Source organism: Escherichia sp. 93.0816 (genome assembly GCF_013368855.2).
GTDB classification, from domain to species: domain Bacteria; phylum Pseudomonadota; class Gammaproteobacteria; order Enterobacterales; family Enterobacteriaceae; genus Escherichia; species Escherichia ruysiae.
Window position 1 is genome coordinate 57,672 of sequence record NZ_JABWNC020000013.1, and the last position, 57,671, is coordinate 115,342.

The following is a 57,671-nucleotide window of genomic DNA, read 5'->3' on the forward strand; positions in this document are numbered from 1 at the left end:
CTTTTTGTTCGTCAGCATGAGCACCTTTCACCACCAGCAGATTGTCCTGGGCGGTAATTTCCAGTTCACTCTCAGCAAACCCCGCGACTGCGATAGCGATGCGGTAATGGTTTTCGTCTACCAGTTCAACGTTATACGGAGGGTAGCCACCATTACTCTGGCTCTGGTTGTTTTCTAAGTGGTTAAACAAACGGTCAAATCCAATAGCAGAACGGTAAAGCGGGGATAAATCAAAGTTACGCATAATCAATAGCTCCTGAAATCAGCGAGAATATAAGACCTTCCACAATGGACAGGTCGGGTAGCCAGAACACCCATCAGGCGCGTTCTCATCAGCTACGGTATAAAAATGGGTCTGGATATGCACTTTTCAAGCCTTTCCAACGGACTTTTTTTTGCAGTTTGTGGTCTATTGCATAGACTGGAGGACAGCACGAAACGTTAAAGTGCGATAGCCGCCACAGTGCGACATGATGATGATGTTATTTTCGGCAAGGGATCGCTATAACACATCATGCCAACACCCACGATTAACAGATGAATTTATTATGATAAGAAATGTGTTGTTAGCGTCCATGATATGCAGCGGAATGACATTACTCGGAGGATGCTCCAGCGTAATGTCCCATACCGGAGGTAAGGAGGGAACGTATCCCGGCACCCGCGCTAGTGTCACCATGATTGGCGATGACACGACAAACTGGGGAACCAAATCGCTGGCGATTCTCGATATGCCATTTACCGCAGTCATGGACACACTTTTGCTGCCGTGGGATGCGTTCCGCAAAGACAGTTCGGTGCGCTCGCGCGTGGAAAAAAGCGAAGCCGACGCGCAAGCCATCAATGCCGTCATTCCACCAGCCAGAATGCCAGCGAACTGACTAGCGACCCGTTTCGGTGATCCACAGCTGACCTGCTTCCATCCACGCCAGCCATTTACCGTCCGGCGAGAAGGCCACGGCGTCTGCCGAAGGTGGGTTGGCGTGATTATCAGTTAAATACTCAACCTCGCCGCTTTGCGCATGGGCACAAGCAATCCGATTATCCAGCACAAAGCCCAACCATTCTCCTGACGGATGCCAGTTAAATGCAGACTGAATATCCGTTTTGTTATGAGTTAACTGGCGCGGCTCACCGCCCTTTGGCGAGATAAGCCACAGTTGCACAATGCCGTTATCATCACGCATTAAAAACGCGATTTGCGTCCCCTGCGGGTTACAGCGTACCCAGTGGCGCGGGATGTTGACTAACCCCGGATAAGTCCGATGGTGTGTAAAGGTTAAACGTCGCTGCACGACGCCGCGCGGTGGCGCGGGCAGGGTTGTTTCCGTTCCGCTTAACGGCGCATCACCTGCCGCTTTCCAGCCAGTTTCATCTTGCGGCAGCTCGACAATAAACAGCTCCGGTACTTTCTCGCCCTTTGGCGAAAGCGTGTCGCCAATAAACGCCAGCGCGTGATTTCCTACCCATCCCTCTTCATAAGCGCGATTGATTTCATCACTGCCAGGCTGCGGCGTGGGTGTGGTTTTGCTCACCAGCACGCACCAGTGGCTACCGCTGTATTCACGCGGATGCTGCTTTTGTACGTTGACCGGGCCAAACGGTACGGCAACCCCGACGTTTCGCAAATCCAGAGCCGAATCAAGTTCATGCATTACATGGTCGTTATAAGTAAAACTCACCATTTCACCGTTCGGGCTAAAAACATGCACATGGCTGCCGCCGCGTAGCGCACCTGGGGTGTACGGAACGGTAATATCCATTGCATCGAGATTGCTCACCTTTCCATTTTCAACAATCACGCCACGGCGGTGATGGAAATCGTAATGCCATGTTTCATCAGGATTTTCAGGGCCGTGGATGAAGACATATTTCTCTGACTTCGGATGAACGGTCACCACGCCGACGTGTGCGCCCTGTGACGCCCGGTAGATAACCTCGACCTCGCCGGTATGGATATTCACGCGCTCAATGGTCTCGCCGGTAAACGACGCGCCAGAAGGACGCACATCAAACACCAGCCACTGGCTGTCGGGTGTCCAGGTATTGGTATTGGTGAGCAGGTGATTTCGTGAAGCGTTGGTGAGTTGTTTCATGGCGTGATCCTGATACAAAACGTTTCCCGCCATCATACTTCACAAGGACTTCACTTTCAGACAATAGTCTTTTGTCATCGTGATGAATGTGAGTAAAAAGATGGAACATTTCGACGTGGCGATTATTGGCCTCGGCCCGGCAGGTTCGGCGCTGGCGCGGCAGTTAGCAGGCAAAATGCAGGTCATCGCGCTGGATAAAAAGCACCAGTGCGGTACTGAAGGTTTCAGCAAGCCTTGTGGCGGTCTGTTGGCACCGGACGCACAGCGTTCTTTTATTCGCGATGGACTGACGCTTCCTGTCGATGTAATCGCCAATCCGCAGATTTTCAGCGTCAAAACCGTCGACGTCGCCGCATCGCTCACGCGTAACTACCAGCGGAGCTATATCAATATTAATCGCCATGCTTTCGACTTGTGGATGAAGTCACTGATCCCCGCCAGCGTTGAGGTTTACCACGACAGCCTGTGTCGAAAAATCTGGCGTGAGGATGATAAATGGCATGTCATTTTTCGCGCAGACGGCTGGGAGCAGCATATTACCGCCCGCTATCTGATCGGTGCCGATGGTGCAAATTCGATGGTGCGGCGACATCTTTATCCGGATCATCAGATTCGTAAATATGTCGCTATCCAGCAGTGGTTCGCAGAGAAGCATCCGGTGCCGTTCTACTCCTGCATCTTTGATAATGCGATAACGGACTGTTATTCATGGAGTATCAGCAAAGACGGTTATTTTATCTTTGGCGGAGCCTATCCGATGAAAGACGGTCAGGCGCGTTTCGCGGCGCTGAAAGAGAAAATGAACGCCTTTCAGTTCCAGTTTGGCAAAGCGGTGAAAAGCGAAAAATGCACGGTGCTGTTTCCCTCGCGCTGGCAGGATTTTGTCTGCGGTAAGGACAACGCCTTTCTTATTGGTGAAGCGGCGGGATTCATCAGCGCCAGCTCGCTGGAGGGGATTAGCTATGCGCTCGATAGCGCAGACATTCTTCGTTCGGTATTACTGAAGCAGCCAGAGAAGATCAATACCGCCTACTGGTGCGCCACCCGCAAATTGCGTTTAAAACTCTACGGCAAAATAGTAAAAAGCCGATGCTTAACCGCACCGACTTTAAGAAAGTGGATTATGCACAGTGGTTTTGCACATATTCCGCAGGCAAATGCGATTCCCACACGTGATTTATCGCACTACAAATGTCGGGCACAAATCTGAAAAGGAACATAAGAGACGGACAAATCTGGTCCTGAGAGTATGCTTTCAACGACTTTGCAAAACCTTCTAAAGGATTAACCATGTCGTTAAATTTTAATGGATTACTAAAAAGTGCCGGTTTGTTTTTGCTAACCCTTATGCTTTCAGGCTGTATCTCGTATGCTCTGGTTTCCCATACCGCAAAGGGTACATCAGGACAGTATCAATCGCAGTCAGACACCATCACGGGGCTATCGCAGGCAAAAGATAGTAATGGAACAAAAGGCTATGTTTTTGTAGGGGAATCGCTGGATTACCTTATCACTGGCGGCGCCGATGACATCGTTAAGATGCTCAATGATCCTGCACTTAACAGGCATAATATTCAGGTCGCTGACGACGCAAGATTTGTTTTAAATGCGGGGAAAAAGAAATTTACCGGCAAAATATCACTCTATTACAACTGGAGCACAGAAGAAGAAAAAGCACGAGTGACACAATATCATTTTGCCTGTGGTGTTCAGCACTGTACCCGGACAGTAGAAAACCTGGAAGGTACTATCCATGAGAAAAATAAAAACATGGATTACTCAAACGTAATGGCTTTCTACCATCCATTTAAAGTGCGATTTTATGAATACTATTCACCCAGAGGCATTCCGGATGGTGTTTCCGCAGCATTACTGCCAGTGACTGTTACGCTGGACATCGTCACCGCACCACTGCAATTTCTGGTTGTATATGCAGTAAACCAATAATCAGAGCAGCGGGCAAACGCGTTCATACTGTTTGCCCGCGACTGATTAATTCAGCACATACTTTTCGATTGCAAACGCCACGCCATCTTCCAGGTTGGATTTGGTGACAAAGTTTGCCACTTCTTTCACTGACGGGATAGCGTTATCCATCGCCACACCGACGCCTGCGTACTCAATCATTGCGATGTCGTTTTCCTGATCGCCAATCGCCATGATTTCTTCCGGTTTAATACCTAACACGTCGGCCAGTGATTTCACACCCGTACCTTTGTTAACGCGTTTATCGAGGATTTCGAGGAAGTATGGCGCACTTTTCAGCACGGTGTATTTCTCTTTTACTTCCTGCGGAATGCGCGCGATGGCCTGGTCAAGGATGGCGGGTTCATCAATCATCATCACTTTCAGGAACTGGGTGTCAGGGTTCATTTTCTCCGCTTCGCAGAACACCAGCGGAATGGTGGCAACAAATGATTCGTGCACCGTGTAATAGCTGATGTCACGGTTAGCAGTGTACAGCGTGGTGCGATCCAGCGCGTGGAAATGAGAACCGACTTCACGAGAGAGTTTTTCCAGGAAACGGTAGTCGTCATAGCTCAGGGCTGTTTGCGCCACGGTGCTACCATCGGCGGCCTTCTGCACCAGCGCGCCATTGTAAGTAATGCAGTAGTCACCCGGCTGTTCCATATGCAGTTCTTTCAGGTAGTTGTGAACGCCTGCATAAGGACGCCCTGTCGTCAGTACGACATTCACGCCACGGGCGCGAGCGGCGGCAATCGCGTTTTTAACAGCGGGAGAAATGGTGTGATCGGGCAGCAGAAGGGTGCCATCCATATCGATAGCAATGAGTTTGATAGCCATGAGTTCCCCAGGTAGATTGGTTCCTGACCCATGCTAACGCGATTCCGCTCAAAAATCAGTACAACACCGGAGGGAAAAGGGGGATGCAACGCGCGTTGCGTGCTCCCCTTTTGCTTAGCGGAAGAGTTTCCCTTTCAGTAACTCCATACCTGCGGAAAGCAGATCGTTATTGGCTTGCGGCGAAACTTCGCCCTGCGGCGAGAGAGCATCAATAATCTTCGGCAATTGTTCCGCCAGCATGTTAGAAGCAGCACTGGTATCTACGCCGAGTTTTTGCCCGAGATCGGACACCGCGTTTGTGCCGAGCGCCGACTCCAGTTGCTCGCCGCTCACCGGCTGATTGCCCTGTTGATTACTCAACCAGGTTGAGAGAATGGCACCTAAACCGCCACTTTGCAGTTTTTCCAGCAGCACCTGAATACCACCCTGCTCCTCAACCCAACTTAAAATCGCCTGATATTTCCCCGCATCGCCTTTCAGAAAGGCACCGACAACTTCATCAAAAAGCCCCATGATATTCACCTGTAAAGCGTTACGTGTTGACTCAAAAAGTATAGTTCTGCGGGATGATAATTGCGGATTGCAGAAATAAAAAGAGCGGAGATTATCTCCACCCTTTTTATTACTTATAGCTTCTTACCGGATGCGGCGTGGACGCCTTATCTGGCCTACAAAATATTGCAAATTCAATATATTGCAGAATTTTCGTAGGCCTGGTAAGCGTAGCGCATCAGGCACGCTCGCATTTTAAATATCGATATTCGCCGCTTTCAGGGCGTTTTCTTCGATAAACGCACGGCGCGGTTCTACGGCGTCGCCCATCAGCGTGGTGAACAGCTGGTCGGCGGCAATCGCATCCTTAACGGTAACGCGCAGCATACGACGGCTTTCCGGGTCCATGGTGGTTTCCCACAGCTGTTCCGGGTTCATCTCGCCCAGACCTTTATAACGCTGGATGGAGAGGCCGCGACGGGACTCTTTCACCAGCCAGTCCAGCGCCTGCTCGAAGCTGGCTACCGGCTGGCGACGCTCACCACGTTCGATAAACGCATCTTCTTCCAGCAAGCCACGCAGTTTCTCGCCCAGCGTGCAGATACGACGATATTCACCGCCGGTGATAAACTCGTGATCCAGCGGATAGTCAGTATCCACGCCGTGGGTACGCACGCGAACAATCGGCTCGAACAGGTTTTTCTCGGCATTGGTGTGGACATCAAACTTCCACTGGCTGCCGTGCTGTTCTTTGTCGTTCAGTTCGCTGACCAGCGCGTTCACCCAGCGGGTCACAATCTGCTCATCAGAGAGGTCAGCTTCCGTCAGCGTCGGCTGATAGATAAGCTCTTTCAGCATTGCTTTCGGATAGCGACGTTCCATGCGAACGATCATTTTCTGCGCCGCATTGTACTCCGACACCAGTTTTTCTAACGCTTCACCAGCTAAAGCTGGTGCACTGGCGTTGGTATGCAAAGATGCACCATCCAGAGCGATAGAAATTTGGTACTGATCCATCGCTTCATCGTCTTTAATGTACTGCTCTTGCTTGCCTTTCTTCACTTTGTACAGCGGCGGTTGAGCAATGTAGACATGACCGCGTTCGATGATTTCCGGCATCTGACGATAGAAGAAGGTCAACAGCAACGTACGAATGTGCGAGCCGTCGACGTCCGCATCGGTCATGATGATGATGCTGTGATAACGCAGTTTGTCCGGATTGTATTCGTCACGACCGATACCACAACCAAGCGCGGTGATAAGCGTCGCCACTTCCTGGGAAGCAAGCATCTTATCGAAACGGGCTTTCTCAACGTTGAGGATTTTACCCTTCAGCGGAAGAATCGCCTGGTTCTTGCGGTTACGCCCCTGCTTCGCAGAGCCGCCCGCAGAGTCCCCTTCCACAAGGTACAGTTCGGAAAGCGCCGGGTCGCGTTCCTGACAGTCCGCCAGTTTGCCTGGCAGGCCAGCTAAGTCCAGCGCGCCTTTACGACGCGTCATTTCACGGGCGCGACGCGCAGCTTCACGCGCACGGGCAGCATCAATGATTTTGCCGACCACGATTTTCGCGTCAGTTGGGTTTTCCAGCAGGTATTCTGCCAGCAGTTCGTTCATCTGCTGTTCTACCGCCGATTTCACCTCAGAAGAAACCAGTTTGTCTTTGGTCTGAGAGGAGAATTTCGGGTCCGGCACTTTCACGGAAACCACCGCAATCAGCCCTTCACGCGCATCGTCACCGGTGGCGCTGACTTTGGCTTTTTTGCTGTAGCCTTCTTTGTCCATGTAGGCGTTCAGGGTACGGGTCATCGCCGCACGGAAACCTGCCAGGTGAGTACCACCGTCACGCTGCGGAATGTTGTTAGTAAAGCAGTAGATGTTTTCCTGGAAGCCATCGTTCCACTGCAATGCCACTTCGACGCCGATACCGTCTTTTTCGGTGGAGAAGTAGAAGATATTCGGGTGGATTGGCGTTTTGTTCTTGTTCAGATACTCGACAAACGCCTTGATACCACCTTCATAGTGGAAGTGGTCTTCTTTACCATCACGCTTGTCTTTCAGGCGAATGGAAACGCCGGAGTTGAGGAACGACAACTCACGCAGACGTTTCGCCAGGATTTCATATTCGAACTCGGTCACATTGGTGAACGTTTCGAGGCTCGGCCAGAAACGTACCATAGTGCCGGTTTTATCGGTATCGCCGGTAACCGCCAGCGGTGCCTGCGGTACACCGTGCTCGTAGATCTGACGGTGAATTTTACCTTCACGCTGGATAACCAGCTCCAGTTTTTGCGACAGGGCGTTTACTACCGAAACACCAACGCCGTGCAGACCGCCGGACACTTTATAGGAGTTATCGTCAAATTTACCGCCTGCGTGCAGGACGGTCATGATCACTTCCGCCGCCGATACGCCCTCTTCCGGGTGAATACCGGTCGGAATACCGCGCCCGTCATCCTGTACGGAGACAGAGTTATCGGCGTGAATGGTGACGATAATTTCTTTACAGTGACCCGCGAGCGCTTCGTCGATAGCGTTATCTACCACCTCGAATACCATGTGGTGCAGACCGGTGCCGTCATCCGTGTCGCCGATATACATACCAGGGCGCTTACGCACCGCATCCAGCCCTTTCAGGACTTTGATACTGGAGGAGTCATAAGAATTCGACATCAACGTTTCTCGCTCATTTATACTTGGGTTAATCCGTTATTTTACCCTTTTCCACGGTAAACATCTTCGAATTTTCGTCCGACATGTCTATAACGTGTTCAGCACTGATCGCACTGACAAAGACCTGTGATTGCGTCGCTTTTAAGCGGCTGGCAAGCAGTCCGCGACGCTCATCATCAAGCTCAGAGGCAAAATCATCTATCAGGTAGAGACACCGCCGCCCGCTTTCACGGGTGAGGAACTCTCCTTGCGCCAGACGTAAGGCGCACATCAGCAGCTTGAGCTGCCCACGCGATAAGGTATCTTCCACCGGCGCACCGTCGGCGCGAATGCGTAAGTCCGCTTTGTGCGGGCCGTGCGCGGTGTAGGTTAGCTGGCGATCGCGTTCAAAATTACGTTCCAGCACCTCAGCGTACTCTGTCTCTTTCTCCCAGCCGCGCTGGAAAGAGAAAGTCAGAGAAAACTCAGGAAGAAATTGCTTACAGGTATCAGCCATATCGGCAGCGATACCGGCGCTATACTCCGCGCGCCAGGTGCTGATTTGCTCCGCCAGCGGGATCAATTCTTTATCCCACGGGCGTAGCTGTTCGTAACGTGTTACCTGGCGCAGCGCCGCATTGCGCTGCTTGAGCAAACGCTTGAGATTGCTCCAGGCGGTGAAAAATCCGGGTTCGTTGTGAAAGCATCCCCAGTCGAGGAATGCTCTTCTGTATTTGGGGCCGCCATTGAGTAAAGTAAACCCTTCTGGCGTTATCAGTTGCATCGGCATCAGGTGCGCCAGCTCCGCAACTTTATGCCCGTCAGTACCATCGATACGGACTTTGCTGTCGCCCTGTTTATCTTTGGTTAAGCCAATTGCCGTCTCACGCTCTTCACCCTGTAATCGCCCGTGGAGAATAAACGCCTCCTGCTCATGGCGAATGACGCGACCAATCTGCAAACTACGAAACGCCCGACCGTGACCGAGCGTATAGATGGCTTCCAGCACGCTGGTTTTGCCACTGCCGTTGGCACCCACCAGAAAGTTAAAGCCAGGAGATAAAGCGAGATCCGCGTTTTCGATATTGCGGAAATCGCGGATCAACAAGCGGGTGAGGGACATTACAGTCTCATTGGCATGACAACATAAGCCGCGCTCTGGCTGGCGGCATCTTCAATCTGCACACTGGAAACCGAATCAGTCAGCATCATGCGCACGTTTTCGCATTTCAGCGCGTTCAGAACATCCAGCACATAACTGACATTAAAGCCGATTTCCATCTCTGCGCCGCTGTAGGTGACGTCGAGGATCTCTTCCGCTTCTTCCTGTTCCGGGTTATTAGCGGTGATTTTCAACTGGTTTTCACTGACATACAGGCGCACACCACGGAATTTCTCGTTAGAGAGAATCGCCGCACGAGCAAAAGCCTGCTTGAGGAGATCGCAGCCTGCTTCCAGATGTTTGTCCGGGTTCTTCGGCAGAACGCGACGGTAATCCGGGAAGCGACCATCCACCAGTTTGGAGGTGAAAATAAAGTCGCCAACGTGAGCGCGAATGTTGTTGCTGCCAATTTGCACGCGCAGCGGATTGTCGCCGCCGTCGAGCATACGCATCAGTTCAATCACGCCTTTACGCGGCACAATCACCGAATGGCTCGGCAAAGACTGACCAATCGGCATTGAGCAGACCGCCAGACGGTGACCGTCGGTCGCCACGGTGCGCAGCTCTTCGCCTTCGGTTTCGAACAGCATACCGTTTAAGTAATAGCGAACGTCCTGATGCGCCATAGAAAACTGGGTCGCTTCAATCAGACGCTTCATCGTCGCCTGCGGCAGGGTAAATTCAACTTCGCTCTGCCAATCATCAAGGTTCGGGAAATCTGCCGCAGGCAGGGTAGAAAGCGAAAAACGGCTACGCCCGGAGCGTACCAGCATCCGCTCACCTTCCAGTTGCACGGCAATTTCCGCGCCTTCAGGCAGACCACGGCAGATATCAAAGAATTTGCGCGCCGGAACGGTCGTCGCCCCTGGTTCGTGCGGCTGAATCAGCGCAACACGTGCCACCATTTCCATCTCGAGATCAGTACCGGTCAGCGACAACGTACCGTCAGCAACCTGTAACAGCAGATTACCGAGAATCGGTAGCGTAGGACGACCACCTAACGGACCGCTCACCTGTTGTAGCGGTTTTAATAAATGCTCACGTTCTACGGTAAATTTCATAGGATTAAGATGACAATGTTCTGATTAAATTTGAAAAATCTTCTTTGATATCATGGCTCTCTTCACGCAACTGCTCGATCTTACGGCAGGCATGAAGCACCGTCGTGTGGTCACGACCGCCAAACGCATCGCCGATCTCTGGCAGACTGTGGTTAGTCAGCTCTTTCGCCAGCGCCATCGCCATCTGGCGCGGACGCGCCACCGAGCGAGATCGACGCTTGGAAAGGAGATCCGCGACTTTGATCTTGTAGTACTCTGCCACCGTCTTCTGAATATTGTCGATGGTGACCAGTTTTTCCTGCAATGCCAGCAAGTCGCGCAGCGCCTCACGCACGAAGTCGATGGTGATCGCCCGTCCGGTAAAGTTGGCGTTAGCAATGACGCGGTTCAGCGCCCCTTCCAGCTCACGCACGTTAGATCGTAGACGCTTGGCGATAAAGAACGCCACTTCGCCCGGCAAACGAATGTCGTTTTCGTCAGCCTTTTTCATCAGGATCGCCACGCGAGTTTCCAGCTCTGGCGGTTCGATCGCCACAGTCAGTCCCCAGCCAAAGCGGGATTTCAAACGATCCTCAACGCCGTTGATCTCTTTCGGATAGCGATCCGAGGTGAGAATGATCTGCTGATTACCTTCAAGCAGGGCGTTGAAGGTGTGGAAAAACTCTTCCTGGGATCGTTCTTTATTAGCAAAAAACTGAATATCGTCGATCAGCAGCGCATCAACAGAACGGTAGTAGCGTTTAAACTCTTCAATCGCGTTGTTTTGCAGGGCTTTTACCATATCCTGCACAAAACGTTCGGAGTGCATATAAACCACTTTGGCATTGGGCTTGCGCGCCATAATGCCATTGCCCACCGCATGGAGCAGGTGAGTTTTCCCCAGCCCCGTGCCGCCATAAAGGAACAACGGGTTATAGGCGCCGCCAGGGTTGTCTGCCACCTGGCGAGCCGCCGCGCGCGCCAGTTGGTTAGATTTACCTTCGACGAAGTTATCAAATGTATGTTTAACGTTAACGTTGGAACGATAGGTCGGTTCTGCCGGAGCCGGAACGTTATCCCAACCCGAGCGCGCCGCAGGTGCAGCACGTTGCGGTTGCACCTGAGCGGCCTGAGCGGGTGCAACGGTGTTACTGGCAGGGACTTTCAGCGTTTGTGTCACGGGCTTTGTGCCCACTTCAAAACGCAGCTGTGGGGCATCCGCTCCGCAGAAACTGGTTAGCAGTCCATTGATATTATTGAGGTACTTGTCCCGTACCCAGTCGAGGACAAAACGGTTTGGCGCGTACAAGGCCAGCGTGTTATCGCTCAGTTCCGCCTGCAATGGGCGTATCCACATACTAAATTCTGTGGCTGGTAACTCATCCTGCAATCGGGCAAGACACTGCTGCCAAAGCGAAAGTGACACGGCGGACTCCACTCGAACAAAAGTCGATTATGACTAAGGCTGAAACATTCATGATTGTTGACGCACGTCGAAAAGACCCTGCATGAGGGTGACGCACGAACCGCTGTCTGCGGTTATATGCCCGATCAAGATCCTGCAAAACGATCGGGACCGAGGATCATAGCCTAAACTGCGCAAGAGATCTTCTGTTTCTCACAGATTTTCCCGATTTATCCACAGGGCTTTCCAGAACCCGTTAAGTGTAAACGATCCAGGCACAAGGCGGGCACGATTTAGGCCGCATATTGGAAAATTTAATGACCATAAACAAAATTAGTCTTAATCGATCTAATAAAGATCCTGAGCGATCCTTGCGCTTTACCTGGTAGCCCGTATAATCCTCCACCCGGCGCGCAATGCTGGTTTTCACCGGTATACAGTTGCACTTTTTCCCTGTGAAAAGGTGCGGAAAAGCGCGGTAAATAAGGAAAGAGAATTGACTCCGGAGTGTACAATTATTACAATCCGGCCTCTTTAATCACCCATGGCTTCGGTGTCCATCGTTCGATTTTCGGACGGATATCCAATAAAGCCATTGAATTTATTCAAGTTTAGGTAGAAATCGCCATGAAACGCACTTTTCAACCGTCTGTACTGAAGCGCAACCGTTCTCACGGCTTCCGTGCTCGTATGGCTACTAAAAATGGTCGTCAGGTACTGGCACGTCGTCGTGCTAAAGGCCGTGCTCGTCTGACCGTTTCTAAGTAATAAAGCTAACCCCTGAGTGGTTAAGCTCGCATTTCCCAGGGAGTTACGCTTGTTAACTCCCAGTCAATTCACATTCGTCTTCCAGCAGCCACAACGGGCTGGCACGCCGCAAATCACCATCCTCGGCCGCCTGAATTCGCTGGGGCATCCCCGTATCGGTCTTACAGTCGCCAAGAAAAACGTTCGACGAGCGCATGAACGCAATCGGATTAAACGTCTGACGCGTGAAAGCTTCCGTCTACGCCAACATGAACTCCCGGCTATGGATTTCGTGGTGGTGGCGAAAAAAGGGGTTGCCGACCTCGATAACCGTGCTCTCTCGGAAGCGTTGGAAAAATTATGGCGCCGCCACTGTCGCCTGGCTCGCGGGTCCTGATAGCCCTCATTCGGGTCTACCAACGCCTGATTAGTCCGCTACTCGGGCCGCATTGTCGTTTCACTCCAACCTGTTCAAGCTACGGAATTGAGGCATTGCGCAGGTTTGGAGTGATAAAAGGCAGTTGGTTGACGGTGAAACGCGTATTAAAATGCCACCCTTTACACCCTGGTGGTGACGATCCCGTCCCGCCCGGACCATTTGATACCAGAGAACACTAACGATGGATTCGCAACGCAATCTTTTAGTCATCGCTTTGCTGTTCGTGTCTTTCATGATCTGGCAAGCCTGGGAGCAGGATAAAAACCCGCAACCTCAGGCTCAACAGACCACGCAGACAACGACCACCGCAGCGGGTAGCGCCGCCGACCAGGGCGTACCGGCCAGTGGCCAGGGGAAACTGATTTCGGTTAAAACCGACGTGCTTGATCTGACCATCAACACCCGTGGTGGTGATGTTGAGCAGGCCCTGCTGCCGGCTTACCCGAAAGAACTGAACTCTACCCAGCCGTTCCAGCTGCTGGAAACCTCACCGCAGTTTATTTATCAGGCACAGAGCGGTCTGACCGGTCGTGATGGCCCGGATAACCCGGCTAATGGCCCGCGTCCGCTGTATAACGTCGAAAAAGACGCTTATGTGCTGGCGGAAGGCCAAAACGAACTGCAGGTGCCGATGACGTATACCGACGCGGCAGGCAACACGTTTACCAAAACGTTTGTCCTGAAACGTGGTGATTACGCTGTCAACGTCAACTACAACGTGCAGAACGCTGGCGAAAAACCGCTGGAGATCTCCACTTTTGGTCAGTTGAAGCAATCCATCACTCTGCCACCGCATCTCGATACCGGAAGCAGCAACTTTGCGCTGCATACCTTCCGTGGCGCGGCGTACTCCACACCTGACGAGAAGTACGAGAAATACAAGTTCGATACTATTGCTGACAACGAAAACCTGAACATCTCTTCGAAAGGTGGTTGGGTTGCGATGCTGCAACAGTATTTCGCAACTGCATGGATCCCGCATAACGACGGCACCAACAACTTCTATACCGCTAATCTGGGTAACGGCATTGCCGCTATCGGCTATAAGTCTCAGCCGGTACTGGTTCAGCCTGGTCAGACTGGCGCGATGAACAGCACCCTGTGGGTTGGCCCGGAAATCCAGGACAAAATGGCGGCCGTTGCTCCGCACCTGGATCTGACCGTTGATTACGGTTGGTTGTGGTTCATCTCTCAGCCGCTGTTCAAACTGCTGAAATGGATCCATAGCTTTGTGGGTAACTGGGGCTTCTCCATTATCATCATCACCTTTATCGTTCGTGGCATCATGTACCCGCTGACCAAAGCGCAGTACACCTCCATGGCGAAGATGCGTATGCTGCAGCCGAAGATTCAGGCTATGCGTGAGCGTCTGGGCGATGACAAACAGCGTATCAGCCAGGAAATGATGGCGCTGTACAAAGCTGAGAAGGTTAACCCGCTGGGCGGCTGCTTCCCGCTGCTGATCCAGATGCCAATCTTCCTGGCGTTGTACTACATGCTGATGGGTTCCGTTGAGCTGCGTCAGGCACCGTTTGCACTGTGGATCCACGACCTGTCTGCACAGGACCCGTACTACATCCTGCCGATCCTGATGGGCGTAACGATGTTCTTCATTCAGAAGATGTCGCCGACCACCGTGACCGACCCGATGCAGCAGAAGATCATGACCTTTATGCCGGTCATCTTCACCGTGTTCTTCCTGTGGTTCCCGTCAGGTCTGGTGCTGTACTATATCGTCAGCAACCTGGTAACCATTATTCAGCAGCAGCTGATTTACCGTGGTCTGGAAAAACGTGGTCTGCATAGCCGCGAGAAGAAAAAATCCTGATTCGGTGAGTTTTCGCTAAAATAAGGGCGGTCAGTTGACCGCCTTTTTTATTTGTATTGATGAGATAAACCATGAGCCATAACGACACTATCGTCGCCCAGGCAACCCCACCGGGACGCGGTGGTGTGGGCATCCTGCGCATCTCCGGCCTCAAAGCCCGTGAAGTTGCTGAAACCGTGCTGGGTAAATTGCCGAAGCCGCGCTACGCCGATTATCTTCCGTTCAAAGACGCCGACGGCAGCGTGCTGGATCAGGGCATCGCGCTATGGTTCCCTGGCCCGAACTCGTTCACCGGTGAAGATGTGCTGGAACTGCAGGGTCATGGCGGTCCGGTGATCCTCGACCTGCTGTTAAAACGTATTCTGACCATTCCTGGCCTGCGGATTGCTCGCCCAGGTGAGTTTTCAGAACGCGCGTTTCTTAACGATAAACTCGATTTAGCCCAGGCCGAAGCGATTGCGGATCTTATCGACGCCAGCTCAGAACAGGCGGCTCGTTCGGCGCTTAACTCACTGCAAGGCGCGTTCTCCGCACGGGTCAATCATCTGGTTGAAGCCCTCACCCACTTGCGCATTTACGTCGAAGCGGCGATTGATTTCCCCGATGAAGAGATCGATTTCCTCTCCGACGGTAAAATTGAAGCCCAGCTCAATGACGTGATTGCCGATCTCGATGCGGTACGCGCCGAAGCTCGTCAGGGCAGTCTATTGCGCGAAGGGATGAAGGTGGTGATTGCCGGACGCCCAAATGCCGGTAAATCGAGCCTGTTAAACGCGCTGGCGGGGCGTGAAGCGGCGATAGTAACTGATATTGCCGGAACCACGCGCGACGTACTGCGTGAGCATATTCATATTGACGGGATGCCACTGCATATCATTGATACCGCCGGGCTACGTGAAGCCAGCGATGAAGTGGAACGTATTGGTATCGAGCGAGCGTGGCAGGAAATTGAACAGGCCGACCGGGTGCTGTTTATGGTTGATGGCACGACGACAGACGCCGTTGATCCGGCAGAAATCTGGCCGGAATTTATCGCCCGTTTGCCTGCGAAACTGCCGATCACCGTGGTGCGCAATAAAGCTGATATCACCGGCGAAACGCTGGGAATGAGCGAAGTGAACGGTCACGCGTTGATTCGTCTCTCTGCAAGGACTGGCGAAGGCGTGGATGTGTTGCGTAACCATCTCAAACAGAGCATGGGTTTCGACACTAATATGGAAGGTGGTTTCCTGGCGCGCCGTCGTCACCTGCAGGCGCTGGAACAAGCGGCGGAGCATCTGCAACAGGGCAAAGCGCAACTGTTAGGTGCATGGGCGGGTGAATTGCTTGCGGAAGAACTACGCCTGGCACAGCAAAACTTAAGCGAAATCACCGGGGAATTTACTTCTGACGATCTGCTGGGGCGAATTTTCTCCAGCTTCTGTATCGGTAAGTAACCCGTACCTACAAAGCCGCATCCAGATTGCCTGATGCGGCTTTGCTTTCTTGTTAGCACTCTTATTATTACTCAACCCTTTTTATAAACCTTAGCCTTCTTACGTAACTTATTTTCTTAAAAAAGCATTTAATATTGTTTCGCAACCGTTTGTGATTCGATTCACATTTAAACAATTTCAGAATAGACAAAAATCTTGAGTATTATACTGTAACGTTGTGTCTTTCGAGGATAAGTACATTATGAATACCTTACATATATGTGTGACCTCAAAGTGGTTTAATATTGACAACAGAATTGTCGATCACCGCCCTTAATTTGCCCTTCTGTAGCCATCACCAGAGTCAAACCGAATTAGATTCAATGTGATCTATGAGTTTGCTACGTCTTTATTTTCTTTTTTTATATACGCTATTACTGATTTAATTGCTTTCTTAAAGCAATAACGGTTCTTGTATATATGTGGAAAATTAATAGATATTGCAAATGTAATATTCACAGGGATCACTGCAATTAAAATAAATGAAGGATTATGTAATGGAAAACTTTAAACACCTCCCTGAACCGTTCCGCATTCGTGTTATTGAGCCAGTAAAACGTACCTCTCGTGCTTACCGTGAAGAAGCGATTATTAAATCCGGTATGAACCCATTTCTGCTGGATAGCGAAGATGTGTTTATCGATTTACTGACCGACAGTGGCACCGGGGCGGTGACGCAGAGTATGCAGGCAGCGATGATGCGCGGCGACGAAGCCTACAGCGGCAGCCGCAGCTACTACGCATTAGCCGAGTCAGTGAAGAATATCTTTGGTTATCAATACACCATTCCGACTCACCAGGGGCGTGGCGCAGAGCAAATCTACATTCCGGTACTGATTAAAAAACGCGAGCAGGAAAAAGGCCTGGATCGCAGCAAAATGGTAGCGTTCTCGAATTATTTCTTCGACACCACTCAGGGCCATAGCCAGATTAACGGCTGTACAGTGCGTAACGTCTATATCAAAGAAGCCTTCGATACTGGCGTGCGTTACGACTTTAAAGGCAACTTTGACCTCGAAGGTTTAGAACGCGGTATTGAAGAAGTTGGCCCGAATAACGTGCCGTATATCGTTGCAACCATCACCAGTAACTCCGCAGGCGGTCAGCCGGTATCTCTGGCAAATATGAAAGCGATGTACAGCATTGCGAAGAAATATGACATTCCTGTAGTGATGGACTCCGCGCGCTTTGCTGAAAACGCCTATTTCATCAAGCAACGTGAAGCGGAATACAAAGACTGGACTATCGAGCAGATTACCCGCGAAACCTACAAATATGCCGATATGCTGGCAATGTCCGCCAAGAAAGATGCGATGGTGCCGATGGGCGGCCTGCTGTGCGTGAAAGACGACAGCTTCTTCGATGTCTATACCGAGTGCAGAACCCTTTGCGTGGTGCAGGAAGGCTTCCCGACGTATGGCGGCCTGGAAGGCGGCGCGATGGAGCGTCTGGCGGTAGGTCTGTATGACGGCATGAATCTGGACTGGCTGGCTTATCGTATCGCGCAGGTGCAGTATCTGGTCGATGGTCTGGAAGAGATTGGCGTTGTCTGCCAGCAGGCGGGCGGTCACGCGGCATTCGTTGATGCCGGTAAACTGTTGCCGCATATTCCGGCAGATCAGTTCCCGGCACAGGCGCTGGCGTGCGAGCTGTATAAAGTCGCCGGTATCCGTGCGGTAGAAATTGGTTCTTTCCTGTTAGGCCGCGATCCGAAAACCGGTAAACAACTGCCATGCCCGGCTGAACTGCTGCGTTTAACCATTCCACGCGCAACCTATACTCAAACACATATGGACTTTATTATTGAAGCCTTCAAACATGTGAAAGAGAACGCAGCAAATATTAAAGGGCTAACCTTTACCTACGAACCGAAAGTATTGCGTCACTTCACCGCAAAACTGAAAGAAGTTTAATTAATACACTCAGAGTGGCTATAAGGATGTTAGCCACTCCATTCCCTACATCCTCAATAACAAAAATAGCCTTCCTCTAAAGGTGGCATCATGACTGAACAAGCAGAAAAAAAGCACTCTGCATTTTGGGGTGTTATGGTTATAGCAGGTACAGTAATCGGTGGAGGTATGTTTGCTTTACCTGTTGATCTTGCCGGCGCCTGGTTTTTCTGGGGTGCCTTTATCCTTATCATTGCCTGGTTTTCAATGCTACATTCTGGGTTACTATTATTAGAAGCAAATTTAAATTATCCCGTCGGCTCCAGTTTTAATACCATCACTAAAGATTTAATCGGTAACACCTGGAACATTATCAGCGGCATTACCGTTGCCTTCGTTCTCTATATTCTCACTTACGCCTATATCTCTGCTAACGGCGCGATCATTAGCGAAACGATATCAATGAATTTGGGCTACCATGCCAATCCTCGCATTGTCGGGATCTGCACGGCCATTTTCGTCGCCAGCGTATTATGGATAAGTTCGTTAGCCGCCAGCCGTATCACGTCGTTGTTCCTCGGGCTGAAGATTATCTCCTTTGTCATTGTGTTTGGCTCTTTCTTCTTCCAGGTCGATTATTCCGTTCTACGTGATGCCACCAGCACGACTGCGGGGACGTCTTACTTCCCGTACATTTTTATGGCTCTGCCAGTGTGCCTTGCGTCATTTGGTTTCCACGGCAATATTCCCAGCCTGATTATTTGCTATGGCAAACGCAAAGATAAGCTAATCAAAAGCGTGGTTTTCGGTTCGCTGCTGGCGCTGGTGATTTATCTCTTCTGGCTGTATTGCACCATGGGCAATATTCCGCGTGAAAGTTTTAAAGCGATTATTTCCTCCGGCGGCAACGTCGATTCACTGGTGAAATCGTTCCTCGGCACCAAACAACATGGCATTATCGAGTTTTGCCTGCTGGTGTTCTCTAACTTGGCTGTCGCCAGTTCGTTCTTTGGCGTCACGCTGGGACTGTTCGATTATCTGGCGGATCTATTTAAGATTGATAACTCCCACGCCGGTCGTTTCAAAACCGTGCTGTTAACCTTCCTGCCACCAGCGTTGTTGTATCTGGTCTTCCCGAACGGCTTTATTTACGGGATCGGCGGTGCCGGGCTGTGCGCCACCATCTGGGCGGTCATTATCCCTGCGGTACTGGCAATCAAAGCCCGCAAGAAGTTTCCCAACCAGATGTTCACGGTTTGGGGCGGCAATCTCATTCCGGCGATTGTTATCCTCTTTGGTATAACTGTGATTTTATGCTGGTTCGGTAACGTCTTTAACGTGTTACCTAAATTTGGCTGATCCCTTCAAGAAGCCAGCCATTTCGCTGGCTTCTTTCCTGTCAGGAAATCACTTATGTCCAAATGGCAACTCGCCTGATTCTCCTTCACCACGTATGCTTTGCGCCACCTTCCCGTCAGGACGCTTTAGCTCATGTCCCGTTTCTTAATTTGTAGTTTTGCCCTGGTTTTACTTTATCCCGCAGGGATTGATATGTACCTCGTTGGTTTACCGCGCATCGCCGCCGACCTCAATGCCAGCGAAGCGCAGTTGCATATTGCGTTCTCCGTTTATCTGGCGGGGATGGCGGCAGCGATGTTATTTGCCGGTAAAGTGGCCGATCGTTCAGGAAGAAAACCGGTCGCCATACCCGGCGCGGCACTATTTATTATCGCCTCGGTGTTCTGTTCACTGGCTGAAACCAGCACGTTATTTCTTGCCGGGCGATTTCTGCAGGGGCTGGGCGCGGGCTGTTGTTACGTGGTGGCGTTCGCCATTTTACGCGACACACTGGACGATCGACGTCGGGCAAAAGTACTGTCGTTACTCAACGGTATTACCTGCATCATTCCGGTGTTAGCGCCGGTACTCGGGCATCTGATTATGCTTAAATTCCCGTGGCAAAGCCTGTTCTGGGTAATGGCGATGATGGGCTTCGCAGTACTGATGTTGTCTTTATTTATTTTAAAAGAAACGCGCCCTGCAGCGCCTGCCGCTTCGGACAAGCCACGAGAGAATACCGAATCGCTGCTTAACCGTTTTTTCCTCAGCCGTGTTGTTATCACCACACTCAGCGTTTCGGTGATCCTCACCTTCGTGAATACGTCGCCAGTATTGATGATGGAAATCATGGGTTTTGAGCGCGGAGAATACGCCACCATTATGGCGCTGACCGCAGGCGTCAGCATGACCGTATCGTTCTCAACGCCGTTTGCATTGGGAATTTTTAAGCCGCGAACGCTGATGATCACGTCACAAGTATTATTCCTGGCAGCCGGTATCACCCTTGCATTTTCGCCTTCCCATGCGGTTTCTCTGTTTGGCATCACGCTGATTTGCGCCGGTTTTTCGGTGGGCTTCGGCGTGGCAATGAGTCAGGCATTAGGCCCGTTTTCGTTGCGCGCAGGCGTGGCCAGCTCGACCTTAGGCATCGCGCAGGTTTGCGGTTCATCACTGTGGATTTGGCTGGCGGCGGTGGTCGGTGTCGGTACATGGAATATGCTGATCGGGATTCTGATTGCCTGTAGCATAGTGAGCCTGTTGTTGATTATGCTCGTCACTCCTGGACGCCCCGTTACCGCTCATGAAGAAATCCATCACCACTCTTGACCTTAATTTGCTGCTCTGCCTGCAACTACTGATGCAGGAGCGCAGCGTAACCAAAGCGGCGAAACGGATGAACGTGACGCCTTCGGCGGTGAGCAAGTCATTGGCAAAACTTCGGGCATGGTTTGATGATCCGCTCTTTGTGAATTCACCGCTGGGTCTGACGCCTACACCGCTGATGGTCAGCATGGAACAAAATCTGGCGGAATGGATGCAAATGAGCAACCTGCTGCTGGATAAACCGCATCACGAAACGCCGCGCGGTCTTAAGTTTGAACTGGCGGCGGAGTCGCCGCTGATGATGATCATGTTTAACGCGTTATCGAAACAGATCTACCAGCGTTACCCCCAGGCGACCATCAAACTACGTAACTGGGATTACGATTCGCTGGATGCGATTACCCGTGGCGAAGTGGATATCGGTTTTTCCGGTCGTGAAAGTCATCCCCGTTCGCGGGAGCTACTAAGTTCACTGCCGTTATCCATTGATTATGAAGTGCTGTTTAGTGATGTACCCTGCGTCTGGCTACGCAAAGATCATCCGGCACTACGTGAAGCGTGGGATCTGGATACCTTTTTACGTTATCCGCATATCAGCATTTGCTGGGAACAGAGCGATACGTGGGCGCTGGACAATGTGTTACAGGAGCTAGGCCGAGAACGCACGATTGCTATGAGTCTGCCAGAATTTGAGCAGGCGCTATTTATGGCGGCGCAGCCCGACAATCTGCTACTGGCGACCGCGCCACGCTACTGTCAGTACTACAATCAGCTCCACCAACTGCCGTTGGTTGCTCTTCCTCTCCCGTTTGATGAAAGCCAGCAAAAAAAGCTGGAAGTACCGTTTACTCTGCTGTGGCACAAACGGAATAGCCATAACCCGAAGATCGTCTGGTTACGGGAAACCATTAAAAATATTTACGCCTCGATAGCATAATAAAATCGTATAAAACGCGACCACATTTCACGATAAAATGTAAAAAACATGTAATAAACTTATCCGAATCGAACTTTTCGCCACTTTAGTCTGTCCATAGTTCCAGCAAATGATTACTCTTGTATTCATAATGGACCATTAAGCATGGAGCGAAAAATGGCGACTCACTTTGCCCGAGGGATTTTAACGGAAGGACATCTTATATCTGTTCGTCTCCCCTCCCGGTGTCATCAAGAAGCCCGAAATCTTCCCCCTCATCGTCAAAGTCGTTTTCTGGCGTCCAGAGGTTTACTCGCAGAACTGATGTCTATGCTGTATGGCATAAGCGAATTACCAGAGATCGTCACCCAGGCTAAAGGAAAGCCGGTTTTCCTCGATAAAAATCTGCCATCATTTTCAATATCCTATGCCGGAAATATGGTCGGCGTAGCGTTAACAACCGAAGGTGAGTGTGGTCTTGATATGGAGCTACAGCGCGCGACACGCGGGTTTCATAGTCCCCATGCCCCCGATAACCCTATTTTTTCCAGCAATGAATCGTTATGGATCAGTAAGCAGAACGATCCTAATGAAGCACGAGCACAACTCATTACTTTGCGCCGAAGCGTGCTAAAACTTACCGGCGATGTACTGAATGACGACCCGCGCGATCTGCAATTGCTGCCCATTGCCGGACGCCTGAAATGTGCCCATGTAAATCATGTAGAAGCGTTATGCGACGCAGAGGACGTGCTGGTGTGGTCCGTGGCGGTCACTCCAGCGATTGAGAAGCTCAGTGTCTGGGAGTTAGATGGTAAGCAAGGCTGGAAAAGTCTGCCGGATATTCACAGTCGCGCCAACAACCCCACCAGCCGGATGATGCGTTTTGCCCAGCTCTCTACCGTGAAGTCTTTTTCGCCAAATTGATAGACAACCACAGGAGTCATCATGTCTGAAAAATTGAAGGTGGTCACGTTACTGGGGAGCCTGCGCAAAGGCTCATTTAATGGCATGGTTGCACGTACACTGCCGAAAATTGCCCCTGCGGGTATGGAAGTCAATGCGTTACCTTCCATTGCCGACATTCCCCTGTATGACGCTGACGTACAGCAGGAAGAAGGTTTTCCAGCGACAGTTGAAGCTCTGGCGGAACAAATTCGCCAGGCTGACGGCGTGGTGATCGTCACGCCGGAATATAACTACTCCGTGCCGGGCGGACTGAAAAATGCCATCGACTGGCTATCTCGCCTGCCGGATCAACCGCTGGCCGGTAAACCGGTGTTGATTCAGACCAGCTCAATGGGCGTGATTGGCGGCGCGCGCTGTCAGTATCACCTGCGCCAGATTCTGGTTTTTCTCGACGCGATGGTAATGAACAAACCAGAGTTTATGGGCGGTGTGATTCAGAACAAAGTCGATCCACAAACCGGAGAAGTGATTGATCAAGGAACACTGGATCATCTGACCGGACAATTGACCGCATTTGGTGAGTTTATTCAGCGAGTTAAGATCTAAATAAAAAACCCGCCAGCAATCATGCATGGCGGGTTTTTAACGCGTTATCGATTTTAGTGGGCGTCGATAAACACAATCTTCAGGATAAACAGCAGCGCAACGATGATTACGCACGGGCTTAGATCACGCAGACGTCCGGTGCCGATTTTCATCACGCAGTAGGAAATGAAGCCCAGCGCGATACCTTCGGTAATAGAAAAGCTGAACGGCATCATCACGGCGGTAATAAACGCCGGAACGGATTCAGTAAGATCCTGCCATTTCACGCGAGCAAGACTTGAGGTCATCAGTACGCCCACGTAGATCAGCGCGCCAGCAGCGGCATAGCCAGGCACCATTCCCGCCAACGGTGACAGGAAGATAACCAGCAGGAATAGCAGGCCGACAACCACTGCCGTCAGACCGGTACGACCGCCAACGGAAACGCCGGAAGAAGACTCAATGTACGCCGTGACGGAAGATGTACCGATAAACGAACCGGTAACAGAAGAGATACTGTCGACATACAGCGCCTGCTTCATGCGCGGGAATTTACCTTTCTCATCCGCCAGACCTGCTTTATCGGTCACGCCAATCAACGTACCGGAAGAGTCAAACAGGTTGACCAGCATGAAAGAGAAAATCACCCCTGCCAGTCCGAGGTTAAACGACCCGGCTAAATCCACATGACCCACTACCGTCATCACGCTCGGCGGTGCGGAGACAATGCCGTTGTAGTGCACATCACCCAGCATCCAGCCCAGAAGCGTCGTCACCACGATGGAAACCAGCACCGCCGCGTGAATGTTGCGCGAGGCCAGAATAGCAATGATGAAGAAGCCGAGGATACCCAGCAGCACGCTGTGAGAAGTCAGGTTACCGATGCTGACCAGCGTTTCCGGGTTAGCGACAATGACACCTGCGTTTTTCAGCCCCATCATACCAATGAACAGGCCGATACCGCTGGTGATCCCCACACGCAGACTCACTGGAATGTTGGCAATCATCCAGTAGCGAACGCGGAAAATCGTCAGTAACAGCAAACCAATAGCGCCCCAGAAAATGGCACCCATCCCGACCTGCCATGGCAAGCCCATCGCCTGCACAACGACAAAAGCGAAGAACGCATTCAGACCCATAGCGGGAGCCAGCGCGACTGGCAGGTTAGCAAACAGCCCCATCAGAATACTGCCGAACGCAGCAATCAGACAGGTAGTGACGAAGACGGCGCTGGTGTCCATGCCAGCGACGCCGAGAATTTGCGGGTTAACAAAAACGATGTAAACCATCGTCAGGAAGGTGGTAAAACCGGCGATCACTTCGGTCCGTGCCGTCGTGCCATGTTCGCGCAGTTTAAACACGCGTTCCAGCATCCCCTGGCCAGAAGCCTGGGTTGTGTGTTGTTGACTCATTATCTATTTCCGAACAAGGAGGGAAAATCCGTCGCTATCGTATACCAAAATGAGACAATATGGACGGCTGAAGATAACTTTTTTTCATTGTATTTGCTTATACGGCAACGATTGCGTCGCGCCAATCTGCATGACGAAAACGTTAAACTAACGATAAAGGAAAGACATGTCCCAGATAGAAGCGGTATTTTTCGACTGTGACGGTACGCTGGTAGATAGCGAGGTCATTTGCTCTCGCGCCTATGTCACGATGTTCAGGGAATTTGGCATTCACGTTGACCTGGAAGAAATTTTTACCCGTTTTAAAGGCGTAAAACTCTACGAAATCATCGACATCATTAGCAAAGAACAGGGCGTAGAAATGGTTCGTGCCGATGCCGAGCACGTTTACCGTGCGGAAGTGGCGCGTCTGTTTGATAGCGAACTGGAGGTGATTGCGGGTGCTAACGAATTGCTGGCGAGCGTTAACGTGCCGATGTGCGTCGTCTCTAACGGCCCGGTCAGCAAAATGCAACATTCGCTTGGCAAACTCAATATGCTGCACTATTTCCCGGAAAAACTGTTCAGCGGTTACGACATCCAACGTTGGAAGCCCGATCCGGCGTTAATGTTCCATGCTGCAAAAGCGATGAATGTGAACGTTGAAAACTGCATTCTGGTTGATGACTCCAGCGCCGGTGCGCAGTCAGGAATCGATGCCGGTATGGAAGTGTTTTACTTCTGCGCTGACCCGCACAATAAGCCGATCGTTCATCCGAAAGTCACTACTTTTACCCATCTTTCACAGTTACCAGAACTCTGGAAGGCTCGCGGCTGGGATATCACTCAGTAAATAAAGAGACCGGTGATATATCTCACCGGTCAGATTACGTACTCGCAGATTGCCGGATGCGGCATACGCTTAGCGTGACGCTTTCGGATCTTTCTCTGCCAGCAGTTTATCCAGTTCATCGCCGCCGACGTGACGGAAATCCTGCCCTTTCACGTAGTAGAAGATGTATTCACAGATATTCTGGCAACGGTCGCCGATACGCTCGATGGAGCGCGCGCAGAACAGCGCGGTAAGTACGCTCGGAATGGTGCGCGAATCTTCCATCATGTAGGTCATCAACTGGCGCACGATACCTTCGTACTCCTGATCGACTTTTTTATCTTCACGATAAATTCGTACCGCTTCGTCAATATCCATGCGCGCGAACGCGTCCAGCACGTCATGCAGCATCTGGATTGTGTGACGCCCCAGCGACTCCAGACTCACCAGCAACGGCTGATGCTGCTGGGAGAATTTCTCCAGCGCGGTGCGGCAGATTTTATCCGCCACGTCACCAATACGCTCCAGCTCGGCAATGGTTTTACTAATTACCATCACCAGACGCAGGTCGCTCGCCGTCGGCTGACGTTTGGCAATAATGCGCACACAGGCTTCATCGATTGCCACTTCCATCATGTTGACGTTTTTGTCGCCTTCGATCACGCGCTTCGCCAGATCGCTGTCCTGGTTGTGCATGGCGGTGATGGCATCAGTAAGCTGTTGCTCCACCATGCCGCCCATGGTCATCACCTGCGTGCGGATGCTTTCCAGTTCGGCATTGAACTGGCCAGAAATATGTTTATTAAGATTGAGACTGTCCATAACGCACTCCTGAATCAACCGTAACGACCGGTGATGTAGTCTTCTGTTTGTTTCTTCGCTGGCTTGGTGAACAGATCGTCCGTGTTGCTGAACTCAATCAATTCGCCCATATACATAAATGCCGTGTGGTCGGAACAACGCGCAGCCTGCTGCATGTTGTGGGTGACGATCACCACGGTGTAATCCTGCTTCAGTTCGGTAATCAGCTCTTCAATACGCCCGGTGGAGATAGGGTCGAGCGCCGAACACGGTTCATCAAGCAGCAGCACTTCCGGGCGAATGGCGATACCACGCGCAATACACAGACGCTGTTGCTGACCACCAGAGAGAGAGTAACCACTCTGGTGCAATTTATCTTTGGTTTCGTTCCACAATGCGGCTTTGGTCAATGCCCACTGTACGCGCTCGTCCATGTCGGCACGAGAGAGCTTCTCAAACAGACGGACACCAAAAGCGATGTTGTCGTAAATGGACATCGGGAACGGCGTCGGTTTCTGGAACACCATGCCCACTTTCGCACGCAGCAGGGCGATATCCTGAGTGTTAGTCAGGATGTTGTCGCCATCGAGCAAAATTTCACCTTCCGCACGCTGATCCGGGTACAGTTCAAACATTTTATTGAAGGTACGCAGCAGCGTCGATTTACCGCAGCCGGACGGCCCGATAAACGCCGTAACCTGGTTTTTAGCGATATCCAGGTTGATGTTTTTCAGGGCATGGAATTTGCCGTAGTAGAAGTTCAAATTACGAACCTGAATTTTACTCGGGGCAGTTTCAACCATACTCATTGCAATCTTTTCCTCATCGTGCCTGATGCACTTCGCTAATCAGGCTTACCGTAGGCCGGATAAGGCGCTCACGCCGCATCCGGCAAAGTATTAACCGTGTTTATTCTTCGCAAAAACAACGCGCGCCAGAATGTTCAGCAGCAGGACGCACAGGGTGATGATCAATACCCCGGCCCAGGCCAGTTGCTGCCATTCCGCAAATGGGCTCATCGCAAACTTAAAGATCGTCACCGGCAGGTTGGCGATCGGCTGCATCATGTCGGTGCTCCAGAACTGGTTGGAGAGCGCGGTAAACAGCAGCGGCGCGGTTTCACCAGCAATACGGGCAATCGCCAGCAGGATACCGGTCATGATCCCGGACACCGACGCTTTCAGCGTAATCGCGGAGATCATCTTCCACTTCGGCGTACCCAGCGCATAAGCCGCTTCACGCAGGCTGTCCGGCACCAGTTTCAGCATGTTCTCGGTGGTACGGATAACAATCGGCACCTGCAACAGCGCCAGGGCAATTACGCCCGCCCAGCCGGAGAAGTGCTCCATCTGCGCCACCACGATGGTGTAGACAAACAGACCAACCACAATCGACGGCGCAGAGAGCAAAATGTCGTTAATGAAGCGAATCACTTCTGCCAGCCAGGATTTACGGCCATATTCCGCCAGATAAATCCCCGCCATGATGCCCAGCGGCGTACCGAATACCGTGGCCCACAAAATTAACAGACCGCTACCCGCCAAGGCGTTCGCCAGACCACCGCCTTCGGTATTTGGCGGCGGCGTCATTTCGGTGAACAGCGCCAGCGACATACCGTCGATACCGCGAGTGATGGTGGACATTAAAATCCAGATCAGCCAGAACAGGCCGAAGGCCATCGTCGCCATTGAAAGCGTCAGCGCAATACGGTTTTTGAGGCGGCGACGCGCCTGCATTTTGCGGCGGGATTCCGCCAGCGCCGCAGTGGTTTGCATTTCAACCATAGCCATTAGCGTGCCCCCTCATTCTTAGCCAGGCGCATAATCATAAACTTCGATGCGGCCAGGACGATGAAGGTAATTACAAACAGGATCAAGCCGAGTTCCATCAGTGCGGCAACGTGCAGGCCAGATTCAGCTTCCGCAAATTCGTTGGCCAGCGCGGAAGTGATACTGTTGCCTGGCATGTACAGCGAGGCGCTGTCGAGCTGGTAGGTGTTACCGATGATAAAGGTCACCGCCATGGTTTCACCGAGCGCGCGCCCCAGCCCCAGCATGATGCCGCCGATAACACCATTTTTGGTGAACGGAAGAACGATACGCCAGATAACTTCCCAGGTAGTACAGCCGATACCGTAGGCCGACTCTTTCATCATCACAGGTGTCTGTTCGAACACATCGCGCATGACCGCCGCAATGTACGGAATGATCATAATGGCGAGGATCACGCCTGCCGCGAGGATACCGATACCAAAGGCCGGGCCGGAGAACAGCGCGCCGACAATCGGGATATTCGACAGGATATTGCCGACCGGCTCCTGGAAGTAGACGGCGAACAGCGGCGCAAAGATAAACAGACCCCACATGCCGTAAACGATACTTGGAATGGCTGCCAGCAGCTCAATGGCGATCCCCAGCGGGCGCTTCAGCCAGCCTGGCGCAAGTTCGGTCAGGAACAGGGCGATACCGAAACTCACCGGAACGGCGATCAGCAGCGCGATAAACGAGGTCACCAGCGTACCGTAGATCGGCACCAGCGCCCCGTAAATATCGTTCGGTGCATCCCACTCTTTGGTCCACAGGAAAGCCAGACCAAATTTCTGAATGCTCGGCCAGGAGGAGATGATCAGAGAGACAATAATACCACCCAACATCAATAGCACAATCAGCGCCGCCAGTTTTACCAGCACGCTGAAAATTATGTCGCCCTTTTTACCCGGTGGGTTAAAAGCAGGCTTGGTTGCAGCCATAAGTTACTCTTCAGTTAAACGCGTTTACAAAGTCATTTTGTAATGCCGGATGCGGCGTTAGCGCCTTATCCGGCATGGTGTTTTATTAGTACAGCGGCTTACCGCTACTGTCTTTAATATTGGTCTTCCACGCAGCGCGAACCTGTTCTACAACGCTCTCCGGCAGGCTGGCATAATCCAGGTCATTAGCCTGTTTAGCCCCGGTTTTGTATGCCCAGTCGAAGAACTTCAGCACTTCTACACCCTGCTCAGGTTTCTTCTGATCTTTGTGGATCAGTATGAACGTGGTAGAGGTGATCGGCCATGCATCTTCGCCTTTCTGGTTGGTCAGATCCTGAGAGAAGGTTTTGCTCCAGTCTGCGCCTTTTGCTGCATTGGCAAAGTTTTCTTCGGTCGGACTAACCGGTTTACCATCAGCGGAGATCAGTTTGGTGTACGCCAGGTTATTCTGCTTAGCGTAAGCATATTCAACGTAACCAATGGCACCCGGCAGACGCTGAACGAACGCGGCGATACCGTCGTTACCTTTACCGCCCAGACCGATCGGCCATTTTACGGTAGAGCCAGTACCAACGTTGTTTTTCCACTCTTCGTTCACTTTCGCCAGGTAGCTGGTGAAGACGAAGGAAGTACCGGAGCCATCTGCACGGCGCACTACGGCAATGTTCTGTGAAGGCAGTTTCAGACCCGGATTCAGTTTGGCGATGGCTTCGTCATCCCACTTTTTAATTTTGCCCAGGTAGATGTCACCGAGAGTTTTACCATCCAGCACCAGTTCACCAGATTTCAGACCCGGCAGGTTAACCGCCAGCACCACGCCGCCAATCACGGTCGGGAACTGGAAAAGACCTTCCTGAGCCAGTTTTTCGTCAGACAGCGGCGCATCAGAAGCACCGAAATCAACGGTGTTAGCGATAATCTGTTTTACGCCACCGGAAGAACCGATACCCTGGTAGTTAACTTTATTACCGGTTTCTTTCTGGTAAGTGTCAGCCCATTTGGCATACACCGGCGCAGGGAAGGTTGCACCTGCACCTGTCAGGCTTGCTTCTGCAAACACAGAGAAAGCACTCATCGATAAGGTCGCGGCGACAACAGTTGCGACGGTGGTACGCATAACTTTCATAATGTCTCCTGGGAGGATTCATAAAGCATTGTTTGTTGGCTACGAGAAGCAAAATAGGACAAACAGGTGACAGTTATATGTAAGGTTTATGACAGTTTTATGACAGAGAGAGAAAGTCTTCAGTCTGATTTAAATAACCGTTTATATTCAGTTAATTAAAAATATTAATAACGAAGAGATGACAGAAAAATTTTCATTCTGTGACAGAGAAAAAGTAGCCAAAGATGACGGTTTGTCACATGGAGTTGGCAGGATGTTTGATTAAAAATATAACAGGAAGAAAAATGCCCCGCTTACGCAGGGCATCCATTAATTATTCAACCGTAACCGATTTTGCCAGGTTACGCGGCTGGTCAACATCGGTGCCTTTGATCAGCGCGACATGGTACGCCAGCAGTTGCAGCGGAACGGTGTAGAAAATTGGAGCAATCACCTCTTCCACATGCGGCATCTCGATGATGTGCATGTTGTCGCTGCTCACAAAACCAGCGTCCTGATCGGCAAAGACGTACAACTGACCGCCACGCGCGCGAACTTCTTCAATGTTGGATTTCAGTTTTTCCAACAGTTCGTTGTTCGGCGCAACAACGATAACCGGCATATCTGCATCAATCAGCGCCAGCGGACCGTGTTTCAGTTCACCCGCAGCGTAGGCTTCAGCATGAATATAGGAGATCTCTTTCAGCTTCAATGCGCCTTCCAGCGCGATGGGATACTGATCGCCACGGCCCAGGAACAGCGCGTGATGTTTGTCAGAGAAATCTTCTGCCAGTGCTTCAATGCGTTTGTCCTGAGACAGCATCTGCTCAATACGGCTCGGCAGCGCCTGCAGACCATGCACGATGTCATGCTCAATGGAGGCATCCAGACCTTTCAGGCGAGACAGTTTGGCCACCAGCATCAACAGCACAGTTAACTGAGTGGTGAAGGCTTTGGTAGATGCCACGCCAATTTCAGTACCGGCATTGGTCATCAGCGCCAGATCGGATTCACGCACCAGAGAAGAGCCAGGAACGTTACAGATTGCCAGCGAACCAAGGTAACCCAGCTCTTTTGACAAACGCAGGCCAGCCAGAGTATCAGCCGTTTCACCAGACTGCGACAGAGTGATCATCAGACTGTTACGGCGCACGGCTGATTTGCGATAGCGGAATTCAGAGGCGATTTCGACGTCGCACGGAATGCCTGCCAGCGATTCAAACCAGTAGCGGGAAACCATACCAGAGTTGTAAGAAGTGCCACAGGCGAGGATCTGAATATGCTCAACCTTCGACAGAAGTTCATCGGCGTTCGGTCCCAGCTCGCTTAAATCAACCTGACCGTGGCTGATACGTCCGGCGAGAGTGTTTTTGATGGCGTTTGGCTGTTCGTAGATCTCTTTCTGCATGTAGTGGCGGTAAATACCTTTATCGCCCGCGTCATATTGCAGATTGGATTCGATATCCTGACGTTTTACTTCTGCGCCAGATTTATCGAAGATGTTTACCGAACGGCGAGTGATTTCCGCAATATCGCCCTCTTCAAGGAAGATAAAGCGACGAGTCACTGGCAACAGCGCCAGCTGGTCAGAAGCGATAAAGTTTTCGCCCATCCCCAGGCCAATCACCAGCGGGCTACCGGAACGTGCCGCCAGCAAAGTATCCGGGTTGCGGGTGTCCATGATCACCGTACCGTACGCGCCACGCAGTTGCGGGATAACACGCAGAACGGCCTCACGCAGGGTGCCGCCCTGTTTCAGTTCCCAGTTCACCAGGTGAGCAATAACTTCGGTGTCAGTTTCAGAAACAAAGGTATAGCCACGCGCTTTTAACTCTTCGCGCAGCGGTTCATGGTTTTCGATGATGCCGTTATGCACCACCACAATGTGTTCAGAAACATGCGGATGCGCATTCGCTTCAGAAGGTTCGCCGTGGGTTGCCCAGCGAGTGTGAGCAATACCGGTGCCGCCATGCAGAGGATGTTCTTCCGCTGCCTGAGCCAGCATCTGGACTTTACCGAGACGACGTAAGCGGGTCATATTTCCGTTTGCGTCGACAACTGCCAGACCGGCAGAGTCATAACCACGGTATTCCAGACGACGTAAACCTTCGAGAAGGATTTCAGCTACATCACGTTGCGCGATCGCGCCAACAATTCCACACATAGTTTTTAATTCCGATTGATATCGTTGTCGGTCAACCTGTATGCCCGATTTTTCGGGCGCCCCGAGCCTTGTAGAGAGTGGGGTTATTTTTATAGTTACTGCTTGTGGGCGGGAGATTATGTTATCTCCTCATCCCTGATGGCCGGATTACCCAGCCAGAATTACTTTTTCTTAACCGGACGACGCCAGCCTTCTTTTTGTGCCTGCGGCACACGGCTGATTGCCAGGGCATTTTCACCAACATTGCGCGTTACGGTAGTACCCGCAGCAATGGTCGCGCCTTTACCAACCGTTACCGGTGCAACAAGTTGGGTGTCAGAACCGACAAATACATCGTCGCCAATAATGGTTTTAAATTTATTCGCACCGTCGTAGTTGCAGGTAATGGTTCCCGCGCCGATGTTAACGTTATCGCCGATTTCCGCATCGCCCAGGTAAGTCAGATGACCGGCTTTCGAGCCTTTACCCAAACGCGCTTTTTTCATCTCAACGAAGTTACCGACGTGTGCGCCTTCCAGCAGCTCTGCACCGGGGCGCAGACGGGCAAACGGGCCAATGGTACAGGCCGCAGCCAGATTCGCGTCTTCCACCACGGTATATGGGCTGATTTCGCAATCATCACCAATCACGCTGTTTTTAATCACGCAACCAGTGCCAATTTTCACGCGATTGCCGAGAGTAACATTACCCTCGATGATAACGTTAGTATCAATTTCAACATCGCGCCCGTGAGTAAGCGTACCGCGCAGATCAAAACGCGCCGGATCGCGCAGCATAACTCCCGCCAGCAGCAGTTTTTCTGCCTGTTCGGACTGATAAACGCGCTCCAGACGGGAGAGTTGCAGACGGTTATTTACACCTTCGACTTCGCTTAAACGCTGCGGATGTACAGCGACGATGTCACGCCCTTCCTGATACGCCAGAGCAATAATGTCGGTAATGTAGTACTCGCCCTGAGCATTATTATTGGTCAGCTTCGCCAGCCAGCGTTTCATATCTGCACCGTTGGCGATCAGAATACCGGTGTTGATCTCCTGGATTTGACGCTGCTCGTCGGTAGCATCTTTATGCTCAACAATGCCGGTAACTTTGCCATTCTCACGGGTAATGCGACCATAACCGGTCGGGTCATCCAGTTTCACTGTCAGCAGACCAATGCCACCCTGCGGTTTTGCATCACGCAGGCGCTGGAGTGTTTCGACCGAGATCAGCGGTACATCGCCGTAGAGCATTAAAATGTCTTCATCATCGGCAAAGAAAGGTGCGGCCTGCTGCATTGCATGACCAGTACCCAACTGCTCAGCCTGAAGCACCCAGTTCAGGTTGTCATCTTTCAACGACTGTTTAAGCAGATCGCCGCCGTGACCGTAAACCAGGTGAACGTGCGCTGCGCCTAATTCATTCGCAGCATCAATGACATGCTGAACCATCGCTTTCCCGGCAAGGGTATGCAGCACTTTTGGAATATCGGAATACATGCGAGTGCCTTTGCCTGCTGCAAGGATCACTACGCTCATAGCATTATTCAACATACGCGTCCTGACTGTGATTTGAGAACGAATTTAAACCGCTTCACCTTGAAAAAACTACATTTTTTTCATCGTGAAATGGACAGAGGATAAATTGTGCAATAAAGGATTATCCCTACTGACGAAAACACCATTTTCGACCATTGGCGCGCCTTTTGTCTGCATAAAAGTAAGGTAGCACCTTCATTTAAGTGTCTACATGATGTTTTTGCTCTTATTTCGATCAATGAATAAACGAGAAAACCAGCAAAGAATTTCGCTGGTTTATATAAAAAGTGTTAATCGCGGAACATGAATGACCACAGCACAAATCCTGCTGTACTACTATCCAGATGAAAATATGCGCGGCGCACGCAATAAAAAAGCCAGCCTGTTTCCAGACTGGCTTTCGTGCTTTTCAAGCCGGTGTTACATCGCTTTTTTGGTCAACTCGATAACGCGCAGCTGCGCGATCGCTTTGGCCAGTTCCGCAGACGCCTGAGCGTAATCTACGTCGCCGTGAGAGCTGCTAATGTGCTCTTCAGCCTTACGTTTCGCTTCCATGGCTCGCGCTTCGTCGAGATCCTGGCCGCGAATTGCGGTGTCGGCCAGAACGGTCACGTTGCCAGGCTGCACTTCAAGAATGCCGCCAGACAGATAGATAAACTCTTCGTGACCGTGCTGTTTCACGATGCGAATCATACCAGGCTTAATGGCGGTGAGCAGCGGTGCGTGCCCTGGGTAGATCCCCAGTTCACCTTCGCTACCCGTTACCTGGATTTTCTCGACCAGACCAGAGAACATTTGTTGCTCTGCGCTGACGACGTCCAGGTGGTAAGTCATTGCCATATCACCCTCCGATTAAGGCGTTAAAGTTTTTTGGCTTTTTCCACTGCTTCTTCGATGGAACCGACCATGTAGAACGCCTGCTCCGGCAGGTGATCGTATTCGCCTTCCATGATGCCTTTAAAGCCACGGATGGTGTCTTTCAGGGAGACGTATTTACCCGGAGAACCGGTGAATACTTCTGCCACGAAGAACGGCTGGGACAGGAAACGCTGGATCTTACGAGCGCGCGCTACCACCAGTTTGTCTTCTTCCGACAGTTCATCCATACCCAGGATGGCGATGATGTCTTTCAGTTCCTGATAACGTTGCAGGATGGACTGAACGCCACGAGCGGTGTCGTAGTGTTCCTGACCAACCACCAGCGGATCCAGCTGACGGCTGGTGGAGTCCAGCGGGTCAACTGCCGGGTAGATACCCAGAGACGCGATCTGACGGCTCAGTACCACGGTTGCGTCAAGGTGCGCAAAGGTGGTTGCCGGAGACGGGTCAGTCAAGTCATCCGCAGGTACGTATACCGCCTGTACGGAGGTGATAGAACCGGTTTTGGTGGAGGTGATACGTTCCTGCAGAACGCCCATCTCTTCCGCCAGGGTCGGCTGATAACCTACCGCTGAAGGCATACGACCCAGCAGTGCGGATACTTCAGTACCGGCCAGGGTGTAACGATAGATGTTGTCAACGAACAGCAGTACGTCACGACCTTCGTCACGGAATTTCTCAGCCATGGTCAGACCGGTCAGAGCAACGCGCAGACGGTTTCCCGGCGGCTCGTTCATCTGGCCATACACCAGGGATACTTTGTCGATAACGTTGGAGTCGGTCATTTCGTGGTAGAAGTCGTTACCCTCACGAGTACGTTCACCTACGCCCGCAAACACAGAGTAACCGGAGTGCTCGATCGCGATGTTACGAATGAGCTCCATCATGTTTACGGTTTTACCTACACCCGCACCACCGAACAGACCAACTTTACCGCCCTTCGCGAACGGACACATCAGGTCGATAACTTTGATACCGGTTTCCAGCAGTTCCTGAGAGTTTGACAGCTCTTCGTAGGAAGGTGCTGCGCGGTGAATCGCCCAACGCTCTTCTTCACCGATCTCGCCTTTCATGTCGACCGGTTCACCCAGTACGTTCATGATACGACCCAGAGTCGCTTTACCTACCGGGACTTCGATCGGGTGTTCGAGGTCTTTTACATCCAGACCGCGACGCAGACCGTCGGAAGAACCCATTGCGATGGTACGCACGATACCGCCGCCGAGCTGCTGCTGAACTTCCAGCACCAGACGCTCATTACCATTTTGCACCTCAAGAGCATCGTACACGCGCGGTACGGCATCCTGAGGGAATTCGACGTCAACTACGGCGCCGATTACCTGGACAATCTTTCCAGTAGCCATCTTAAATCCTCTACGAAATAACCTGTTTAAACCGCGGCGGCCCCCGAGACGATCTCGGTGAGTTCCTGAGTAATGCTGGCCTGACGAGCTTTGTTGTATACCAACTGCAGCTCTTTAATCAGGCTGCCGCCATTGTCGGTCGCGGCTTTCATCGCCACCATACGGGCGGCCTGCTCGCTGGCCAGGTTTTCAACCACGCCCTGATAAACCTGAGATTCGACATAACGACGCAGCAGGGTATCCAGCAACGCCTTCGGATCGGGTTCGTACAGGTAATCCCAGGATTTATGTTTCAGATCATCATCATCTGACGCCGGTAATGGCAGCAGCTGGCTGATGGTCGGAACCTGAGACATGGTGTTAATAAATTTGTTGCTGACAATGTAAAGCTTGTCCAGACGGCCTTCGTCGTAGGCCTGCAACATCACTTTTACCGGACCGATCAGTTCGGACAGGGAAGGGTTATCCCCCATGCCGGTGACCTGGGCAACAACATTGCCGCCCACGGAGTTGAAGAACGAAACACCTTTCGAGCCGATCATTGCGAGGTCGCATTGAACGCCTTTGTCGGTCCAGGTCTTCATTTCCGCCAGCAGTTTTTTGAACAGGTTAATGTTCAAACCACCGCACAAACCACGGTCGGTCGACACCACCAGGTAGCCCACGCGTTTAACGTCGCGGTCTTCCAGGTATGGGTGCTTATATTCCAGATTACCGTGTGCAAGGTGACCAATCACTTTGCGCATGGTTTCTGCATAAGGACGGCTGGCCGCCATGCGATCCTGCGATTTACGCATTTTGGAAGCGGCGACCATCTCCATCGCTTTAGTGATCTTTTGCGTGTTCTGGACGCTTGCGATCTTACTACGTATCTCTTTTGCGCCGGCCATGAGCTTCTCCTCAATGCCTTGCGGCCTGCCCTAAGGCAAGCCGCCAGACGTTACCAGGATTGGGTTGCTTTGAAGGAATCGAGGATGCCTTTCAGCTTGCCTTCGATTTCGTCGTTGTAGCCACCGGTCTGGTTGATCTCTTGCATCAACGGAGCGTGATCACGGTCGACGTAAGCCAGCAGCGCGGCTTCGAAGCTGCCGATTTTCGACAGTTCAACATCCGCCAGGTAACCACGTTCTGCTGCGAACAGAACCAGAGACTGCTGCGCAACGGACATCGGCGCATACTGTTTCTGTTTCAGCAGTTCGGTCACTTTCTGACCGTGGTCAAGCTGCTTACGGGTTGCATCGTCAAGGTCGGATGCAAACTGAGAGAACGCTGCCAGTTCACGATACTGTGCCAGAGCGGTACGGATACCACCGGACAGTTTTTTCATGATCTTGGTCTGTGCTGCACCACCAACACGGGATACGGAAATACCCGGGTTAACCGCAGGACGAATACCGGCGTTGAACAGGTTGGTTTCCAGGAAGATCTGACCATCAGTAATGGAGATTACGTTGGTCGGAACGAACGCAGAAACGTCACCTGCCTGAGTTTCGATAATCGGCAGCGCGGTCAGAGAACCGGTTTTCCCTTTCACTTCACCTTTGGTGAAGGCTTCAACGTATTCGGCGTTAACACGCGCAGCACGCTCCAGCAGACGAGAGTGGAGGTAGAATACGTCGCCCGGGAATGCTTCACGTCCAGGCGGACGACGGAGCAGCAGGGAGATCTGACGGTAAGCAACAGCCTGTTTAGACAGGTCATCGTAAATGATCAGCGCATCTTCGCCACGGTCACGGAAGTATTCGCCCATTGCGCAACCGGCATACGGTGCCAGGTATTGCAGTGCTGCGGATTCAGACGCGGTTGCTACCACAACGATAGTGTTAGCCAGTGCGCCGTGCTCTTCCAGTTTACGTACCACGTTAGAAATGGTGGACGCTTTCTGACCGATAGCGACATAGATACATTTGATACCGGAATCGCGCTGGTTGATGATGGCATCGATAGCCAGTGCGGTTTTACCGGTTTGACGGTCACCGATGATCAATTCACGCTGACCACGACCGATTGGGATCATGGAGTCAACGGCTTTATAACCGGTCTGTACCGGCTGATCTACGGACTGACGTTCGATAACGCCCGGAGCGATTGCTTCTACAGCAGAGAAGCCGTCGTGATCCAGCGGACCTTTACCGTCGATTGGCGCACCCAGAGTGTTAACCACACGCCCCAGCAGGCCACGGCCAACCGGAACTTCCAGGATACGACCAGTACACTTAACTTTCATGCCTTCGGCAAGGTCAGCGTACGGACCCATAACTACCGCACCTACAGAGTCGCGCTCGAGGTTCAGTGCGATAGCGTAACGGTTACCCGGCAGGGAGATCATTTCACCCTGCATACAATCGGCCAGGCCGTGGATGCGGATAACACCGTCACTTACAGAAACAATAGTACCTTCGTTGTGAGCTTCACTCACAACATTGAACTGAGCAATGCGCTGCTTGATCAGTTCGCTGATTTCGGTGGAATTCAGTTGCATGCTCCAGTCCCCTTAAGACTGCAAGACGTCTGCAAGGCGCTCAAGACGACCGCGTACGCTGCCATCAATGACCATATCACCCGCTCGGATGATAACGCCTGCCATTACAGACTTATCGATTTTGCAATTCAGCTTAACTTTGCGTGACAGACGTTTTTCCATCGCAGCAGAAATTTTCGCGAGCTGTTGTTCACTCAATGCAGCAGCGGAAATGACGTCTACCTCAGCGGTAGCCTCACTCACGGCACGCAGATGAATAAACTGCTCCAGAACATCCGGGAGCGCGTTAAGACGACCATTTTCAGCCATTACCCGAATCAGGTTCTGACCATTTTCGTCCAGTTGCTCACCACAAACTGCGATAAACGACTCGGCGAGCGTTTCTGGCGCTAGCGCGCCAGAGAGAAGCTCTGCCATCTGTTCGTTTTTGGTTACCTCGGCGGCAAACGCCAGCATGTCCTGCCAGCGTTCTACACTTTGGTGTTCGACGGCAAAGTCAAAAGCTGCTTTGGCGTAGGGGCGAGCTACCGTAATAAATTCAGACATCAGCCCCTCCCTCCTTACAGTTCAGCGACAAGTTTATCCACGATGTCGCTGTTAGCAGCTTCATCCACGGAACGTTCGATGATCTTCTCGGCGCCAGCAACAGCCAGGATAGCAACTTGCTTACGCAGCTCTTCACGGGCACGTTTACGCTCGGCTTCAATTTCCGCCTGCGCCTGAGCCACGATTTTAGTACGTTCCTGTTCTGCCTCAGCTTTCGCTTCGTCCAGAATCTGCGAGCGGCGTTTGTTCGCCTGCTCGATGATTACCTGGGCTTCCGCTTTCGCTTTTTTCAGCTGGTCGGTCGCGCTGGCCTTTGCAAGGTCAAGGTCCTTATGTGCTCGTTCTGCGGAAGCAAGGCCGTCAGCAATTTCTTTTTGACGTTTTTCGATGGCAGCCATTAATGGCGGCCATACGTACTTCATGCAGAACAGAACGAACAGGACAAACGCGATGGCCTGGCCGAGGATTGTTGCGTTAAGATTCACAGCACAATGCCTCTATTTAGTTAACGTTCTGATATTGCTCTTTAAATAAAAGCAACGCTTACTACGCGACAGCGAACATCACGTACAGACCCAGACCTACAGCGATCATCGGGATAGCATCCACCAGACCCATAACGATAAAGAACTGAGTACGCAGCAGAGGAATCAGATCAGGTTGACGCGCTGCGCCTTCCAGGAATTTACCCCCGAGGATGCCGATACCGATCGCAGCACCGATTGCCGCCAGACCCATCATCACAGCGGCAGCCATGTACAGCAGATCCATATTCAGGTTTTCCATGACAGTCTCCAGTTTGTTTCAGTTAAAACGTAGTAGTGTTGGTAAATTAATGTTCTTCAGACGCCATCGACAGATAGACGATCGTCAGAACCATGAAGATGAAGGCTTGCAGCGTAATGATCAGGATGTGGAAAATGGCCCACGGCACATTCAGGATCCACTGTGACCACCACGGCAACAGACCAGCAATCAGAATGAAAATCAGCTCACCTGCGTACATGTTACCGAACAGTCGCAAACCGAGTGAAACTGGTTTGGACAGCAGGCTTACCCCTTCAAGGATTAAGTTGACAGGGATGAACGCCCAGTGATTGAACGGCTGCAGCGTCAACTCTTTCGTGAAGCCGCCGATGCCTTTCATTTTGATGCTGTAGAACAGAATCAGGATAAATACGCCCAGTGCCATCGACAGCGTCACGTTCACGTCAGCAGACGGAACCACACGCAGTGCCGGCAAACCGATCCAGTGTTCTGCGATATACGGCAGCAGATCGATAGGCAGTAAGTCCATCAGGTTCATCAGGAATACCCAAACGAAGATCGTCAGGGCCAGCGGTGCAATCAGCTTGCTTTTGCCATGGTACATGTCTTTCACGCTACCATTAACAAAGCCGATTACCAGCTCAATCGCGGTCTGAAACTTACCTGGTACGCCGCTGGTCGCCTTTTTGGCTACGCTACGGAACATAAGCAGGAACAACAGACCCAGCACCACCGAGAAGAACATGGAGTCAATATTGATTGTCCAGAAGGTGGCTGGGGGGTTTTGTGGATCCACCAGCGAGAATGTACGCAGGTCCAGCTGAAGGTTATTCAGGTGGTGTCCTATGTAATCCTGCGGCGTCATATTTTCTGAAGCCATGATGCCTTTTACCCTTTGTTGTTAATTACAGCCGGTGCCAGTATCTGAACCACCAGCACCAAAACCCACGTAACGATCAGCGGCAAGAATACCGCCTTTAAAACCGCCAACGCCACCACCAGTAACACCAACATCGCCAGAACTTTGAAAGCTTCGCCAAATGCGAATGTCCAGGCCACCCGGCCTTTCGCTGGTGTATGCGCCTGGTGACGCCAGGCAAATATCATAAACAAAACGTTAGGCAGAAAGACTGCCAGGCCCCCGCTTAATGCAGAGACGCCCCAGAAGGGGTCTTTGAGGCTGAACAGCAATCCACTTGCTATCACCGCCAGTAACTGAACGAGCAGAAGCTTCCGAGCAACGTTTCGACTCAAGAGCGACACAGACATCACGTTTTTCACTCCTGCTCCCTTCGAGGTATGCCGCGTGTCGTATAAAACTTTCTTTAAGGCTTAGAGTCAAGCATCAAAAAGCGGTCAAATTATACGGTGCGCCCCCGTGATTTCAAACAATAAGTAGCCAAAAGGTGAATAAATGTTTAAATATTTTTCCAGTGCATACAATTGCGACTTTTCTGCTAACCATGCCAGATCATGAAAAACTGTAAATAACGCGTAAACACTGGTGGTAAAGAGTGCTTCAGATCACAGATTGAGCATGTTCGCGCACAGCATATTTATTTACTTGGCAAATGATGCCATTGCAAGTTTCTGATATTTCAGTCTAAAAACAGATACTGTTTTCATAAATGGCATTTACATAACAAAAACCAGGCATTGACATTCTTAATAATATTTTAACAGCGAATTATGGTTCTTAGCGCCGATTTTTAGCAGACTGATATTTTCACCGATGACTTATTTCCTGCTTACCCAAAAAAGCCACGTTAGTTCATTGATGCAAAATGGTAAACGTGGCGTTAAATGTAACCAGTTATATCAGTAGAAAACCTGGTTGTTGTTAACAGTCAAACCGATAAATTTTTTATGATTTTTTTGATAAAAATTAAATTTTATTTGCTTTAATCACAACCAAATGGCGTTCGCCATCCAGAGCCGGAACCTGAAGTTTAACCACTGATTCAACCTGATATTCTGCAGGCAATAGGGCTATTTCATCTTCCGGCATTTGTCCTTTCAGCGCATAGAAGCGGCCTTGCTCACCTGGAAGATGGTGGCACCAGCTCACCATATCGTTCAGAGAGGCAAAAGCACGGCTAATTACACCATCAAACGGTGGCTCTGACGGAAACTCTTCTACCCTACTCTGTACCGGCTCAATGTTCTCAAGTTTCAATTCATGTTGAACCTGACGCAGGAAACGCACGCGTTTACCGAGGCTATCCAGTAGTGTGAAGTGGGCGTCAGGGCGTACGATAGAGAGAGGAATGCCGGGCAGACCCGGGCCTGTGCCGACATCAATAAAACGTTCACCTTGCAGATAAGGTGCAACGACAATGCTGTCGAGAATATGGCGTACCAGCATCTCATTAGGATCGCGTACCGAAGTCAGGTTGTACGCTTTGTTCCATTTGTGCAGCATATTTACGTAGGCAATGAGCTGATTTTTCTGGTGATCGGTAAGCGAAATTCCTGCGTCTTTCAGCAGTGAGGAGAGTTTGTTGAGCACGGTGATTACCTGTTCTTGATGCGTTGCCTGGTAAGCGGGTGCTTACCAGGCATTTTTAATGCGTTATGCGCTACGACGCAGCATACCCTGTTTTTTCAGCCATACCAGCAGAATGGAGATAGCCGCAGGCGTGACGCCAGAAATACGCGAAGCCTGGCCGATAGAGGCCGGTTTGTGATCGTTGAGTTTAGCGATCACTTCGTTAGACAGACCAGATACCTGGCGGTAATCCAGCGTCGCTGGCAGCAGGGTATTCTCGTTACGCAGCTGCTTTTCGATCTCATCCTGCTGACGCGCAATATAACCTTCGTATTTAACCTGAATCTCAACCTGTTCTGCCGCCTGTTCGTCTGTCAACGCAGGAGCAAACGGCGTCAGTGTAGTTAATTTGTCATAGGTCATTTCCGGACGACGCAGCAGATCTTCACCACTGGCTTCACGGGAAAGCGGTGCCGTCAGGTGAGCATTCACTTCGACTGCAGCTTCCGCAGACGGCGTTACCCAGGTCGATTTCAGACGCTGACGCTCACGCTCGATGTTCTCAAGCTTCTCGTTAAAGCGCGCCCAACGTTCATCATCAACCAGCCCCAGCTCACGACCAATTTCAGTCAGACGCAGGTCTGCGTTATCTTCACGCAGCATCAGTCGATATTCTGCGCGCGAGGTAAACATACGGTACGGTTCTTTGGTTCCTAAAGTACACAGGTCATCGACCAGTACGCCAAGGTAAGCCTGGGATCGCGCTGGCGCCCAGCCTTCTTTGTCAGCAGACAGGCGAGCGGCGTTAAGGCCGGCCAGCAAACCTTGCGCTGCAGCTTCTTCGTAACCGGTAGTGCCGTTAATCTGACCAGCAAAGAACAGCCCCTGAATAAACTTGCTTTCCAGCGTCGGTTTCAGGTCGCGCGGATCGAAAAAGTCATACTCAATGGCATAACCCGGACGCACGATTTTCGCGTTTTCCATCCCCTGCATGGAGCGGACGATTTGCATCTGCACATCGAACGGCAGGCTGGTGGAGATGCCGTTCGGATAAATTTCGTTCGAGGTTAGCCCTTCCGGCTCAAGGAAGATCTGATGCTGATTTCTGTCAGCGAAGCGCATGACCTTGTCTTCGATCGACGGACAGTAGCGTGGGCCGACACCTTCGATCACTCCGGCATACATCGGACTACGATCGAGGTTACTGCGGATCACGTCATGCGTTTTCTCGTTTGTATGGGTGATATAGCACGGCACCTGCTGTGGATGCTGCGCTGCGTTGCCCATAAACGAGAACACCGGCATTGGGTTATCGCCATGCTGTTGCGCCAGCACACTGAAATCGATGGTGCGCGCATCAATACGCGGCGGCGTACCGGTTTTCAGACGACCAACGCGCAGTGGAAGTTCGCGCAAACGGCGTGAGAGCGGAATGGAAGGCGGATCTCCAGCACGACCACCGCTGTAATTATCCAGGCCGATATGAATCTTACCGTCAAGAAAAGTGCCGACAGTAAGCACGACTGCTTTAGCACGGAATTTCAGCCCCATTTGGGTGACAGCACCGACCACACGATCGTTTTCGACAATAAGATCCTCAACCGCCTGCTGGAAGATCATCAGGTTCGGTTGATTCTCAAGTGCAGTGCGTACCGCCTGACGGTAGAGCACACGATCCGCCTGTGCTCGGGTTGCCCGAACCGCCGGCCCTTTGCTGGCGTTTAGTATCCTAAACTGAATACCTGCCTGGTCGATCGCTTTTGCCATCAGACCGCCGAGTGCATCCACTTCTTTTACCAGATGTCCCTTCCCAATACCGCCGATTGCCGGGTTGCAGCTCATCTGCCCCAGGGTGTCGATATTGTGTGTCAAAAGCAGAGTCTGTTGACCCATACGCGCCGCAGCCATCGCGGCCTCGGTGCCTGCATGACCCCCGCCAATGATGATGACGTCAAAAGGATCCGGATAAAACATGGTTATTGCCTCGCATAACGCGGTATGAAAATGGATTGAAGCCCGGGCCGTGGATTCTACTCAACTTTGACGGCTTGAGAAAGACCTGGGATCCTGGGTATTAAAAAGAAGATCTTTTTATTTAGAGATCTGTTCTATTGTGATCTCTTATTAGGATCGTCCTTGTCTGTGGATAACGCAGATCTATCTTTTAGGATCAACAACCTGCTGAGGATCATTAGCTGTGAATGATCGGTGATCCTGCTCCGTATAAGCTGGGATCAGAATGAGGGGTTATACACAACTCAAAAACTGAACAACAGTTGTTCTTTGGATAACTACCGGTTGATCCAAGCTTCCTGACAGAGTTATCCACAGTAGATCGCACGATCTGTATACTTATTTGAGTAAATTAATCCAGGATCCCAGCCATTCTTCTGCCGGATCTTCCGGAATGTCGTGATCAAGGATGTTGATCTTCAGTGTTTCGCCCATCTGTTTCGCACCGGAATTTTTGAGTTCTGCCTCGAGTTTATCGATCGCGCCACAAAAAGTGTCGTATTCACGACTACCAATACCGATTGCGCCAAAGCGTACCGCAGAAAGATCGGGTTTTTGTTCCTGCAATGCTTCATAGAAAGGAGAAAGGTTGTCCGGAATGTCTCCGGCGCCGTGGGTAGAACTGATAACCAGCCAGATCCCAGAGGCAGATAAATCGTCTAACAACGGACCGTGCAGCGTTTCGGTGGTAAAACCCGCCTCTTCCAGCTTTTCAGCCAGGTGTTCTGCTACATATTCGGCACCGCCGAGGGTGCTGCCGCTGATAAGAGTGATATCTGCCATAAACCGCCACCTTTATTAAGAGTGGCGTATTGTACGCTGTGAACGCGCTGGGATCTACCTGTGGAAAAGTATGGGATTAAAAAAGCCGATCATGGCTTGATAGTACGCATGATCGGGTTCTGCAGGACGATCAGTGTTTCAGTGGACTGAATTTCATCAATTGTTTGGATCTTGTTGATAAGTACATGCTGGAGGGCATCGATCGAGCGGCACATCACCTTAATAAAGATGCTGTAGTGGCCGGTGGTGTAGTAGGCTTCGGTGACTTCGTCGAGGCTTTCCAGTTTTGCCAGAGCGGAAGGATAGTCTTTGGCACTCTTCAATATAATGCCAATAAAGCAACCTACGTCATAACCGAGCTGTTTCGGGCTGACGTCGATACGTGCCCCAGTGATGATCCCCGCCTGCTTCATTTTCTCTACACGAACGTGAATCGTCCCCGGGCTGACGCCAAATTGTTTCGCCAGTTCAGCGTAAGCGGTGCGCGCATTGCCCATTAATGCTTCCAGGATGCCACGGTCCAGATTGTCGATTAGATAATTTTCCATAGGATTTTCTTATTCATATTGATGATTCATTCTATTTTAGTCTTCTTTTTTAATGAATCAAAAGTGAGTAAGGCTTTTTATTGAATGATTATTGCATGTGTGCTGGTTTTTGTTGCTTAATCATAAGCAACAGGACGCAGGAGTATAAAAAATGAAAACCGCTTACATTGCCAAACAACGTCAAATTAGCTTCGTGAAATCTCACTTTTCTCGTCAACTGGAAGAACGCTTAGGACTGATCGAAGTCCAGGCGCCAATCCTTAGTCGTGTGGGGGATGGCACGCAGGATAACTTGTCGGGCTGTGAAAAAGCGGTGCAGGTAAAAGTGAAAGCTCTGCCTGATGCCCAGTTCGAAGTGGTTCATTCACTGGCGAAGTGGAAACGTCAGACGTTAGGGCAACACGACTTCAGCGTGGGCGAAGGGCTGTACACGCACATGAAAGCCCTTCGCCCCGATGAAGACCGCCTTTCCCCGCTGCACTCGGTTTATGTTGACCAGTGGGACTGGGAACGCGTAATGGGCGACGGCGAGCGTCAATTCTCGACTCTGAAAAGTACCGTAGAGGCGATCTGGGCGGGAATTAAAGCAACCGAAGCTGCTGTTAGCGAAGAGTTTGGCCTGGCACCGTTCCTGCCGGATCAGATCCACTTCGTACATAGTCAGGAATTACTGTCTCGTTATCCGGATCTCGATGCTAAAGGGCGTGAGCGGGCGATTGCGAAAGATCTTGGCGCGGTATTCCTCGTCGGGATTGGCGGCAAGCTGAGTGATGGTCATCGCCACGACGTGCGTGCACCGGATTATGATGACTGGAGCACTCCGTCAGAACTGGGCCATGCAGGTCTGAACGGCGATATTCTGGTGTGGAACCCGGTGCTGGAAGATGCGTTTGAACTCTCTTCTATGGGGATCCGCGTGGATGCCGATACGCTGAAGCACCAACTGGCGCTAACCGGTGACGAAGATCGCCTGCAACTGGAATGGCATCAGGCGCTGCTGCGCGGTGAAATGCCGCAGACTATCGGCGGCGGTATCGGTCAGTCTCGTTTGACCATGCTACTGCTGCAACTGCCGCATATCGGCCAGGTTCAGTGTGGCGTTTGGCCTGCGGCAGTTCGTGAGAGCGTCCCTTCTCTGCTGTAATAATTTATCGCCGCCAGCGTCTGAGCAGGCGGCTTCGCATCCCGGTATCAAAGCGCCAGATATGATCGAAAATGCGCATGATGCCGGGTTTGCCGTGTGCCGACATCGCCACGGCATGAAAGCGATGCTGATGTACCCGCTGCAACTCTTTCACTTTACTCGTCACGTCGTCAGGCAACCGCTGGGCGATAAAATCAGAAATCACCACCGCATCGGCGTCAAACCATTCCCGGCTTTGCAAGCGTTCCATAATGGCGCGAAAACAACTGGCAAGATCGGTGCCTCCACGAAACTGCTGACTTAAAAAGCGAATCGCTTGTTCGATGCCTTGTGAGCCTGAAAGTTCATAACGGACGATCTCGGTGGAAAATAACATAATAAAGCAGCGCCGGTTTTCAGCGAGGGCAATGCGCATTAATGCCAGGCAGAACGCTTTCGCACACTGTTCATTAAAGCCGCCCATTGAGCCGGAAGTATCCACGCAGACAATAAACGGTCCGCGCGGCTGTTCGTCGTAATCTTTATGTACCACCGGGCGTTCGCTAACTTTTTCACGCCACGACTCACCGTGCAGGCGATAGGTGAGTAACTGCTTTTCCACCAGTCGACGGTAAAATTCATACTCCAGTTCAGTTATCCCAAGCGTCGCCAGTTCCGGCGGTAGAAGGCGTAAAATATCATCGCTTTGTTGCAGACCATCAACCTGCTCAGGAACGGTCGCCGGTTCGCGCACCATGGTGCGGAAGGTTTCCATCTGCGCATCGTTGCGGGGTATTGATTTGGCTTCCCGCGAACGCCCCAGCTGTTCCGCCAGGCGCTTCAGTTCCGGCTGTTCGTTAAGAAATTCACCATATTTTACAATCAACTGATAGTCGCCGCGTTTAAGCTGACCGGCGCTCATATCCCACAGACGACCGGCTGCGGTGTTGTTTTCTGCCAGAATCGGTTCAAGCTGCCCACTTAGCGTCATGCGTTCCTGAACTTCACTCAACAGTTGTTCGCGTTCTTCTTCTAATAACTGTTGATTTAACGTCGTCGCTTGCACGATCAGACTTAAGCGCCAACGCTGGAGAAAAAGCGTGTGTAATGCCGGAGTGATTGTGCCGTTGGCATCAACCAACTGCTGGGCTTGTTCGGCCCACGGGGAATTCAGTCGATGCAGTAAGTCCAGTATCTGCGGTAGCTGCACAATAAATTGCGGCGTAGAAAGAAGCTGGCTTTGCTGATAGCACATGACCTCTTCCGTGAGCTCCTGCGGGACTCGGGCATCTTTCAACCGACTGCGTAGCGCCTCGCGCCAGCGGGGAATATCATCAGTGATTGCCGCCTTCAGTCGTGGGAATTTTTCAAAGAAGACCGCCAACTGCGGCGAGGCCAACAGAGCGATGATCATCTCTTCGATCAATCCCTCTTCGCTGACGGCCAGCATCACATTGAGCGTATCCAGTGTTAGCATTGTTGCGCCTGGCGAATCTGGGTGCCGACATCCTGTAGGCTGGCTTCAATGCGACCTAACCAGTCGCTATGGATAAACAGACATTTTTGCTGTTCGCTGAATAAGGCGTGTTGCTTGCGCCTGTCGCTTTCAAGATCTTCTAGTTGTTGTTTTATTTCGCTGGGTAGCCCCTCTGCCGATGCGCCGGGCAGCGCCAGAGTCGCCTCCTGCAAACTCACATCGCGCACCACCAGATGTTGGGCGCTATCAACTTCCATATTTAGCTTCTGGGCAAAACCGATACCATTTAATTTGCCGCGAATCTCGCCGCCTTTGTTCAGCCACAGTTCCAGCGCGCTACGCTCAAAAGCGATATGAACAACTTCCATATCATGCAATTTTAATGGTTTTTGCAGCAACAGGGTCAGCGTGGAAGCTGTAACGTCGGCTGGAAGTTGATACTGCGGGCGACGGCTGAACATGCCACCCTGACGAATCACCGTAAAGGCTGTTTTATCGCTTTGTTGTTGCTGGAGTTGCAGGCGACGCTGCACAATTGCGCTCAGTCGAGTCAGCATTTCCTGTTGCTGCCATGCATGACTGGTCATCAATACGTCAATTTGTTGTTGAATTAAATTCAGACTTTGGGCGTCATACCACAGGCAATCTTTCAGCAAGATGAGATCAATCGGGGCAACCGCGCTGCGACCGCTAAAAAAGGCGCTGGCCTGCAATAAGCGGATCGCTTTTTTCCAGCGACGGTCGGAGACATAAGGCGCATCCGGTAATTTATCCAGTTGCTGACGCAGCATAAAAATCAGCTCAAATACATGATCGGGCAGCGTAATTTCACCAATCTCTTTCTGCCAGCGTTCGTATTCTTCATCCGTGACCTGCAAGGATGGCGGAACGGGATTGTCGTTTTCATCCTGTTGGCTGGTCAGCATGGAGCGAAAATTCGTTTTATCCTGCACTTTATCTAACCACAGACGAATCAGCATACGGTCATATAACGCTTCCAGGCTGCTGTCTGCTTCTGGCAGTTCGTTGGATGCTGCCACCAGCAGACGCATAGGGATTTTTTCAACATGTGCGCCGTTGCGGAAGTGGCGTTCATTAATAGCGGTTAGTAGGGTATTAAGAATCGCTGGCCCGGCTTTCCAGATCTCATCAAGAAAGACGATTTCCGCTTCCGGCAGGTAGCCGCTGGTTAAACGCTCATAGCGGCCTTCATCTTTTAACGCCTGAATAGAAAGGGGGCCAAAAACTTCTTCCGGTGTGGAGAAGCGGGTCATCAGATATTCAAACGCGCGCGCATTCTGGAAGGCGAATTTTAAGCGCCGGGCGATTAAACTTTTAGCAATACCTGGCGGGCCAAGCAGGAATACGCTTTCACCACTTAATGCCGCTAACAAACACAGGCGGATGGCGTGGCTACGTTCATAAAGCCCTTTTTCCAGCGAACTGCTTAGACGGGAAATTCTTTCCGCTAATAAATGAGGGTGAGCCATAATGAAGTGGCGTCCTTTCGTCAAAAGTTCTGCGTAAACTGCGAGTATAGACGTTTCTTGCTGGTGGCAAAAATAGTCTCAAAGGAGGGCTATTTTTCTTTGAGCCAGGTTAATGTGGCCGCATTTAGGAGTACGATTTTGCCGTTAATCGTGCATACTGTGCGCTTTTTTGTGGGCCAAGGGACTACGCACACATTTCATATTTCAACGAAAGACTAGTCTATGAGCACTGATAATAAGCAATCGTTGCCCGCGATAACCCTCGCGGCGATTGGAGTTGTCTACGGCGATATTGGTACCAGCCCGTTATATACACTTCGTGAATGTTTGTCCGGCCAGTTTGGTTTTGGCGTTGAACGCGATGCCGTGTTTGGTTTTTTATCGCTGATCTTCTGGCTGCTAATCTTTGTGGTTTCCATAAAATATCTCACCTTCGTCATGCGTGCAGATAACGCTGGTGAAGGGGGGATCCTGACGTTGATGTCGCTTGCCGGGCGCAATACGTCGGCGCGAACGACGTCAATGCTGGTGATTATGGGGCTAATCGGCGGCAGTTTCTTCTATGGTGAAGTTGTCATAACGCCTGCCATTTCGGTGATGTCCGCTATAGAAGGTCTGGAAATCGTCGCTCCGCAGCTGGACACCTGGATAGTTCCCCTCTCAATCATCGTTCTCACTTTACTGTTTATGATTCAAAAACATGGCACTGCTATGGTCGGTAAGCTTTTTGCGCCTATCATGCTGACCTGGTTTTTGATTCTGGCAGGGCTGGGGTTACGTAGCATTATTGCCAACCCGGAAGTGTTACATGCGCTGAATCCGATGTGGGCGGTGCATTTCTTCCTTGAATATAAAACCGTTTCCTTTATTGCGTTAGGCGCGGTGGTACTGTCGATTACCGGTGTCGAGGCGCTGTATGCTGATATGGGGCACTTTGGTAAGTTCCCTATTCGCCTGGCGTGGTTCACCGTCGTATTGCCGTCTTTGACCCTTAACTACTTTGGGCAGGGGGCGCTGCTGTTAAAACACCCGGAAGCGATTAAGAACCCGTTCTTCCTGTTGGCGCCGGACTGGGCACTGATCCCGCTGCTGATCATCGCCGCACTGGCAACGGTGATTGCCTCGCAGGCGGTTATCTCTGGCGTCTTCTCATTGACGCGTCAGGCGGTACGTCTGGGATATTTGTCGCCGATGCGCATTATTCACACCTCCGAAATGGAGTCAGGGCAAATCTATATTCCGTTTGTGAACTGGATGCTCTATGTCGCGGTCGTGATTGTGATTGTCAGCTTTGAGCACTCCAGCAACCTGGCGGCGGCGTACGGGATTGCGGTGACCGGAACGATGGTACTGACTTCTATTCTTTCAACTACCGTGGCGCGTCAGAACTGGCACTGGAATAAGTATTTTGTTGCGCTGATCCTGATTGCTTTCCTGTGTGTCGATATCCCTCTGTTTACCGCTAACCTCGATAAACTGCTTTCCGGTGGCTGGTTGCCTCTGAGCCTCGGCACGGTGATGTTTATCGTGATGACCACCTGGAAGAGCGAGCGTTTCCGCCTGCTGCGTCGGATGCACGAACATGGTAACTCTCTGGAAGCGATGATTGCTTCACTGGAGAAATCACCGCCTGTTCGCGTTCCCGGAACCGCTGTGTATATGTCGCGTGCAATTAATGTCATTCCCTTTGCGCTGATGCATAACCTTAAACATAACAAGGTGTTGCATGAGCGGGTTATTCTGTTAACTCTGCGTACTGAAGACGCTCCATATGTCCATAACGTCCGTCGGGTACAGATTGAACAATTGTCGCCCACTTTCTGGCGCGTGGTGGCAAGTTATGGTTGGCGAGAAACGCCAAACGTGGAAGAAGTTTTCCACCGCTGCGGTCTGGAAGGATTAAGTTGCCGGATGATGGAAACCTCCTTCTTTATGTCGCATGAGTCGTTGATCCTCGGCAAACGCCCGTGGTATTTGCGTCTGCGCGGCAAGCTGTACTTGCTGTTGCAACGTAATGCGCTGCGTGCACCGGATCAATTTGAAATCCCACCAAACAGGGTTATCGAACTGGGTACTCAGGTCGAAATCTAACGCCAGACGCCTCCTTTCTCCATAAGGGGGCGTTTTTTTCATGGTTACTCACGATGTAAAACGTTTCGATGTTGATCACATTTCCGTAACGTCGTGATGGTTTTCCTTAATCAGTCGGGATTAAACTGTGGGTCAGCGAAACGTTTCGCTGATGGAGAAAAAAATGAAAAAAGGCGCCGTTCTTAATTCTGATATTTCGTCGGTGATCTCCCGCCTGGGGCATACCGATACGCTGGTGGTGTGTGATGCTGGTTTACCCATCCCTAAAACGACAACGCGTATCGATATGGCATTAACCCAGGGTGTACCTTCTTTTATGCAGGTGCTGGGCGTCGTCACAAGTGAAATGCAGGTCGAGGCAGCCATTATCGCGGAAGAGATCAAACAACATAATCCGCAACTCCACGAAACGTTGCTCACTCACCTTGAGCAGCTGCAAAAACACCAGGGAAACACCATTGAAATTCGTTACACCACGCATGAACAATTCAAACAACAAACCGCAGAAAGTCAGGCGGTAATTCGCAGCGGAGAATGTTCTCCGTATGCGAATATCATTCTCTGTGCTGGCGTGACGTTCTGAGGCCGCCATGGAAGCATTACTACAGCTTAAAGGCATCGATAAAGCGTTCCCGGGCGTAAAAGCTCTCTCGGGAGCCGCGTTAAATGTCTATCCAGGTCGTGTGATGGCACTGGTGGGTGAAAACGGCGCGGGTAAATCCACCATGATGAAAGTGCTGACCGGTATCTATACCCGTGATGCTGGTACGCTTTTATGGCTGGGGAAAGAGACTACTTTTACCGGGCCGAAATCCTCCCAGGAAGCCGGGATTGGGATTATCCACCAGGAACTGAACCTGATCCCGCAGTTGACCATCGCAGAAAACATTTTCCTCGGTCGTGAGTTTGTTAATCGCTTTGGCAAAATTGACTGGAAAACCATGTATGCCGAAGCGGATAAACTCTTAGCCAAACTTAACCTGCGCTTTAAAAGCGACAAGCTGGTGGGCGATCTTTCTATTGGCGACCAGCAGATGGTGGAAATTGCCAAAGTGCTGAGCTTTGAGTCGAAAGTCATCATTATGGATGAACCGACCGATGCGCTGACCGATACCGAAACTGAATCCCTGTTCCGCGTTATCCGCGAACTGAAATCGCAGGGGCGCGGCATTGTCTATATTTCCCACCGCATGAAAGAAATCTTCGAGATTTGTGATGACGTTACGGTTTTTCGTGACGGGCAATTTATTGCCGAGCGCGAAGTGGCATCACTGACTGAAGATTCGCTGATTGAGATGATGGTGGGGCGTAAGCTGGAAGATCAGTATCCACACCTGGACAAAGCGCCAGGGGACGTCTTACTGAAAGTCGATAATCTCTGCGGACCCGGCGTTAACGATGTCTCTTTTACTTTACGCAAAGGCGAAATTCTTGGCGTCTCTGGTTTGATGGGCGCAGGCCGTACCGAACTGATGAAAGTGCTCTACGGTGCCCTGCCGCGCACAAGCGGTTACGTCACCCTGGATGGGCATGAGGTCGTTACCCGCTCGCCGCAGGATGGCCTGGCGAATGGCATTGTGTATATCTCTGAAGACCGTAAACGCGACGGTTTAGTGCTGGGCATGTCAGTAAAAGAGAACATGTCACTGACCGCGCTACGCTACTTCAGTCGCACTGGTGGTAGCCTGAAACATACGGATGAGCAGCAGGCGGTCAGTGATTTTATCCGTCTGTTCAACGTGAAAACGCCGTCGATGGAACAGGCAATAGGTCTGCTCTCCGGTGGCAATCAGCAAAAAGTGGCGATTGCCCGTGGTCTGATGACTCGCCCTAAAGTGTTGATCCTTGATGAGCCTACCCGTGGCGTAGATGTCGGCGCGAAAAAAGAGATCTATCAACTGATTAACCAGTTCAAAGCCGATGGCTTGAGCATCATTCTGGTGTCATCGGAGATGCCAGAAGTGTTAGGCATGAGTGATCGCATCATCGTCATGCATGAAGGGCATCTCAGCGGGGAATTTACTCGTGAGCAGGCCACTCAGGAAGTGTTAATGGCTGCCGCTGTGGGCAAGCTTAATCGCGTGAATCAGGAGTAAAAAAATGACAACCCAGACTGTCTCTGGTCGCCGTTATTTCACGAAAGCGTGGCTGATGGAGCAGAAATCGCTTATCGCTCTGCTGGTGCTGATCGCGATTGTCTCGACGTTAAGCCCGAACTTTTTCACCATCAATAACTTATTCAATATTCTCCAGCAAACCTCGGTGAACGCCATTATGGCGGTCGGGATGACGCTGGTTATTCTGACGTCAGGCATCGACCTGTCGGTAGGTTCTCTGTTGGCGCTGACCGGCGCAGTTGCTGCATCTATCGTCGGCATTGAAGTCAACGCGCTGGTGGCTGTCGCAGCCGCTCTCGCGTTAGGTGCGGCAATTGGCGCGGTAACCGGGGTGATTGTGGCGAAAGGTCGCGTCCAGGCGTTCATCGCTACGCTGGTTATGATGCTTTTACTGCGCGGCGTGACCATGGTTTACACCAACGGTAGCCCGGTGAATACCGGCTTTACTGAGAACGCCGATCTGTTCGGCTGGTTTGGTATTGGTCGTCCGCTGGGAGTACCTACGCCTGTCTGGATCATGGGGATTGTTTTCCTCGCGGCCTGGTACATGCTGCATCACACGCGTCTGGGACGTTACATCTACGCGCTGGGCGGCAACGAAGCGGCAACGCGTCTTTCTGGTATCAACGTCAATAAAATCAAAATCATCGTCTATTCTCTTTGTGGTCTGCTGGCATCGCTGGCCGGGATCATTGAAGTGGCGCGCCTCTCCTCCGCGCAACCCACGGCGGGTACTGGCTATGAGCTGGATGCTATTGCTGCGGTGGTTCTGGGCGGTACGAGCCTGGCGGGCGGAAAAGGTCGCATTGTTGGGACGTTGATCGGCGCATTAATTCTTGGCTTCCTTAATAATGGTTTGAATTTGTTAGGTGTTTCCTCCTATTACCAGATGATCGTCAAAGCGGTGGTGATTTTGCTGGCGGTGCTGGTAGACAACAAAAAGCAGTAATAACGACTACAGGACATCTTGAATATGAACATGAAAAAACTGGCTACCCTGGTTTCCGCTGTTGCGTTAAGCGCCACCGTCAGTGCGAATGCGATGGCAAAAGACACCATTGCGCTGGTGGTTTCCACGCTCAATAACCCGTTCTTTGTTTCGCTGAAAGATGGTGCGCAGAAAGAGGCGGATAAACTCGGTTATAACCTGGTGGTGCTGGACTCCCAGAACAACCCGGCGAAAGAGCTGGCGAACGTGCAGGACTTAACCGTTCGCGGCACCAAAATTCTGCTGATTAACCCGACGGACTCCGACGCAGTAGGTAATGCTGTGAAGATGGCTAACCAGGCGAACATTCCGGTTATCACTCTTGACCGCCAGGCAACGAAAGGTGAAGTGGTGAGCCACATTGCTTCAGATAACGTACTGGGTGGAAAAATTGCCGGTGATTACATCGCGAAGAAAGCTGGCGAAGGTGCAAAAGTTATCGAACTGCAAGGCATTGCCGGTACATCCGCTGCACGTGAACGTGGTGAAGGTTTCCAGCAGGCCGTTGCTGCTCACAAGTTTAACGTCCTCGCCAGCCAGCCGGCAGACTTCGATCGCACCAAAGGTTTGAACGTCATGCAGAACCTGCTGACCGCTCACCCGGATGTGCAGGCGGTGTTCGCGCAGAATGATGAAATGGCGCTGGGCGCGCTGCGCGCACTGCAAACTGCTGGTAAATCGGATGTGATGGTCGTCGGATTTGACGGTACACCGGATGGCGAAAAAGCGGTGAATGATGGCAAACTAGCAGCGACTATCGCTCAGCTACCCGATCAGATCGGCGCGAAAGGCGTCGAAACCGCCGATAAAGTGCTGAAAGGCGAGAAAGTTCAGGCTAAGTATCCGGTTGATCTGAAACTGGTTGTTAAGCAGTAGTTTTAATCAGGTCGTATGACCTGATGGTGACATAAATACGTCATCGACAGATGAACGTGTAATATAAAGAAAAGCAGGGCACGCGCCACCCTAACACGGTGGCGCATTTTATGGACATCCCGAATATGCAAAACGCAGGCAGCCTCGTTGTTCTTGGCAGCATTAATGCTGACCACATTCTTAATCTTCAATCTTTTCCAACTCCAGGCGAAACCGTAACCGGTAACCACTATCAGGTTGCATTTGGCGGTAAAGGCGCGAATCAGGCTGTGGCTGCAGGGCGTAGCGGTGCGAATATCGCGTTTATTGCCTGCACGGGGAATGACAGTATTGGTGAGAGTGTTCGCCAGCAGCTCGCCACCGATAACATCGATATTTCTCCGGTCAGCGTGATCAAAGGCGAATCAACAGGCGTGGCGCTGATTTTTGTTAATGGCGAAGGTGAGAATGTCATTGGTATTCATGCCGGCGCTAACGCTGCCCTTTCCCCGGCGCTGGTGGAAGCGCAACGTGAGCGTATTGCCAACGCGTCAGCATTATTAATGCAGCTGGAATCACCACTCGAAAGTGTGATGGCAGCGGCGAAAATCGCCCATCAAAATAAGACTATCGTTGCGCTTAACCCGGCTCCGGCTCGCGAATTACCTGATGAATTGCTGGCGCTGGTAGACATTATTACGCCAAACGAAACGGAAGCAGAAAAGCTCACCGGTATTCGTGTTGAAAATGATGAAGATGCGGCGAAGGCTGCGCAGGTACTGCATGAGAAAGGTATCCGTACCGTGCTGATTACCTTAGGGAGTCGTGGCGTGTGGGCTAGCGTGAATGGAGAAGGTCAGCGCGTTCCTGGATTCCGGGTTCAGGCTGTCGATACCATTGCTGCCGGAGATACTTTTAACGGCGCGTTAATCACGGCGTTGCTGGAAGAAAAACCATTGCCTGAGGCGATTCGTTTTGCCCATGCTGCCGCTGCGATTGCCGTAACGCGCAAAGGCGCACAACCGTCAGTACCGTGGCGTGAAGAGATCGAAGCATTTTTAGACAGGCAGAGGTGACGCTTGGCCACAATGAAAGATGTTGCCCGCCTGGCGGGCGTTTCTACCTCAACAGTTTCTCACGTCATCAATAAAGATCGCTTCGTCAGTGAAGCGATTACCGCCAAAGTTGAAGCGGCGATTAAAGAACTCAATTACGCGCCATCAGCTCTGGCGCGTAGCCTCAAGCTCAATCAAACACATACCATTGGCATGTTGATCACTGCCAGTACCAATCCTTTCTATTCTGAACTGGTGCGTGGCGTTGAACGTAGTTGTTTCGAGCGCGGTTATAGTCTTGTTCTGTGTAATACCGAAGGCGATGAGCAGCGAATGAATCGCAATCTGGAAACGCTGATGCAAAAGCGTGTCGATGGTTTGCTATTACTCTGTACTGAAACACACCAGCCTTCGCGTGAAATAATGCAACGTTATCCAACAATCCCTACTGTGATGATGGACTGGGCGCCGTTCGATGGCGACAGCGATCTTATTCAGGATAACTCGTTGCTGGGCGGTGATTTAGCGACGCAATATCTGATCGACAAAGGTTATACCCGAATTGCCTGTATTACCGGCCCGTTGGATAAAACGCCTGCACGTTTGCGGCTGGAAGGTTATCGGGCGGCAATGAAGCGTGCTGGCCTTGACGTTCCAGATGGTTATGAAGTCACTGGCGATTTTGAATTTAACGGTGGGTTTGACGCGATGCAGCAGTTGTTATCGCATCCGCTACGCCCACAGGCAGTGTTTACTGGAAATGACGCTATGGCAGTTGGCGTTTACCAGGCTCTATATCAGGCTGGCTTATATGTCCCGCAGGATATCGCGGTGATTGGCTATGACGATATTGAACTGGCAAGCTTTATGACGCCACCGCTTACTACAATTCATCAACCAAAAGATGAACTGGGGGAGCTGGCGATTGATGTACTCATCCA

56 protein-coding genes and 1 other annotated feature (2 of these 57 cut by a window edge) are annotated in these 57,671 nt (G+C 51.3%); of the genes, 25 read left to right on the forward strand and 31 right to left on the reverse strand.

The features are described from left to right. Window positions 1-244 carry the 5' portion of a small heat shock chaperone IbpA gene (gene ibpA / locus HEM79_RS14590; RefSeq protein WP_001243437.1) on the reverse strand. It extends 170 nt beyond the left edge of the window, so the window shows 244 of its 414 coding nt (coding positions 1-244); the start codon lies at window positions 242-244; its stop codon lies beyond the left edge, outside the window. Beyond that, window positions 238-310: a sequence feature (ROSE (Repression Of Heat Shock gene Expression) occurs in the 5'-region of heat shock genes and acts as an RNA thermometer to modulate expression.), on the reverse strand. It overlaps the preceding gene by 7 nt. Window positions 311-548: 238 nt before the next feature. Here ibpA and HEM79_RS14595 point away from each other — a divergent pair. Then, complete coding sequence (locus HEM79_RS14595) at window positions 549-881, forward strand: YceK/YidQ family lipoprotein (protein WP_064732606.1); 333 nt, start codon at window positions 549-551, stop codon at window positions 879-881. Here HEM79_RS14595 and HEM79_RS14600 read toward each other — a convergent pair whose 3' ends face one another. Next, window positions 882-2,096 (reverse strand): DUF3748 domain-containing protein, encoded by a 1,215-nt coding sequence (locus HEM79_RS14600; protein WP_203218638.1) that lies wholly within the window; start codon window positions 2,094-2,096, stop codon window positions 882-884. Between the two features lie 100 nt (window positions 2,097-2,196). Here HEM79_RS14600 and cbrA point away from each other — a divergent pair, with 100 nt between their 5' ends. Further along, window positions 2,197-3,306 (forward strand): colicin M resistance lipid reductase CbrA, encoded by a 1,110-nt coding sequence (gene cbrA, locus HEM79_RS14605; RefSeq protein WP_176241525.1) that lies wholly within the window; start codon window positions 2,197-2,199, stop codon window positions 3,304-3,306. An 80-nt stretch (window positions 3,307-3,386) separates the two neighbouring features. After that, window positions 3,387-4,043, forward strand: coding sequence for a YidX family protein (locus HEM79_RS14610; protein ID WP_176241526.1), 657 nt, complete (start codon window positions 3,387-3,389; stop codon window positions 4,041-4,043). 45 nt (window positions 4,044-4,088) lie between these two features. On the opposite strand, the gene yidA is transcribed toward HEM79_RS14610, so the two are convergent. The 6 genes from yidA to dnaA all read right to left on the reverse strand — a co-directional run bounded on the left by yidA (window position 4,089) and on the right by dnaA (window position 11,670). Beyond that, complete coding sequence (yidA, locus tag HEM79_RS14615; protein WP_176241527.1) at window positions 4,089-4,901, reverse strand: sugar-phosphatase; 813 nt, start codon at window positions 4,899-4,901, stop codon at window positions 4,089-4,091. A gap of 114 nt (window positions 4,902-5,015) precedes the next feature. Next, on the reverse strand, window positions 5,016-5,414 hold the full coding sequence (locus HEM79_RS14620) for a YidB family protein (protein ID WP_064525964.1): 399 nt from the start codon (window positions 5,412-5,414) through the stop codon (window positions 5,016-5,018). 234 nt (window positions 5,415-5,648) lie between these two features. Next, window positions 5,649-8,063 carry a DNA topoisomerase (ATP-hydrolyzing) subunit B gene (gyrB, locus tag HEM79_RS14625; protein ID WP_000072052.1) on the reverse strand — a complete coding sequence of 805 codons (2,415 nt, stop codon included), beginning with the start codon at window positions 8,061-8,063 and terminating at the stop codon, window positions 5,649-5,651. A gap of 28 nt (window positions 8,064-8,091) precedes the next feature. After that, window positions 8,092-9,165 carry a DNA replication/repair protein RecF gene (gene recF, locus HEM79_RS14630; RefSeq protein WP_000060089.1) on the reverse strand — a complete coding sequence of 358 codons (1,074 nt, stop codon included), beginning with the start codon at window positions 9,163-9,165 and terminating at the stop codon, window positions 8,092-8,094. Next, the gene (gene dnaN / locus HEM79_RS14635) at window positions 9,165-10,265 is read right to left on the reverse strand and encodes a DNA polymerase III subunit beta (RefSeq protein WP_000673456.1); all 1,101 of its coding nucleotides are present in this window, start codon (window positions 10,263-10,265) and stop codon (window positions 9,165-9,167) included. Before dnaN ends, recF begins: the two co-directional genes overlap by 1 nt. Window positions 10,266-10,269: 4 nt before the next feature. Next, window positions 10,270-11,670: a chromosomal replication initiator protein DnaA gene (gene dnaA, locus HEM79_RS14640; RefSeq protein ID WP_000059098.1), complete on the reverse strand. Its 1,401-nt coding sequence runs from the start codon at window positions 11,668-11,670 to the stop codon at window positions 10,270-10,272. A gap of 296 nt (window positions 11,671-11,966) precedes the next feature. Here dnaA and HEM79_RS23040 point away from each other — a divergent pair, with 296 nt between their 5' ends. The 13 genes from HEM79_RS23040 to yieF all read left to right on the forward strand — a co-directional run bounded on the left by HEM79_RS23040 (window position 11,967) and on the right by yieF (window position 23,125). Beyond that, the gene (locus tag HEM79_RS23040) at window positions 11,967-12,038 is read left to right on the forward strand and encodes a hypothetical protein (RefSeq protein WP_123056761.1); all 72 of its coding nucleotides are present in this window, start codon (window positions 11,967-11,969) and stop codon (window positions 12,036-12,038) included. Window positions 12,039-12,276: 238 nt separating this feature from the next. Beyond that, complete coding sequence (gene rpmH, locus HEM79_RS14650; protein ID WP_000831330.1) at window positions 12,277-12,417, forward strand: 50S ribosomal protein L34; 141 nt, start codon at window positions 12,277-12,279, stop codon at window positions 12,415-12,417. A 16-nt stretch (window positions 12,418-12,433) separates the two neighbouring features. After that, complete coding sequence (rnpA, locus tag HEM79_RS14655; RefSeq protein WP_000239730.1) at window positions 12,434-12,793, forward strand: ribonuclease P protein component; 360 nt, start codon at window positions 12,434-12,436, stop codon at window positions 12,791-12,793. Then, entirely contained in the window at window positions 12,757-13,014 is a 258-nt protein-coding gene (gene yidD, locus HEM79_RS14660; RefSeq protein ID WP_001307474.1) for a membrane protein insertion efficiency factor YidD, read from the forward strand. Before rnpA ends, yidD begins: the two co-directional genes overlap by 37 nt. A 2-nt stretch (window positions 13,015-13,016) precedes the next feature. Beyond that, window positions 13,017-14,663 carry a membrane protein insertase YidC gene (yidC, locus tag HEM79_RS14665; RefSeq protein ID WP_000378258.1) on the forward strand — a complete coding sequence of 549 codons (1,647 nt, stop codon included), beginning with the start codon at window positions 13,017-13,019 and terminating at the stop codon, window positions 14,661-14,663. A 71-nt stretch (window positions 14,664-14,734) separates the two neighbouring features. Next, a complete protein-coding gene (gene mnmE / locus HEM79_RS14670; RefSeq protein WP_000019084.1) occupies window positions 14,735-16,099 on the forward strand; it encodes a tRNA uridine-5-carboxymethylaminomethyl(34) synthesis GTPase MnmE in 1,365 nt (454 codons plus the stop codon). A 241-nt stretch (window positions 16,100-16,340) separates the two neighbouring features. Then, entirely contained in the window at window positions 16,341-16,415 is a 75-nt protein-coding gene (tnaC, locus tag HEM79_RS14675; protein WP_032147965.1) for a tryptophanase leader peptide, read from the forward strand. A gap of 220 nt (window positions 16,416-16,635) precedes the next feature. Further along, the gene (gene tnaA, locus HEM79_RS14680) at window positions 16,636-18,051 is read left to right on the forward strand and encodes a tryptophanase (RefSeq protein ID WP_176241528.1); all 1,416 of its coding nucleotides are present in this window, start codon (window positions 16,636-16,638) and stop codon (window positions 18,049-18,051) included. A 90-nt stretch (window positions 18,052-18,141) separates the two neighbouring features. Further along, window positions 18,142-19,389 carry a low affinity tryptophan permease TnaB gene (gene tnaB / locus HEM79_RS14685; RefSeq protein ID WP_016159925.1) on the forward strand — a complete coding sequence of 416 codons (1,248 nt, stop codon included), beginning with the start codon at window positions 18,142-18,144 and terminating at the stop codon, window positions 19,387-19,389. 132 nt (window positions 19,390-19,521) lie between these two features. Further along, window positions 19,522-20,697 (forward strand): multidrug efflux MFS transporter MdtL, encoded by a 1,176-nt coding sequence (gene mdtL, locus HEM79_RS14690; protein ID WP_176241529.1) that lies wholly within the window; start codon window positions 19,522-19,524, stop codon window positions 20,695-20,697. Next, a complete protein-coding gene (gene yidZ, locus HEM79_RS14695; RefSeq protein ID WP_105290437.1) occupies window positions 20,672-21,631 on the forward strand; it encodes an HTH-type transcriptional regulator YidZ in 960 nt (319 codons plus the stop codon). The genes mdtL and yidZ overlap by 26 nt, the downstream gene beginning before the upstream one ends. Window positions 21,632-21,787: 156 nt before the next feature. Then, window positions 21,788-22,537: a 4'-phosphopantetheinyl transferase family protein gene (locus HEM79_RS14700; RefSeq protein ID WP_010347267.1), complete on the forward strand. Its 750-nt coding sequence runs from the start codon at window positions 21,788-21,790 to the stop codon at window positions 22,535-22,537. Window positions 22,538-22,558: 21 nt separating this feature from the next. Continuing rightward, entirely contained in the window at window positions 22,559-23,125 is a 567-nt protein-coding gene (gene yieF, locus HEM79_RS14705; RefSeq protein ID WP_176241530.1) for a class I chromate reductase YieF, read from the forward strand. Window positions 23,126-23,178: 53 nt separating this feature from the next. Here the strand turns inward: yieF and adeP are convergent, their stop codons facing one another. Then, the gene (gene adeP / locus HEM79_RS14710) at window positions 23,179-24,516 is read right to left on the reverse strand and encodes an adenine permease AdeP (RefSeq protein WP_010354153.1); all 1,338 of its coding nucleotides are present in this window, start codon (window positions 24,514-24,516) and stop codon (window positions 23,179-23,181) included. A 166-nt stretch (window positions 24,517-24,682) separates the two neighbouring features. On the opposite strand from adeP, the gene yieH reads away from it, so the two are divergent. Then, on the forward strand, window positions 24,683-25,348 hold the full coding sequence (gene yieH / locus HEM79_RS14715) for a 6-phosphogluconate phosphatase (protein ID WP_032226867.1): 666 nt from the start codon (window positions 24,683-24,685) through the stop codon (window positions 25,346-25,348). A gap of 69 nt (window positions 25,349-25,417) precedes the next feature. On the opposite strand, the gene phoU is transcribed toward yieH, so the two are convergent. The 20 genes from phoU to asnC all read right to left on the reverse strand — a co-directional run bounded on the left by phoU (window position 25,418) and on the right by asnC (window position 45,534). Next, on the reverse strand, window positions 25,418-26,149 hold the full coding sequence (gene phoU, locus HEM79_RS14720; protein WP_000377802.1) for a phosphate signaling complex protein PhoU: 732 nt from the start codon (window positions 26,147-26,149) through the stop codon (window positions 25,418-25,420). 14 nt (window positions 26,150-26,163) lie between these two features. Then, entirely contained in the window at window positions 26,164-26,937 is a 774-nt protein-coding gene (gene pstB / locus HEM79_RS14725) for a phosphate ABC transporter ATP-binding protein PstB (protein ID WP_000063120.1), read from the reverse strand. Window positions 26,938-27,027: 90 nt separating this feature from the next. Continuing rightward, the gene (pstA, locus tag HEM79_RS14730; protein ID WP_001251991.1) at window positions 27,028-27,918 is read right to left on the reverse strand and encodes a phosphate ABC transporter permease PstA; all 891 of its coding nucleotides are present in this window, start codon (window positions 27,916-27,918) and stop codon (window positions 27,028-27,030) included. Then, window positions 27,918-28,877: a phosphate ABC transporter permease PstC gene (gene pstC, locus HEM79_RS14735; RefSeq protein ID WP_000741617.1), complete on the reverse strand. Its 960-nt coding sequence runs from the start codon at window positions 28,875-28,877 to the stop codon at window positions 27,918-27,920. Before pstC ends, pstA begins: the two co-directional genes overlap by 1 nt. Before the next feature lie 85 nt (window positions 28,878-28,962). Then, the gene (gene pstS / locus HEM79_RS14740) at window positions 28,963-30,003 is read right to left on the reverse strand and encodes a phosphate ABC transporter substrate-binding protein PstS (RefSeq protein ID WP_176241531.1); all 1,041 of its coding nucleotides are present in this window, start codon (window positions 30,001-30,003) and stop codon (window positions 28,963-28,965) included. A gap of 313 nt (window positions 30,004-30,316) precedes the next feature. After that, a complete protein-coding gene (gene glmS / locus HEM79_RS14745; RefSeq protein WP_176241532.1) occupies window positions 30,317-32,146 on the reverse strand; it encodes a glutamine--fructose-6-phosphate transaminase (isomerizing) in 1,830 nt (609 codons plus the stop codon). A 161-nt stretch (window positions 32,147-32,307) separates the two neighbouring features. Continuing rightward, complete coding sequence (gene glmU, locus HEM79_RS14750) at window positions 32,308-33,678, reverse strand: bifunctional UDP-N-acetylglucosamine diphosphorylase/glucosamine-1-phosphate N-acetyltransferase GlmU (protein ID WP_176241533.1); 1,371 nt, start codon at window positions 33,676-33,678, stop codon at window positions 32,308-32,310. A gap of 405 nt (window positions 33,679-34,083) precedes the next feature. Then, window positions 34,084-34,503 (reverse strand): F0F1 ATP synthase subunit epsilon, encoded by a 420-nt coding sequence (locus HEM79_RS14755; protein WP_001251965.1) that lies wholly within the window; start codon window positions 34,501-34,503, stop codon window positions 34,084-34,086. Window positions 34,504-34,523: 20 nt separating this feature from the next. Then, complete coding sequence (gene atpD / locus HEM79_RS14760) at window positions 34,524-35,906, reverse strand: F0F1 ATP synthase subunit beta (protein WP_000190506.1); 1,383 nt, start codon at window positions 35,904-35,906, stop codon at window positions 34,524-34,526. 26 nt (window positions 35,907-35,932) lie between these two features. Further along, window positions 35,933-36,796, reverse strand: a complete 864-nt coding sequence (gene atpG, locus HEM79_RS14765) for a F0F1 ATP synthase subunit gamma (RefSeq protein WP_000896498.1) — start codon at window positions 36,794-36,796, stop codon at window positions 35,933-35,935. Window positions 36,797-36,846: 50 nt separating this feature from the next. Beyond that, complete coding sequence (gene atpA, locus HEM79_RS14770) at window positions 36,847-38,388, reverse strand: F0F1 ATP synthase subunit alpha (RefSeq protein WP_001176745.1); 1,542 nt, start codon at window positions 38,386-38,388, stop codon at window positions 36,847-36,849. Window positions 38,389-38,400: 12 nt separating this feature from the next. Beyond that, window positions 38,401-38,934 carry a F0F1 ATP synthase subunit delta gene (atpH, locus tag HEM79_RS14775; RefSeq protein ID WP_001288587.1) on the reverse strand — a complete coding sequence of 178 codons (534 nt, stop codon included), beginning with the start codon at window positions 38,932-38,934 and terminating at the stop codon, window positions 38,401-38,403. Window positions 38,935-38,948: 14 nt separating this feature from the next. Further along, complete coding sequence (gene atpF, locus HEM79_RS14780; RefSeq protein ID WP_001052219.1) at window positions 38,949-39,419, reverse strand: F0F1 ATP synthase subunit B; 471 nt, start codon at window positions 39,417-39,419, stop codon at window positions 38,949-38,951. Window positions 39,420-39,480: 61 nt separating this feature from the next. Then, a complete protein-coding gene (gene atpE / locus HEM79_RS14785; protein ID WP_000429386.1) occupies window positions 39,481-39,720 on the reverse strand; it encodes a F0F1 ATP synthase subunit C in 240 nt (79 codons plus the stop codon). A gap of 46 nt (window positions 39,721-39,766) precedes the next feature. Continuing rightward, the gene (gene atpB, locus HEM79_RS14790) at window positions 39,767-40,582 is read right to left on the reverse strand and encodes a F0F1 ATP synthase subunit A (protein ID WP_000135622.1); all 816 of its coding nucleotides are present in this window, start codon (window positions 40,580-40,582) and stop codon (window positions 39,767-39,769) included. An 8-nt stretch (window positions 40,583-40,590) separates the two neighbouring features. After that, the gene (gene atpI / locus HEM79_RS14795; RefSeq protein ID WP_000116663.1) at window positions 40,591-40,971 is read right to left on the reverse strand and encodes a F0F1 ATP synthase subunit I; all 381 of its coding nucleotides are present in this window, start codon (window positions 40,969-40,971) and stop codon (window positions 40,591-40,593) included. 616 nt (window positions 40,972-41,587) lie between these two features. Beyond that, a complete protein-coding gene (gene rsmG / locus HEM79_RS14800; protein ID WP_000932852.1) occupies window positions 41,588-42,211 on the reverse strand; it encodes a 16S rRNA (guanine(527)-N(7))-methyltransferase RsmG in 624 nt (207 codons plus the stop codon). Window positions 42,212-42,274: 63 nt separating this feature from the next. Continuing rightward, window positions 42,275-44,164, reverse strand: coding sequence for a tRNA uridine-5-carboxymethylaminomethyl(34) synthesis enzyme MnmG (gene mnmG, locus HEM79_RS14805; RefSeq protein WP_176241534.1), 1,890 nt, complete (start codon window positions 44,162-44,164; stop codon window positions 42,275-42,277). A 378-nt stretch (window positions 44,165-44,542) separates the two neighbouring features. Beyond that, complete coding sequence (mioC, locus tag HEM79_RS14810; protein WP_176241535.1) at window positions 44,543-44,986, reverse strand: FMN-binding protein MioC; 444 nt, start codon at window positions 44,984-44,986, stop codon at window positions 44,543-44,545. 89 nt (window positions 44,987-45,075) lie between these two features. Continuing rightward, a complete protein-coding gene (gene asnC, locus HEM79_RS14815; RefSeq protein WP_000432970.1) occupies window positions 45,076-45,534 on the reverse strand; it encodes a transcriptional regulator AsnC in 459 nt (152 codons plus the stop codon). A 151-nt stretch (window positions 45,535-45,685) separates the two neighbouring features. Between asnC and asnA the strand changes: the two genes are divergently transcribed. Continuing rightward, a complete protein-coding gene (gene asnA / locus HEM79_RS14820; protein WP_000845136.1) occupies window positions 45,686-46,678 on the forward strand; it encodes an aspartate--ammonia ligase in 993 nt (330 codons plus the stop codon). 4 nt (window positions 46,679-46,682) lie between these two features. Here the strand turns inward: asnA and viaA are convergent, their stop codons facing one another. Both viaA and ravA read right to left on the reverse strand, forming a co-directional pair. Further along, window positions 46,683-48,134 carry an ATPase RavA stimulator ViaA gene (gene viaA, locus HEM79_RS14825; RefSeq protein WP_176241536.1) on the reverse strand — a complete coding sequence of 484 codons (1,452 nt, stop codon included), beginning with the start codon at window positions 48,132-48,134 and terminating at the stop codon, window positions 46,683-46,685. Continuing rightward, on the reverse strand, window positions 48,128-49,624 hold the full coding sequence (gene ravA, locus HEM79_RS14830; protein WP_176241537.1) for an ATPase RavA: 1,497 nt from the start codon (window positions 49,622-49,624) through the stop codon (window positions 48,128-48,130). Before ravA ends, viaA begins: the two co-directional genes overlap by 7 nt. Window positions 49,625-49,846: 222 nt before the next feature. Here ravA and kup point away from each other — a divergent pair, with 222 nt between their 5' ends. The 7 genes from kup to rbsR form a co-directional block, all read left to right on the forward strand. Further along, window positions 49,847-51,715 (forward strand): low affinity potassium transporter Kup, encoded by a 1,869-nt coding sequence (kup, locus tag HEM79_RS14835; RefSeq protein ID WP_000102310.1) that lies wholly within the window; start codon window positions 49,847-49,849, stop codon window positions 51,713-51,715. A 163-nt stretch (window positions 51,716-51,878) separates the two neighbouring features. Beyond that, complete coding sequence (gene rbsD / locus HEM79_RS14840) at window positions 51,879-52,298, forward strand: D-ribose pyranase (protein ID WP_016159916.1); 420 nt, start codon at window positions 51,879-51,881, stop codon at window positions 52,296-52,298. 7 nt (window positions 52,299-52,305) lie between these two features. After that, window positions 52,306-53,811 carry a ribose ABC transporter ATP-binding protein RbsA gene (gene rbsA, locus HEM79_RS14845; RefSeq protein ID WP_176241538.1) on the forward strand — a complete coding sequence of 502 codons (1,506 nt, stop codon included), beginning with the start codon at window positions 52,306-52,308 and terminating at the stop codon, window positions 53,809-53,811. 4 nt (window positions 53,812-53,815) lie between these two features. Next, window positions 53,816-54,781, forward strand: coding sequence for a ribose ABC transporter permease (rbsC, locus tag HEM79_RS14850; protein WP_000211858.1), 966 nt, complete (start codon window positions 53,816-53,818; stop codon window positions 54,779-54,781). 24 nt (window positions 54,782-54,805) lie between these two features. Further along, a complete protein-coding gene (rbsB, locus tag HEM79_RS14855; RefSeq protein ID WP_001056273.1) occupies window positions 54,806-55,696 on the forward strand; it encodes a ribose ABC transporter substrate-binding protein RbsB in 891 nt (296 codons plus the stop codon). Window positions 55,697-55,821: 125 nt separating this feature from the next. Beyond that, window positions 55,822-56,751 carry a ribokinase gene (gene rbsK, locus HEM79_RS14860; RefSeq protein ID WP_176241541.1) on the forward strand — a complete coding sequence of 310 codons (930 nt, stop codon included), beginning with the start codon at window positions 55,822-55,824 and terminating at the stop codon, window positions 56,749-56,751. A gap of 3 nt (window positions 56,752-56,754) precedes the next feature. Then, on the forward strand, window positions 56,755-57,671 hold the 5' portion of the coding sequence (gene rbsR / locus HEM79_RS14865; protein ID WP_000224459.1) for a ribose operon transcriptional repressor RbsR. It continues 76 nt past the right edge of the window; 917 of the gene's 993 nt are visible here — the first part of the coding sequence; the start codon lies at window positions 56,755-56,757; its stop codon lies beyond the right edge, outside the window.

What these genes read in the sequence shown, in the direction of transcription:
- HEM79_RS14755 (WP_001251965.1), bottom strand. Translation starts at nt 34,503, where the DNA reads ATGGCAATGACTTACCACCTGGACGTCGTCAGCGCAGAGCAACAAATG.
- rbsA (WP_176241538.1), top strand. Translation starts at nt 52,306, where the DNA reads ATGGAAGCATTACTACAGCTTAAAGGCATCGATAAAGCGTTCCCGGGC.
- mnmG (WP_176241534.1), bottom strand. Translation starts at nt 44,164, where the DNA reads ATGTTTTATCCGGATCCTTTTGACGTCATCATCATTGGCGGGGGTCAT.
- mdtL (WP_176241529.1), top strand. Translation starts at nt 19,522, where the DNA reads ATGTCCCGTTTCTTAATTTGTAGTTTTGCCCTGGTTTTACTTTATCCC.
- mioC (WP_176241535.1), bottom strand. Translation starts at nt 44,986, where the DNA reads ATGGCAGATATCACTCTTATCAGCGGCAGCACCCTCGGCGGTGCCGAA.
- rpmH (WP_000831330.1), top strand. Translation starts at nt 12,277, where the DNA reads ATGAAACGCACTTTTCAACCGTCTGTACTGAAGCGCAACCGTTCTCAC.
- cbrA (WP_176241525.1), top strand. Translation starts at nt 2,197, where the DNA reads ATGGAACATTTCGACGTGGCGATTATTGGCCTCGGCCCGGCAGGTTCG.
- yidD (WP_001307474.1), top strand. Translation starts at nt 12,757, where the DNA reads ATGGCGCCGCCACTGTCGCCTGGCTCGCGGGTCCTGATAGCCCTCATT.
- atpD (WP_000190506.1), bottom strand. Translation starts at nt 35,906, where the DNA reads ATGGCTACTGGAAAGATTGTCCAGGTAATCGGCGCCGTAGTTGACGTC.
- rbsD (WP_016159916.1), top strand. Translation starts at nt 51,879, where the DNA reads ATGAAAAAAGGCGCCGTTCTTAATTCTGATATTTCGTCGGTGATCTCC.
- yidC (WP_000378258.1), top strand. Translation starts at nt 13,017, where the DNA reads ATGGATTCGCAACGCAATCTTTTAGTCATCGCTTTGCTGTTCGTGTCT.
- atpE (WP_000429386.1), bottom strand. Translation starts at nt 39,720, where the DNA reads ATGGAAAACCTGAATATGGATCTGCTGTACATGGCTGCCGCTGTGATG.
- gyrB (WP_000072052.1), bottom strand. Translation starts at nt 8,063, where the DNA reads ATGTCGAATTCTTATGACTCCTCCAGTATCAAAGTCCTGAAAGGGCTG.
- HEM79_RS14700 (WP_010347267.1), top strand. Translation starts at nt 21,788, where the DNA reads ATGGCGACTCACTTTGCCCGAGGGATTTTAACGGAAGGACATCTTATA.
- tnaB (WP_016159925.1), top strand. Translation starts at nt 18,142, where the DNA reads ATGACTGAACAAGCAGAAAAAAAGCACTCTGCATTTTGGGGTGTTATG.
- atpH (WP_001288587.1), bottom strand. Translation starts at nt 38,934, where the DNA reads ATGTCTGAATTTATTACGGTAGCTCGCCCCTACGCCAAAGCAGCTTTT.
- HEM79_RS14610 (WP_176241526.1), top strand. Translation starts at nt 3,387, where the DNA reads ATGTCGTTAAATTTTAATGGATTACTAAAAAGTGCCGGTTTGTTTTTG.
- pstA (WP_001251991.1), bottom strand. Translation starts at nt 27,918, where the DNA reads ATGGCTATGGTTGAAATGCAAACCACTGCGGCGCTGGCGGAATCCCGC.
- mnmE (WP_000019084.1), top strand. Translation starts at nt 14,735, where the DNA reads ATGAGCCATAACGACACTATCGTCGCCCAGGCAACCCCACCGGGACGC.
- viaA (WP_176241536.1), bottom strand. Translation starts at nt 48,134, where the DNA reads ATGCTAACACTGGATACGCTCAATGTGATGCTGGCCGTCAGCGAAGAG.
- glmU (WP_176241533.1), bottom strand. Translation starts at nt 33,678, where the DNA reads ATGTTGAATAATGCTATGAGCGTAGTGATCCTTGCAGCAGGCAAAGGC.
- pstB (WP_000063120.1), bottom strand. Translation starts at nt 26,937, where the DNA reads ATGAGTATGGTTGAAACTGCCCCGAGTAAAATTCAGGTTCGTAATTTG.
- yidA (WP_176241527.1), bottom strand. Translation starts at nt 4,901, where the DNA reads ATGGCTATCAAACTCATTGCTATCGATATGGATGGCACCCTTCTGCTG.
- kup (WP_000102310.1), top strand. Translation starts at nt 49,847, where the DNA reads ATGAGCACTGATAATAAGCAATCGTTGCCCGCGATAACCCTCGCGGCG.
- atpA (WP_001176745.1), bottom strand. Translation starts at nt 38,388, where the DNA reads ATGCAACTGAATTCCACCGAAATCAGCGAACTGATCAAGCAGCGCATT.
- yieH (WP_032226867.1), top strand. Translation starts at nt 24,683, where the DNA reads ATGTCCCAGATAGAAGCGGTATTTTTCGACTGTGACGGTACGCTGGTA.
- yieF (WP_176241530.1), top strand. Translation starts at nt 22,559, where the DNA reads ATGTCTGAAAAATTGAAGGTGGTCACGTTACTGGGGAGCCTGCGCAAA.
- glmS (WP_176241532.1), bottom strand. Translation starts at nt 32,146, where the DNA reads ATGTGTGGAATTGTTGGCGCGATCGCGCAACGTGATGTAGCTGAAATC.
- dnaN (WP_000673456.1), bottom strand. Translation starts at nt 10,265, where the DNA reads ATGAAATTTACCGTAGAACGTGAGCATTTATTAAAACCGCTACAACAG.
- rbsC (WP_000211858.1), top strand. Translation starts at nt 53,816, where the DNA reads ATGACAACCCAGACTGTCTCTGGTCGCCGTTATTTCACGAAAGCGTGG.
- recF (WP_000060089.1), bottom strand. Translation starts at nt 9,165, where the DNA reads ATGTCCCTCACCCGCTTGTTGATCCGCGATTTCCGCAATATCGAAAAC.
- pstC (WP_000741617.1), bottom strand. Translation starts at nt 28,877, where the DNA reads ATGGCTGCAACCAAGCCTGCTTTTAACCCACCGGGTAAAAAGGGCGAC.
- tnaA (WP_176241528.1), top strand. Translation starts at nt 16,636, where the DNA reads ATGGAAAACTTTAAACACCTCCCTGAACCGTTCCGCATTCGTGTTATT.
- HEM79_RS14620 (WP_064525964.1), bottom strand. Translation starts at nt 5,414, where the DNA reads ATGGGGCTTTTTGATGAAGTTGTCGGTGCCTTTCTGAAAGGCGATGCG.
- asnA (WP_000845136.1), top strand. Translation starts at nt 45,686, where the DNA reads ATGAAAACCGCTTACATTGCCAAACAACGTCAAATTAGCTTCGTGAAA.
- HEM79_RS14600 (WP_203218638.1), bottom strand. Translation starts at nt 2,096, where the DNA reads ATGAAACAACTCACCAACGCTTCACGAAATCACCTGCTCACCAATACC.
- atpB (WP_000135622.1), bottom strand. Translation starts at nt 40,582, where the DNA reads ATGGCTTCAGAAAATATGACGCCGCAGGATTACATAGGACACCACCTG.
- atpG (WP_000896498.1), bottom strand. Translation starts at nt 36,796, where the DNA reads ATGGCCGGCGCAAAAGAGATACGTAGTAAGATCGCAAGCGTCCAGAAC.
- atpI (WP_000116663.1), bottom strand. Translation starts at nt 40,971, where the DNA reads ATGTCTGTGTCGCTCTTGAGTCGAAACGTTGCTCGGAAGCTTCTGCTC.
- HEM79_RS14595 (WP_064732606.1), top strand. Translation starts at nt 549, where the DNA reads ATGATAAGAAATGTGTTGTTAGCGTCCATGATATGCAGCGGAATGACA.
- yidZ (WP_105290437.1), top strand. Translation starts at nt 20,672, where the DNA reads ATGAAGAAATCCATCACCACTCTTGACCTTAATTTGCTGCTCTGCCTG.
- phoU (WP_000377802.1), bottom strand. Translation starts at nt 26,149, where the DNA reads ATGGACAGTCTCAATCTTAATAAACATATTTCTGGCCAGTTCAATGCC.
- rbsK (WP_176241541.1), top strand. Translation starts at nt 55,822, where the DNA reads ATGCAAAACGCAGGCAGCCTCGTTGTTCTTGGCAGCATTAATGCTGAC.
- ravA (WP_176241537.1), bottom strand. Translation starts at nt 49,624, where the DNA reads ATGGCTCACCCTCATTTATTAGCGGAAAGAATTTCCCGTCTAAGCAGT.
- asnC (WP_000432970.1), bottom strand. Translation starts at nt 45,534, where the DNA reads ATGGAAAATTATCTAATCGACAATCTGGACCGTGGCATCCTGGAAGCA.
- adeP (WP_010354153.1), bottom strand. Translation starts at nt 24,516, where the DNA reads ATGAGTCAACAACACACAACCCAGGCTTCTGGCCAGGGGATGCTGGAA.
- pstS (WP_176241531.1), bottom strand. Translation starts at nt 30,003, where the DNA reads ATGAAAGTTATGCGTACCACCGTCGCAACTGTTGTCGCCGCGACCTTA.
- rbsB (WP_001056273.1), top strand. Translation starts at nt 54,806, where the DNA reads ATGAACATGAAAAAACTGGCTACCCTGGTTTCCGCTGTTGCGTTAAGC.